General features: G+C 59.9%; 54 protein-coding genes (2 of these 54 cut by a window edge). 30 read left to right on the forward strand and 24 right to left on the reverse strand.

Going from position 1 to position 56,585, the window contains the following annotated elements; all coding sequences use genetic code 11:
* Nucleotides 1-205: the end of a hypothetical protein gene (locus NR164_RS01610; RefSeq protein ID WP_177033097.1), read on the forward strand. The gene continues 3,536 nt to the left of window position 1, outside the view; 205 of the gene's 3,741 nt are visible here — the last part of the coding sequence; its start codon lies beyond the left edge, outside the window; the stop codon is at nt 203-205.
* 6 nt (nt 206-211) lie between these two features.
* On the opposite strand, the gene NR164_RS01615 is transcribed toward NR164_RS01610, so the two are convergent.
* The 5 genes from NR164_RS01615 to NR164_RS01635 form a co-directional block, all read right to left on the reverse strand.
* Nucleotides 212-1,273, reverse strand: a complete 1,062-nt coding sequence (locus tag NR164_RS01615) for a nitronate monooxygenase family protein (RefSeq protein WP_177030604.1) — start codon at nt 1,271-1,273, stop codon at nt 212-214.
* Nucleotides 1,274-1,391: 118 nt separating this feature from the next.
* A complete protein-coding gene (ada, locus tag NR164_RS01620; RefSeq protein ID WP_017846315.1) occupies nt 1,392-2,438 on the reverse strand; it encodes a bifunctional DNA-binding transcriptional regulator/O6-methylguanine-DNA methyltransferase Ada in 1,047 nt (348 codons plus the stop codon).
* A gap of 75 nt (nt 2,439-2,513) precedes the next feature.
* The gene (gene alkB, locus NR164_RS01625; protein ID WP_046489457.1) at nt 2,514-3,179 is read right to left on the reverse strand and encodes a DNA oxidative demethylase AlkB; all 666 of its coding nucleotides are present in this window, start codon (nt 3,177-3,179) and stop codon (nt 2,514-2,516) included.
* Between the two features lie 4 nt (nt 3,180-3,183).
* The gene (locus NR164_RS01630; protein WP_017846313.1) at nt 3,184-3,348 is read right to left on the reverse strand and encodes a hypothetical protein; all 165 of its coding nucleotides are present in this window, start codon (nt 3,346-3,348) and stop codon (nt 3,184-3,186) included.
* A gap of 26 nt (nt 3,349-3,374) precedes the next feature.
* Nucleotides 3,375-3,677, reverse strand: coding sequence for a DUF1883 domain-containing protein (locus NR164_RS01635; RefSeq protein WP_017846312.1), 303 nt, complete (start codon nt 3,675-3,677; stop codon nt 3,375-3,377).
* A gap of 214 nt (nt 3,678-3,891) precedes the next feature.
* On the opposite strand from NR164_RS01635, the gene NR164_RS01640 reads away from it, so the two are divergent.
* The 4 genes from NR164_RS01640 to NR164_RS01655 all read left to right on the forward strand — a co-directional run bounded on the left by NR164_RS01640 (nt 3,892) and on the right by NR164_RS01655 (nt 6,287).
* A complete protein-coding gene (locus NR164_RS01640) occupies nt 3,892-4,242 on the forward strand; it encodes a hypothetical protein (protein ID WP_046383541.1) in 351 nt (116 codons plus the stop codon).
* 175 nt (nt 4,243-4,417) lie between these two features.
* Nucleotides 4,418-5,065, forward strand: coding sequence for a c-type cytochrome (locus NR164_RS01645; RefSeq protein ID WP_079443892.1), 648 nt, complete (start codon nt 4,418-4,420; stop codon nt 5,063-5,065).
* The gene (locus NR164_RS01650) at nt 5,062-5,979 is read left to right on the forward strand and encodes a c-type cytochrome (protein ID WP_026139942.1); all 918 of its coding nucleotides are present in this window, start codon (nt 5,062-5,064) and stop codon (nt 5,977-5,979) included. Before NR164_RS01645 ends, NR164_RS01650 begins: the two co-directional genes overlap by 4 nt.
* Nucleotides 5,980-6,056: 77 nt before the next feature.
* On the forward strand, nt 6,057-6,287 hold the full coding sequence (locus NR164_RS01655; RefSeq protein ID WP_046383538.1) for a hypothetical protein: 231 nt from the start codon (nt 6,057-6,059) through the stop codon (nt 6,285-6,287).
* Between the two features lie 9 nt (nt 6,288-6,296).
* Here NR164_RS01655 and NR164_RS01660 read toward each other — a convergent pair whose 3' ends face one another.
* Together NR164_RS01660 and NR164_RS01665 are read right to left on the reverse strand one after the other, a co-directional pair.
* The gene (locus NR164_RS01660; protein WP_017846307.1) at nt 6,297-6,578 is read right to left on the reverse strand and encodes a hypothetical protein; all 282 of its coding nucleotides are present in this window, start codon (nt 6,576-6,578) and stop codon (nt 6,297-6,299) included.
* Nucleotides 6,579-6,770: 192 nt separating this feature from the next.
* A complete protein-coding gene (locus tag NR164_RS01665; RefSeq protein WP_017846306.1) occupies nt 6,771-6,956 on the reverse strand; it encodes a hypothetical protein in 186 nt (61 codons plus the stop codon).
* Nucleotides 6,957-7,266: 310 nt separating this feature from the next.
* On the opposite strand from NR164_RS01665, the gene galU reads away from it, so the two are divergent.
* Together galU and gorA are read left to right on the forward strand one after the other, a co-directional pair.
* Nucleotides 7,267-8,106, forward strand: a complete 840-nt coding sequence (gene galU / locus NR164_RS01670) for a UTP--glucose-1-phosphate uridylyltransferase GalU (protein WP_003212579.1) — start codon at nt 7,267-7,269, stop codon at nt 8,104-8,106.
* A 105-nt stretch (nt 8,107-8,211) separates the two neighbouring features.
* Nucleotides 8,212-9,570, forward strand: a complete 1,359-nt coding sequence (gene gorA, locus NR164_RS01675) for a glutathione-disulfide reductase (protein ID WP_256822171.1) — start codon at nt 8,212-8,214, stop codon at nt 9,568-9,570.
* Here gorA and NR164_RS01680 read toward each other — a convergent pair whose 3' ends face one another.
* Complete coding sequence (locus tag NR164_RS01680; protein ID WP_256822172.1) at nt 9,571-10,578, reverse strand: DNA-binding protein; 1,008 nt, start codon at nt 10,576-10,578, stop codon at nt 9,571-9,573.
* Between the two features lie 170 nt (nt 10,579-10,748).
* Between NR164_RS01680 and NR164_RS01685 the strand changes: the two genes are divergently transcribed.
* The 3 genes from NR164_RS01685 to ahpF all read left to right on the forward strand — a co-directional run bounded on the left by NR164_RS01685 (nt 10,749) and on the right by ahpF (nt 14,062).
* The gene (locus tag NR164_RS01685) at nt 10,749-11,681 is read left to right on the forward strand and encodes a site-specific integrase (RefSeq protein WP_046383535.1); all 933 of its coding nucleotides are present in this window, start codon (nt 10,749-10,751) and stop codon (nt 11,679-11,681) included.
* 133 nt (nt 11,682-11,814) lie between these two features.
* On the forward strand, nt 11,815-12,378 hold the full coding sequence (ahpC, locus tag NR164_RS01690) for an alkyl hydroperoxide reductase subunit C (protein WP_010210361.1): 564 nt from the start codon (nt 11,815-11,817) through the stop codon (nt 12,376-12,378).
* A 118-nt stretch (nt 12,379-12,496) separates the two neighbouring features.
* Nucleotides 12,497-14,062 (forward strand): alkyl hydroperoxide reductase subunit F, encoded by a 1,566-nt coding sequence (gene ahpF / locus NR164_RS01695; RefSeq protein ID WP_079443890.1) that lies wholly within the window; start codon nt 12,497-12,499, stop codon nt 14,060-14,062.
* Nucleotides 14,063-14,191: 129 nt separating this feature from the next.
* On the opposite strand, the gene NR164_RS01700 is transcribed toward ahpF, so the two are convergent.
* Nucleotides 14,192-15,187, reverse strand: a complete 996-nt coding sequence (locus tag NR164_RS01700; protein WP_104903242.1) for an aldo/keto reductase — start codon at nt 15,185-15,187, stop codon at nt 14,192-14,194.
* Between the two features lie 105 nt (nt 15,188-15,292).
* Between NR164_RS01700 and NR164_RS01705 the strand changes: the two genes are divergently transcribed.
* On the forward strand, nt 15,293-16,189 hold the full coding sequence (locus NR164_RS01705) for a LysR family transcriptional regulator (protein ID WP_046383531.1): 897 nt from the start codon (nt 15,293-15,295) through the stop codon (nt 16,187-16,189).
* 243 nt (nt 16,190-16,432) lie between these two features.
* On the opposite strand, the gene gloA is transcribed toward NR164_RS01705, so the two are convergent.
* Entirely contained in the window at nt 16,433-16,954 is a 522-nt protein-coding gene (gloA, locus tag NR164_RS01710) for a lactoylglutathione lyase (RefSeq protein WP_017846299.1), read from the reverse strand.
* A 198-nt stretch (nt 16,955-17,152) separates the two neighbouring features.
* Between gloA and NR164_RS01715 the strand changes: the two genes are divergently transcribed.
* Nucleotides 17,153-17,689 carry a DUF4946 domain-containing protein gene (locus NR164_RS01715; RefSeq protein ID WP_026139941.1) on the forward strand — a complete coding sequence of 179 codons (537 nt, stop codon included), beginning with the start codon at nt 17,153-17,155 and terminating at the stop codon, nt 17,687-17,689.
* Nucleotides 17,690-17,804: 115 nt separating this feature from the next.
* On the opposite strand, the gene NR164_RS01720 is transcribed toward NR164_RS01715, so the two are convergent.
* The 3 genes from NR164_RS01720 to NR164_RS01730 form a co-directional block, all read right to left on the reverse strand.
* Nucleotides 17,805-18,167 carry a histone-like nucleoid-structuring protein, MvaT/MvaU family gene (locus tag NR164_RS01720; protein ID WP_017846297.1) on the reverse strand — a complete coding sequence of 121 codons (363 nt, stop codon included), beginning with the start codon at nt 18,165-18,167 and terminating at the stop codon, nt 17,805-17,807.
* Between the two features lie 196 nt (nt 18,168-18,363).
* Entirely contained in the window at nt 18,364-19,905 is a 1,542-nt protein-coding gene (locus NR164_RS01725) for an EAL domain-containing protein (protein ID WP_256822173.1), read from the reverse strand.
* Nucleotides 19,906-19,952: 47 nt separating this feature from the next.
* Entirely contained in the window at nt 19,953-20,867 is a 915-nt protein-coding gene (locus NR164_RS01730) for a LysR family transcriptional regulator (RefSeq protein WP_177034132.1), read from the reverse strand.
* 78 nt (nt 20,868-20,945) lie between these two features.
* Here NR164_RS01730 and NR164_RS01735 point away from each other — a divergent pair, with 78 nt between their 5' ends.
* The 3 genes from NR164_RS01735 to NR164_RS01745 all read left to right on the forward strand — a co-directional run bounded on the left by NR164_RS01735 (nt 20,946) and on the right by NR164_RS01745 (nt 24,581).
* Entirely contained in the window at nt 20,946-21,869 is a 924-nt protein-coding gene (locus NR164_RS01735) for a DMT family transporter (protein ID WP_177034134.1), read from the forward strand.
* 245 nt (nt 21,870-22,114) lie between these two features.
* Nucleotides 22,115-23,191 (forward strand): 4-hydroxyphenylpyruvate dioxygenase, encoded by a 1,077-nt coding sequence (hppD, locus tag NR164_RS01740; protein ID WP_017846293.1) that lies wholly within the window; start codon nt 22,115-22,117, stop codon nt 23,189-23,191.
* 175 nt (nt 23,192-23,366) lie between these two features.
* The gene (locus NR164_RS01745) at nt 23,367-24,581 is read left to right on the forward strand and encodes a dermonecrotic toxin domain-containing protein (protein ID WP_231589930.1); all 1,215 of its coding nucleotides are present in this window, start codon (nt 23,367-23,369) and stop codon (nt 24,579-24,581) included.
* Nucleotides 24,582-24,634: 53 nt separating this feature from the next.
* Here NR164_RS01745 and rarD read toward each other — a convergent pair whose 3' ends face one another.
* The 3 genes from rarD to NR164_RS01760 all read right to left on the reverse strand — a co-directional run bounded on the left by rarD (nt 24,635) and on the right by NR164_RS01760 (nt 27,670).
* Nucleotides 24,635-25,516: an EamA family transporter RarD gene (gene rarD, locus NR164_RS01750; RefSeq protein WP_256822174.1), complete on the reverse strand. Its 882-nt coding sequence runs from the start codon at nt 25,514-25,516 to the stop codon at nt 24,635-24,637.
* Nucleotides 25,517-25,675: 159 nt separating this feature from the next.
* The gene (locus tag NR164_RS01755) at nt 25,676-26,686 is read right to left on the reverse strand and encodes an aldo/keto reductase (RefSeq protein ID WP_256822175.1); all 1,011 of its coding nucleotides are present in this window, start codon (nt 26,684-26,686) and stop codon (nt 25,676-25,678) included.
* 81 nt (nt 26,687-26,767) lie between these two features.
* Nucleotides 26,768-27,670 (reverse strand): LysR family transcriptional regulator, encoded by a 903-nt coding sequence (locus NR164_RS01760; RefSeq protein WP_046383522.1) that lies wholly within the window; start codon nt 27,668-27,670, stop codon nt 26,768-26,770.
* A 101-nt stretch (nt 27,671-27,771) separates the two neighbouring features.
* Between NR164_RS01760 and NR164_RS01765 the strand changes: the two genes are divergently transcribed.
* Entirely contained in the window at nt 27,772-28,476 is a 705-nt protein-coding gene (locus tag NR164_RS01765) for an SDR family oxidoreductase (RefSeq protein WP_017846288.1), read from the forward strand.
* A 38-nt stretch (nt 28,477-28,514) separates the two neighbouring features.
* Here NR164_RS01765 and NR164_RS01770 read toward each other — a convergent pair whose 3' ends face one another.
* Nucleotides 28,515-29,825 (reverse strand): MFS transporter, encoded by a 1,311-nt coding sequence (locus NR164_RS01770; protein ID WP_017846287.1) that lies wholly within the window; start codon nt 29,823-29,825, stop codon nt 28,515-28,517.
* 161 nt (nt 29,826-29,986) lie between these two features.
* Between NR164_RS01770 and NR164_RS01775 the strand changes: the two genes are divergently transcribed.
* The 5 genes from NR164_RS01775 to NR164_RS01795 all read left to right on the forward strand — a co-directional run bounded on the left by NR164_RS01775 (nt 29,987) and on the right by NR164_RS01795 (nt 34,990).
* Complete coding sequence (locus NR164_RS01775) at nt 29,987-31,093, forward strand: sugar diacid recognition domain-containing protein (protein WP_046489470.1); 1,107 nt, start codon at nt 29,987-29,989, stop codon at nt 31,091-31,093.
* A 91-nt stretch (nt 31,094-31,184) separates the two neighbouring features.
* Complete coding sequence (locus NR164_RS01780) at nt 31,185-32,327, forward strand: glycerate kinase (protein WP_256822176.1); 1,143 nt, start codon at nt 31,185-31,187, stop codon at nt 32,325-32,327.
* A 99-nt stretch (nt 32,328-32,426) separates the two neighbouring features.
* Complete coding sequence (locus NR164_RS01785; RefSeq protein WP_104903232.1) at nt 32,427-33,701, forward strand: AAA family ATPase; 1,275 nt, start codon at nt 32,427-32,429, stop codon at nt 33,699-33,701.
* Nucleotides 33,698-34,417, forward strand: a complete 720-nt coding sequence (locus NR164_RS01790) for a hypothetical protein (RefSeq protein WP_158683852.1) — start codon at nt 33,698-33,700, stop codon at nt 34,415-34,417. The genes NR164_RS01785 and NR164_RS01790 overlap by 4 nt, the downstream gene beginning before the upstream one ends.
* Nucleotides 34,418-34,477: 60 nt before the next feature.
* Nucleotides 34,478-34,990 (forward strand): GNAT family N-acetyltransferase, encoded by a 513-nt coding sequence (locus NR164_RS01795; RefSeq protein WP_104903231.1) that lies wholly within the window; start codon nt 34,478-34,480, stop codon nt 34,988-34,990.
* Here NR164_RS01795 and NR164_RS01800 read toward each other — a convergent pair.
* The 3 genes from NR164_RS01800 to ccoN form a co-directional block, all read right to left on the reverse strand.
* Nucleotides 34,987-35,679, reverse strand: coding sequence for an aspartate/glutamate racemase family protein (locus NR164_RS01800; protein WP_046383518.1), 693 nt, complete (start codon nt 35,677-35,679; stop codon nt 34,987-34,989). The two genes, NR164_RS01795 and NR164_RS01800, sit on opposite strands and share 4 nt — an antisense overlap.
* Nucleotides 35,680-35,769: 90 nt before the next feature.
* The gene (locus tag NR164_RS01805) at nt 35,770-35,979 is read right to left on the reverse strand and encodes a cbb3-type cytochrome c oxidase subunit 3 (protein WP_046383517.1); all 210 of its coding nucleotides are present in this window, start codon (nt 35,977-35,979) and stop codon (nt 35,770-35,772) included.
* Nucleotides 35,979-37,406: a cytochrome-c oxidase, cbb3-type subunit I gene (gene ccoN, locus NR164_RS01810; protein ID WP_017846282.1), complete on the reverse strand. Its 1,428-nt coding sequence runs from the start codon at nt 37,404-37,406 to the stop codon at nt 35,979-35,981. The genes NR164_RS01805 and ccoN overlap by 1 nt, the downstream gene beginning before the upstream one ends.
* A gap of 240 nt (nt 37,407-37,646) precedes the next feature.
* Here ccoN and NR164_RS01815 point away from each other — a divergent pair, with 240 nt between their 5' ends.
* From NR164_RS01815 to NR164_RS01830, 4 genes are all read left to right on the forward strand, one after another.
* Entirely contained in the window at nt 37,647-39,311 is a 1,665-nt protein-coding gene (locus tag NR164_RS01815) for a nitrite/sulfite reductase (protein WP_256822177.1), read from the forward strand.
* Entirely contained in the window at nt 39,308-39,772 is a 465-nt protein-coding gene (locus NR164_RS01820) for a DUF934 domain-containing protein (RefSeq protein WP_057004157.1), read from the forward strand. The genes NR164_RS01815 and NR164_RS01820 overlap by 4 nt, the downstream gene beginning before the upstream one ends.
* Before the next feature lie 68 nt (nt 39,773-39,840).
* On the forward strand, nt 39,841-40,335 hold the full coding sequence (locus NR164_RS01825) for a hypothetical protein (RefSeq protein WP_046383514.1): 495 nt from the start codon (nt 39,841-39,843) through the stop codon (nt 40,333-40,335).
* 77 nt (nt 40,336-40,412) lie between these two features.
* The gene (locus tag NR164_RS01830) at nt 40,413-41,084 is read left to right on the forward strand and encodes a DUF3313 domain-containing protein (protein ID WP_026139938.1); all 672 of its coding nucleotides are present in this window, start codon (nt 40,413-40,415) and stop codon (nt 41,082-41,084) included.
* 13 nt (nt 41,085-41,097) lie between these two features.
* Here the strand turns inward: NR164_RS01830 and NR164_RS01835 are convergent, their stop codons facing one another.
* The 3 genes from NR164_RS01835 to NR164_RS01845 form a co-directional block, all read right to left on the reverse strand.
* On the reverse strand, nt 41,098-42,498 hold the full coding sequence (locus NR164_RS01835) for a DUF1254 domain-containing protein (RefSeq protein WP_256822178.1): 1,401 nt from the start codon (nt 42,496-42,498) through the stop codon (nt 41,098-41,100).
* 164 nt (nt 42,499-42,662) lie between these two features.
* Nucleotides 42,663-43,028, reverse strand: a complete 366-nt coding sequence (locus tag NR164_RS01840) for a response regulator (protein WP_079443878.1) — start codon at nt 43,026-43,028, stop codon at nt 42,663-42,665.
* A 147-nt stretch (nt 43,029-43,175) separates the two neighbouring features.
* Nucleotides 43,176-46,910 (reverse strand): hypothetical protein, encoded by a 3,735-nt coding sequence (locus NR164_RS01845; protein WP_256822179.1) that lies wholly within the window; start codon nt 46,908-46,910, stop codon nt 43,176-43,178.
* A gap of 167 nt (nt 46,911-47,077) precedes the next feature.
* On the opposite strand from NR164_RS01845, the gene NR164_RS01850 reads away from it, so the two are divergent.
* The 5 genes from NR164_RS01850 (at nt 47,078) to NR164_RS01870 (ending at nt 53,645) form a co-directional block, all read left to right on the forward strand.
* Nucleotides 47,078-50,575, forward strand: coding sequence for a response regulator (locus NR164_RS01850; RefSeq protein ID WP_256822180.1), 3,498 nt, complete (start codon nt 47,078-47,080; stop codon nt 50,573-50,575).
* Nucleotides 50,576-51,406, forward strand: coding sequence for a protein-glutamate O-methyltransferase CheR (locus NR164_RS01855; RefSeq protein ID WP_169884331.1), 831 nt, complete (start codon nt 50,576-50,578; stop codon nt 51,404-51,406).
* A complete protein-coding gene (locus tag NR164_RS01860) occupies nt 51,403-52,002 on the forward strand; it encodes a chemotaxis protein CheB (protein WP_017846272.1) in 600 nt (199 codons plus the stop codon). Before NR164_RS01855 ends, NR164_RS01860 begins: the two co-directional genes overlap by 4 nt.
* Nucleotides 51,996-53,189 (forward strand): hybrid sensor histidine kinase/response regulator, encoded by a 1,194-nt coding sequence (locus NR164_RS01865; RefSeq protein ID WP_046383509.1) that lies wholly within the window; start codon nt 51,996-51,998, stop codon nt 53,187-53,189. Before NR164_RS01860 ends, NR164_RS01865 begins: the two co-directional genes overlap by 7 nt.
* A 78-nt stretch (nt 53,190-53,267) precedes the next feature.
* Nucleotides 53,268-53,645, forward strand: coding sequence for a response regulator (locus tag NR164_RS01870; RefSeq protein WP_017846270.1), 378 nt, complete (start codon nt 53,268-53,270; stop codon nt 53,643-53,645).
* 50 nt (nt 53,646-53,695) lie between these two features.
* Here the strand turns inward: NR164_RS01870 and NR164_RS01875 are convergent, their stop codons facing one another.
* On the reverse strand, nt 53,696-56,585 hold the 3' portion of the coding sequence (locus NR164_RS01875; RefSeq protein ID WP_256822181.1) for a hypothetical protein. It continues 1,874 nt past the right edge of the window; only the last 2,890 of its 4,764 coding nucleotides appear in the window; the start codon falls outside the window, past its right edge; its stop codon occupies nt 53,696-53,698.

Genomic DNA, 56,585 nt, shown 5'->3' on the forward strand with positions numbered 1-56,585 from the left:
GATCCGCAAGATGGCCCAGGAGCGCCAGGCCGAATGCTGTTTCGCGCTGATCATGGCGAGCCAGCCCTACGACGACAGCAACGAACACTTTGCCCGAGTCGTATATGGCATCTGTGCGTTGCGTCAACAGCGGTTTACTGTGTTGACGCCGCTGCACGAACGTCGGCTCAGCGGCCTTCCACCCGCAGAGCCGATACTGATCTGACGTGCGTTACCGAGACAGCCGGCTCAAGGCTTGTTCTGCCAGCCAGGTGGTCAGCTCGCGGGTTGCGAACGGATGCCGCAGGCCCACCGCCTGGCCCGCCCACAGGTTGCTGAAGCCGGCTTCATCCTTGGCCTTGAGTGGCAGCAACGCACCGCCGGCCCTGGGGAAGGCCGGGGCCAGCGGGTTGATCGCGCCGAGTTCTCGCATCACCCGGTTGACGATGCCGCGTGCCGGTCGGCCGGTGAACAGGTTGGTCAGCGCGGTTTCGCTGGCCTGGGCGTGGCGCAATGCATGGTGGTGCGAGGGGCTGACCGTGGCTTCGGGGGTCAACAGGTAGGCGGTACCGATCTGCACCGCCGAAGCACCCAAGGCAAAGGCGGCCGCGATGCCGCGCGCGTCAGCGATACCGCCGGCGGCGATCACTGGCACGCTCACGGCGTCGACGATCTGCGGCACCAGCGCCATCAAGCCGATCTGGCTGTTGAGGTCGTCGCTGAGAAACATACCGCGGTGGCCGCCGGCTTCAAGGCCCATGGCGATGATCGCATCGCAGCCATGCTGTTCCAGCCAAATCGCTTCTTCGACGGTTGTGGCCGATGAAAGTACCTTGGCGCCGGTCGCTTTGACACGGTCGAGCAAGGACTTTTCCGGCAAGCCGAAATGGAAACTGACCACCTCGGGACGGAACGCTTCCACCACTTCACAAGCCGCTTCGTTGAACGGCGCACGGTTGGTCACCGGCGTCGGAGCATCAAAGTCGGCGCCCAGTTCGCGGTAGTAGGGTTGCAGCAGGTCTTTCCAGCGCCGATCACGGGCGTCGTCCGCCTCGGGCGGTTGATGGCAAAAGAAGTTCACGTTGATCGGCCGCGTACTGGCCTGACGGATAGTGCTCAACGCATCGCGCAATTGCTCGATACTCAGCGCCGCCGCCGGCATCGAACCGAGCGCGCCGGCCTCGCTGGCGGCGATGACCATTTGCGCGGTGGTCGCACCGGCCATGGGCGCCTGGATAATTGGTACCTCAATGCCCAGCAGATCGAGAATGCGCGTGTCTGGCCAGGTGCTCATGGGATGCGTCTCCAGCGTTGGTAAGAGTTTTCGCTGTTTTAGCAGGGCCCTTGGCATCCGGCCAGTCTGTTTTATTCACTGGACGCAGCCTGGGTTTCGTGTAGTGGCGCGGGCTGTTTTAGCGGTCGCGCTCGCGTTCCAGCAACTGGCGCTTGCGCTCCACACCCCATCGGTAGCCCGACAACTCGCCATTACTGCGCACCACGCGGTGGCAGGGAATCGCCACTGCGAGGCGATTGGCGCCACAGGCCTGGGCCACAGCGCGAAAGGCGGTGGGTGCGCCAATCCGTTCGGCGATCTGCGCGTAGCTGGCGGTGCTGCCCACCGGGATGTCGCGCAAGGCCTGCCATACCCGTTCCTGAAAGGCCGTGCCGCGCAGGTCCAAGGGTAAGTCCAGGCCCAGGGCCGGGGCTTCTATAAACCCCACCACCTGGGCGACCAACTGTTCGAAGGCCGGGTCGGCGCCCAGCAGTTCGGCGTTGGGGAATTGGTCCTGCAGGTCGCGCACCAGCGTGTCCGGCTCGTCGCCCAGCAGAATCGCGCACACGCCGCGATGACTTTGCGCCACCAGAATCGCGCCGAGGGAACATTGGCCGACGGCAAAATGGATGTGAGTATTCGTGCCGCCGGCTTTGTAATCGCTTGGCTTCATGCCAAGCAGTTGGTCCGCCGATTCATAGAAGCGGCTGTTGGAATTGAAGCCGGCGTCATACAGCGCGTCGGTGACGGTGTTGCGACCTTTGAGCCCCTTGCGCACTTTGCGTGAGCGCTGGGCGCTGGCATAGCCCTTGGGGGTGAGGCCGGTGACAGACTTGAACACGCGGTGGAAATGGAACGCACTCAGGCCGGCTTGCTGTGCCAGTTGGTCGAGGCTGGGCGGGGTTTCGGCGTGTTCGATCTGCCGACAAGCGTTGGCCACCAGTTCGGCGTGGCGTGCCGCGCGTTGCGTCTGGTCACCGGTCGCGCGTTTGCTTGGGCGATAGCCTGCGGCTTCGGCCTGTTGAGGTGTCTCAAAGAATTCGACGTTTTCCGGGCGCGGCAAGCGCGAGGCACTGCTGGGACGGCAATACACACCGGTGGTTTTTACCCCATAGACAAACAGCGCGTCGGCCTGAGGATCACGGGCGAGGATCGCTGCCCAGCGCGGGTCATGTTCGTTATTCATTGCCTGCTCTCATGACGGATCACGGCCAGATTAGTCGTGTCGCGGCGGCCTGGCACTCTGAAGCTTGCGGTCAAATCAGCCGGCGGTGCGAAAGGTCAGGTTGATGCGTTGCGGGCCCATGACCGGATGCGTGCCGTCCTTGACCGGCATGACTCCGTGGAAGCGCAGACGATCGACCCCGCCCCACACCACCACATCGCCATGGAACAACGAAATTTTTTGCGGCTTGTCGCTGCGTGCATGGCCGCCGAACAGGAAGATCGCCGGCAGCCCCAGCGACACGGAAACCACCGGCGCGGTATAGCAGCGTTCGTTCTTGTCCTGGTGCAACGACATCTTCGCCCCCGGCACATAACGGTTGATCAGGCAGGCATCGGGCACAAAATCGCTGAACCCGGCGTCGGCCGCCGCGTGTGCCGCCAGTTGGCGCAACGTTTCGGGCATGGCTGGCCAGGGGTGGCCACTGCGCGGGTCAAGCGCGGTGTAGCGGTAGCCGCTGGGATCGGTGGTCCAACCCAGTTCTCCGCAACTGCTCAGCGCGGCAGACATGGTGAAACCACCAGGCGTGACCATTTGCCGAAACGGCGACTGAGCCAGCACGCAGCGCAACGCTGGCAGAAGATGCTCAATCCAGGGCAGGGCATAGCCCCTCAGAACGTGGGACTGTTCGCCAATCTGCTCACGCCCTGCGGGTTGTTGCAGGGCGTCGTCGGCGAACAGGTCGACGGTCGGGCCGGGCATGGGCTTACAGCGCCTTGCTCACGTTGATGTCAGTGATTTCATCGCTGGCGTCGTGAATCTTCGCCAGTACTAGCTTGGCTTCTTCGACGCTGTTGCTGTGCAGTTGGGCAAACTCAAAGCGGCGTTCGCCGTTGAGTTTGTACTTGATGACGTATTTGGTCGTGGTCACAGCTTTTTTCCTGTCGAGTGTTCGGGTCAGCTCAATTTGCTGTTGGTGCGACGAACGATGCGGATCTTGTGGGACAGCGCAGGTTTGCGGGTAACGCTGATGGCGCGGCGCGTCACAACGTCCAGGGTGATGTTCCAGAAACCGGTGCTCGGCGCGGTGATTTTCGCCGGGAACTTGTCGAACGCGCCGCCGTGGTAGGTGTGACGACCGCCATTCTTGAAGCTGCGAAAATTCGCATCGCTCATCAGACGGATATTACAAGTCTGTGAGCATTCGATGACGACAATATCTCCCTCGTTGAGGTGCTCACGCTGGTGGATGAATTTCATGGGCGGGTGTCTCCAGAAGGGCTTTTTCTGAAAAATCAGAACGATACGTAGGTTAAGATAGAGTTTATCAGCCCCAGCGCGTTTATTATCGGGCCGTCGTCGACGACTTCGACAATTTAAAACAGTTATTTACCGAGTTATCAGGGATAAATCCTACGTGGGCGGGAGAAAATTACCATCCCCGCTGTCCTAGGGTCTTTATCGGAGGTTTTATATGAAGTGGAGTGTGTTGGTTCTGGCCTTGGCGATTGGTGGGTGTGCTTCGGTTGCAGATATCAAGCAGACCCCCCCGACCTTGGCGGTCATTTCAGGGAAAAAACCGCAGGAATATGCCGCCTGTGTGGTACGCAAATTGTCGACTACCCGCCGGCCGCCGCAGATCGAGCCGCATAAAGACGGCGTGCAGGTGATTGTGCCGCAGAAATTCTCCGCTGACCCGTCAGCTATTTTCGAGATTGACGAGCGCTCCAGTGGCAGCAGCATCAAGCTCTACGAGAGCATGTCCAATGTGCCGATCCGCCCGGGCGATGTGAAGAAGGCCGGGGAGGACTGCATTTCCGGCTGAGGCCGCGCGTTTACACGGTCCGTTTGAATCCGATAAAAAAGCCTGACCTGCCATTGCGGTGTCAGGCTTTTTTTTGCGCGCGTTTTCGCAGTTGTCGTGACGGGAAGGTTCTCCTACCATTTGTAGGCTTATGACATAAACGCCTAAATATATAACTATAAAAAATGGAGCCGTGATGATGTCTCTGGAACGAGTGCTGATAGGCAGTGCGCTGATGTTGCTGCTGGGCAATGCCCACGCGCTGGATGGGAAGAAGATATTCACCGAGGGCGGCTCGCAGCCGGGCGCCATGCCCTGCGTAGCCTGCCATGGCGCCGATGGCGCGGGGCTCGCCGCCGCGGGCTTCCCCAGGTTGGCGGGGTTGCCGGCCCTGTATGTGCGTAAACAGTTGGAAGACTTCAAGCGCGGCACGCGTGCCAACCCGGTGATGCAACCCTTGGCGAATGCCCTCACTGACGCTGAGATCGACGCTGTCAGCCAGGCGCTGGCGGCGATGCCAGCCGCCGTCCCTCAACCGATCCATCGCAGCGAGATGCCTATCGGTGCTGCGCAAAAGCTCGCCCAGCAGGGCGCGTGGGAACGGCAGATTCCGGCATGTGCAAGTTGCCATGGTCCTGCCGGTACGGGTGTCGGCGACACGTTCCCGCCTCTTGCCGGTCAGCCTGCCACCTACCTGGCAGCACAGTTGACGGCCTGGCAAAACGGCACCCGTCACAACGACCCGAATGATCTGATGGGCCACATCGCAAAATCCCTGACGCCGGATGAAGTACAGGGCGTGGCCCAGTATTTCGCCTCACTGAAACTGGAGGCCAAGCCATGAGCCCGTTTGTTTTAGTTCTAGGACTGTTGGGTCTGCCGTCCGCCCACGCCGCTACGATCGCCATGGAAGACCAGTCGCAGTTGCAGCCTTCTGCCGGCCATGCGGCTGTCAGTCAATTCCAGCCGCCCCAAGAGAGCGAGCTGCCTGACAATGCCTACGGCAAGCTGGTCAAGGAGGGCTACGCGTTGTTCGTGGATACCAAACGCCTGGCGCCGACATTCGTCGGTAACGGGCTCAACTGCAGCAATTGCCACCTGGATCAGGGCCGCCTGGCCAACTCGGCGCCGCTGTGGGGCGCCTACCCGATGTATCCGGCCTATCGAAAGAAGAACGACAAGGTCAACACCTTTGCCGAGCGGTTGCAGGGGTGTTTCCAATTCAGCATGAACGGCGGTACGCCGCCGACCGCTGATAGTCGCGAAATTACCGCGCTCTCGGTGTACGCCTACTGGCTGGCCAGCAAAGCACCGTTGGGCGTGGAGTTACCAGGCCGTGGGTATCCCGACGTGGCCCAACCGGCCAAGGGTTATGACCTGTCCGGGGGCGCGCAGGTTTACAAAGGGCAATGCGCCGTCTGCCATGGCCCCGAAGGGCAGGGCCAGAAGGTCGGTGACAGTTACGTGATGCCACCGTTGTGGGGGAAGGACTCCTACAATTGGGGCGCCGGCATGCACCGCATCAATACTGCGGCGTCCTTCATCAAGCACAACATGCCGCTGGGCAAGGGTGGCAGCCTGAGCGACCAGCAAGCCTGGGACGTAGCGGCCTACGTCAACAGCCACGAGCGACCGCAGGACCCGCGCCTGGTTGACGGTTCCGTGGAGAAAACCCGGGTCAAATTCCACGCCAATGACGGGGTCAATCTCTACGGCCAAACCGTAGAAGGCGTGTTGATTGGGCAGGGCATCCGTTAGACTCTCGCCCAATCAACGCAAAAATGCCGCGCAAACCCTCGGTTTGTGCGGCATGTGTCTTTTTTGGGAAGTCTTTCATGAAGCGTGAACACGTCAGGGCTCGCCAGGCCGAAGGTCAGATATCGGCCACTCACATCATCCAGAACCCGGCAGACCTCGGGGAATGGATCGTATTCTTCAAGAAAAGCGGCGGTCGCAGTTTTTTCCTGGTGGACGATCAGGATGAAGTCGAATCTTTCTCGCGCCTGGATGAGCTGGTGGAGACCGTCCGTGGCCTGGGTATCAAGTTTGCCGATATCCAGCTGTAGACGTAACGCTTACTTGCAGACCACCACCACACTGCGGCTTTTGAAGTTGCCCACGTCCTGGCCCAGGGTCTTTTCACTTTCCTTGAGCGAAGGCGTGCCTTCGGTACCGACGATACGGTAGCCGGTGCCCGCACAAGAGGCGTCGGCCTTTTCGTAGCAACTGGCCCAGGAATTGGCTTCGCCCGAGCAGTCGATGGTCAGGCCTTGTTCGCCGTTTTTCAGGTAGACATCAGACGTGGTCGTGCAGCCGGCGAGCGCCAATACTGCAGTGAGTGCCAGAATCTTGTTCATGTGTGTTCATCATCGAGGGTGTTGGAGGGCGCGCTGACACTGTCGTGGGGCGTTTCGACGAGACTATAGCGAACTGCCATCTACGTATAGACATGTCTCGTTCTGAAAGTCAGGTGTAAGCCTATTTCAGGGTTATACAAAAGATACAAAAAAGCCCCGCTCACCGGGGCTTTTTTACGCAGCTTCCAAGGCTTACTTGCCCTTCGGTCGCTTGCTCGATGCGTGGCCCGCTTCATCCACAAACACTTCTGCAACCGCAGTTGCCTGGCTCTCGGTCGCGAATGCGCCAGCGACGCTGTCGCCGTGGAAGTTGATCAGGTGCCAACCGTCCGCTCGCTTAGTGATCAGGTAGCCGTTCACGCCTTTGGGTTCTGACATCTATTAACAATCTCGTGGTCTGGTTCAAGGGCGTAATGATAGCGCCAATTGTCGCGCCACCGCCCAAGTTATTCCAGGTCAATGTTTGCGGCGCCAAAGCGTGCTAAAAGGGTTGCAGCCCTTTTCAAGCCACAGGGCTACGCTGTTTTTGTCGGGGTATTGGTGAAGCTCTTTGTAGGATTAGCGGAACTTACGCCGACATTTTTTCTCTATGATGACATCGCAACGCCAGCAGGACCCATTGTAAGGTGACTGCGGCCTGATTAGACTGCGCCGAATTCCGTACGCACAGCCCTTTGTAAGGACCCATATGATCAAGAAATGCTTGTTCCCAGCAGCCGGTTACGGCACTCGCTTCTTGCCAGCGACCAAGGCCATGCCCAAAGAGATGCTGCCGGTGGTGAACAAGCCACTGATCCAGTACGGCGTCGAAGAGGCACTGGATGCCGGTTTGAATGAAATCTCTATCGTTACCGGCCGTGGTAAGCGCGCGCTGGAAGACCACTTCGACATCAGCTACGAGCTGGAAAACCAGATCAAAGGCACCGACAAGGAAAAATACCTGGTTGGTATCCGCAAGCTGCTCGACGAGTGCTCGTTCTCCTACACCCGTCAGACCCAGATGAAAGGCCTCGGCCACGCCATCCTGACCGGCCGTCCGCTGATCGGTGACGAACCGTTCGCCGTGGTACTGGCCGACGACCTGTGTGTGAACCTGGAAGGCGACGGCGTACTGACCCAGATGGTCAAGCTGTACCAGAAGTACCGTTGCACCATCGTCGCGGTTCAAGAGGTCGATCCTCAAGAAACCAACAAGTACGGCGTGATCGCCGGCGACGACATCGGCGATGGCCTGATCCGCGTGCGCGACATGGTCGAGAAGCCAGCGCCTGAAGATGCTCCGTCGAACCTGGCGATCATCGGTCGTTACATCCTGACCCCGGATATCTTCAAGCTGATCGAAGAAACCGAGCCGGGCAAGGGTGGCGAGATCCAGATTACCGACGCCCTGTTGAAGCAGGCCAAAGACGGTTGCGTGATCGCGTACAAGTTCAAGGGTCGTCGTTTTGACTGCGGTGGCGCCGAAGGCTACATCGAAGCGACCAACTTCTGCTACGAGCACTTCTACAAGACTGGCAAGGCTTACTGATTCACGGTTGCCCGCCTGTTGTAAGAGAAAGCCACCTTCGGGTGGCTTTTTCGTTTTTCACCCCCAACTAAGTCGGTATGCTGATTGCCTGCCGAGGAGAGTGAAATGGCCTACGATTTTGACCTGTATGTGATTGGCGCCGGTTCCGGCGGTGTTCGTGCTGCGCGCTTTGCCGCCGGTTTTGGCGCCAAGGTGGCCGTGGCGGAAAGCCGCTACCTGGGCGGCACGTGTGTGAACGTCGGCTGCGTGCCGAAGAAACTGCTGGTCTACGGCGCGCATTTTGCCGAAGACTTCGAGCAGGCCAGCGGTTTCGGCTGGTCCCTGGGGGAGGCGAACTTTGACTGGGCGACCCTGATCGCCAACAAGGACCGCGAGATCAACCGCCTCAACGGCATCTATCGCAACCTGCTGGTCAACAGCGGTGTGACCCTGCATGAAGGGCATGCGCGACTGGTCGACCCGCATCAGGTGGAAATCAATGGCGAGCGCTTCACGGCCAGGCACATCCTGATCGCGACCGGCGGCTGGCCGCAGATCCCGCAGATACCGGGGCATGAGCACGCGATCGGTTCCAATGAAGCGTTCTTCCTCAAAACGCTGCCCAAGCGCGTGCTGGTGGTTGGCGGTGGCTATATCGCCGTTGAGTTCGCCGGAATTTTCCATGGTTTGGGTGCGCAGACGTCTTTGCTGTATCGCGGCGACCTGTTCCTGCGCGGTTTTGACGGTGCGGTGCGCAAGCATCTGCAGGAAGAGTTGACCAAGCGTGGCCTGGATCTGCAGTTCAATGCCGATATCGAACGGATCGACAAGCAAACTGACGGCAGCCTCAAGGCCACCCTCAAAGACGGGCGCGTGCTGGAAACAGACTGCGTGTTCTACGCCACCGGCCGTCGGCCGATGCTGGATAACCTGGGCCTGGAAAACACCGGGGTCAAACTGGATAAGCGCGGTTTTGTCGAAGTGGATGACCTGTACCAGACCGCCGAATCGTCGATCCTGGCGATTGGCGATGTGATCGGTCGCGTGCAGTTGACCCCAGTGGCCCTGGCCGAAGGCATGGCCGTGGCGCGTCGCTTGTTCAAGCCGGAGCAGTATCGCCCGGTGGACTACGCGATGATCCCGACAGCCGTGTTCAGCCTGCCGAACATCGGTACGGTCGGTCTGAGCGAGGAAGATGCGAAGGGCAAAGGCTATAAGGTGAAGGTTTTCGAAAGCCGTTTCCGGCCGATGAAGCTGACATTGACCGGCTGCCAGGAAAAAACCCTGATGAAACTGGTGGTCGACGCCGACACCGACAGGGTCCTGGGTTGCCATATGGTCGGCCCGGACGCCGGGGAAATCGTGCAGGGCTTGGCGATCGCGCTCAAGGCGGGCGCGACCAAGCAGCATTTTGATGAAACCATTGGCGTACACCCGACGGCGGCCGAAGAGTTCGTCACCATGCGAACGCCCGTGGCCGACTGATCAGGTGCTGGGCGTTGCCTCGGCGGTCGCTGCAACGGCGGCTGTCAGACGCAACGCCTCGATGCTGGCCTGAGCCTTGATCAGGTCCAGCTCCAGCGCCTTGTTGGCCTGCTGGAATTCGCTCAGCGCGGCTTGGCGTGACTGACTGTCTTGCACCGCGACCCGCAGGCGTTCCTGGAGCAGGGTGCGTTCGCTGTCGATCTGCTTCAACTGTTCGCTCAGGTTGAGTTGCTGCGCCTGGTCCTTGCGCACTTGCTCCTGCAGTGCCGCCAACTCCTTCACCGTCACCCGATGTTCGATCAGCAGGCGCTCGTTGTCGCGGTGCAACTGGGTGATCTCGTCCTGGCGCACCATGGCGCTCTGCTGGGCCTGGCGCAGTTCCGCTTGGACCTGTTGCACCTGGCCTTCGTGGCGTCGCTGCTCCTGTTCGCGCTGCTCTTTGATGGCGTTGCGGTAATGCTCCAGGGCATCCCGAGCGTGCAAGTGTTTGTCTTCCAGCGAGCGAATCTGTTCGTCCTTGTCGCTGATGCGCAGCTCGTAGTCACTGCACGCCTGGCTCAACCCGGCGTTACGGGTTTGTTCGGTCTGCAGGCTGGTGCTGGCGGTTTGCAGGGCTGCGCTTTCTTCGGCAAGGGCCGCGGCCTGGATATCGAATTGCTGTTGCAGTTGGTTGTGGGCTGCTTGCAGCGTTTCGAGCTGGGCGAGCAGGGCGGTTTTCTGTTGTTCGAATTGCGCCAGGGCCAGGTCGATGGGCTCTTGGGCTTTCTCTTTCAGGCGCAGGGCAAGCCGTGCCACCAGTTCGCCGAGTTCATCGTCGATGGGCGCTTCGGTGATGGTCTGCCGCGTTTCGCTCTCGTCCAGTTCCTTCAAGTAGCGATGAATCGTGGTTTTCGAGCCGGTATTGCCCATTTCGATGCGTACCGCATCGATGCTGGGGTTTTCGCCGCGGGCGAGGATCGCCAGGCGTGCCGTTTGAACGACTGCTTTGTTTATGCCGCCACGAGCCATGGGGTCTCCGTCGATTTAGTACTGTGGTACATGGTATGTATTTACATATCATATCATGAATAAAAACGAGTTAAAAATCATGATCTAACAGATGGGATATTGGCGTATTATCCCGTGTCAGCGCGGTTTTCACCGTGAGTGCGCCCTATCAGCAGTACGAAAAGGCTTTCATGAGCGATCTGGATCGTTACCTCAACGCCGCTACCCGCGATAACACGCGCCGCAGCTATCGCGCAGCCATCGAGCACTTCGAGGTGAGTTGGGGCGGATTCCTGCCCGCCACCAGTGACAGCGTGGCGCGTTACCTCGTGGCCCATGCCGGGGTGTTGGCGGTGAATACCTTGAAGTTGCGCCTTTCGGCATTGGCGCAATGGCATACGAGCCAGGGTTTTCCCGACCCGACCAAGGCGCCGGTCGTGCGCCAGGTGCTCAAGGGAATTCGCGCCGTACACCCGGCGCGGGAGAAGCAGGCGCAGCCGTTGCAGCTCAAGCATCTGGAACAGGTGGTTGCGTGCCTGGAAGGGGAGGCGCGCGCAGCGAGCGAAGCCCAGGACCCCGCCCGGCTGTTGCGCGCCAAACGCGACAGTGCATTGATCCTGCTCGGCTTCTGGCGCGGCTTTCGCAGTGATGAGTTGTGCCGATTGAGCATCGAGCACGTCCAGGCCGTGCCCGGGGCCGGCATCAGCCTGTACCTGCCACGCAGCAAAAGCGACCGCGATAACCTCGGCAAGACCTACCAAACCCCGGCATTGCTGCGGCTGTGCCCGGTGCAGGCTTACAGTGAATGGCTCAGCGCTTCGGCGCTGGTCCGCGGCCCGGTGTTTCGCGGGATTGACCGCTGGGGCAACCTGGGCGAGGCGGGGTTGCACCCCAACAGCGTGATCCCGCTGTTGCGCCAGGCTCTGGAGCGTGCGGGCATTCCGGCCGAGCACTACACCAGCCACTCCCTGCGTCGGGGCTTTGCCACGTGGGCCCATCGCAGTGGTTGGGATTTGAAGTCGTTGATGAGTTACGTCGGCTGGAACGACATGAAATCCGCCATGCGCTATGTTGAAGCGACACCCTTTCTAGGCATGACCCTGGCAACTGCGCCGCTGATTTGAGGTTTCTTCTATTAATACTGTCGGCTGATAGAGAAAGCCAATCGTGAGCATCAGGTTTGCCAATGAGCCATCGGCCAAGAGAGTGGGTAGGATTCACTTCATCAACTTACCAACCCCTGACGGAGAGTCAACGATGCCTATCATCAACAGCCAAGTAAAACCGTTCAAAGCGACCGCCTACAAAAACGGCAACTTCGTAGACGTGTCTGACGCTGACCTGAAAGGCAAATGGTCCGTAGTGTTCTTCTACCCGGCCGACTTCACCTTCGTTTGCCCGACCGAGCTGGAAGACCTGGCTGACAACTACGCCGAATTCCAGAAGCTGGGCGTCGAAATCTACAGCGTTTCCACCGACACCCACTTTGCCCACGCTGCCTGGCACAACACCTCGCCAGCCATCGGCAAGATCCAGTACACCATGATCGGCGACCCAACCCTGACCATCTCCCGCAACTTCGACGTGCTGATCGAAGAAGCCGGCCTGGCAGACCGCGGTACTTTCGTGATCAACCCAGAAGGTCAGATCAAGATCGTTGAACTGAACGACGGCGGTGTTGGTCGTGACGCTTCCGAGCTGCTGCGCAAAATCAAAGCCGCTCAGTACGTCGCTGCCCACCCAGGCGAAGTGTGCCCAGCCAAGTGGAAAGAAGGCGAAGCCACCTTGGCTCCGTCCCTGGACCTGGTCGGCAAGATCTAAGTCTGTGACACATCAAGGGCGGGATTCCGCACCTAAGTAAGCTGCAACCGCCCTCAAAAACGCCCGGGCGAGATTCGCTCGGGCGTTTTTTTTTACCAAATTCAAAGGAATCGCCCGTATGTTGGACGCCAATCTTAAAGCTCAGTTGAAGTCATACCTGGAACGGGTCACCCAGCCGATTGAGATCGTCGCCTCCCTCGATGACGGCGCGAAATCCCAGGAAATGCTTGCACTTTTGCAGGACGTAACCAGCCTCACCACGCTGATTACCCTGAAAACCGAGGGTGACGATGCACGCAAGCCCTCGTTCTCCATCAACCGCCCGGGTGCCGAGATCAGCCTGCGTTTTGCCGGCATCCCCATGGGGCATGAATTCACTTCGCTGGTGTTGGCCCTGCTGCAAGTCGGTGGCCACCCGTCGAAGGCCAGTGTCGAAGTGATTGAACAGATTCGCGCGCTCAAAGGCGAGTTCAGCTTCGAGACTTACTTCTCGCTGTCGTGCCAGAACTGCCCGGACGTGGTCCAGGCGCTGAACCTGATGGCCGTGCTGAACCCGAACATCAAGCATGTGGCCATCGACGGCGCGCTGTTCCAGGCCGAAGTCGATGAGCGCCAGGTCATGGCCGTGCCAAGTGTCTACCTCAACGGTGTGAACTTCGGCCAGGGCCGCATGGGCCTGGAAGAAATCCTCGCCAAGCTCGACACCAGCGGTATCGAAAAAGCCGCCGAGAAGATCAGTGCCAAAGCGGCATTCGATGTGCTGGTGGTCGGCGGTGGCCCGGCCGGTTCGGCGGCGGCTATCTACGCTGCGCGCAAAGGTATCCGTACCGGTGTGGCGGCCGAGCGTTTTGGCGGCCAGGTGCTGGACACCATGTCCATCGAGAACTTTATCTCGGTACAGGAAACCGAAGGGCCGAAACTGGCCAGCGCGCTTGAAGCTCATGTGCGTCAGTACGACGTGGACATCATGAACCTGCAGCGTGCCAGCAGCCTGGTGCCGGCGAAAAATGCCGGTGACTTGCACGAAATCCGTTTTGAAAGCGGTGCGACGCTCAAGTCGAAGACGGTGATCCTGGCTACCGGCGCCCGCTGGCGTGAAATGGGCGTTCCGGGCGAGCAGGAATACAAGGCCAAGGGCGTGTGCTTCTGCCCGCACTGTGATGGTCCGCTGTTCAAGGGCAAGCGCGTAGCGGTGATTGGTGGCGGTAACTCCGGCGTCGAAGCGGCCATCGACCTGGCCGGCATCGTCAGCCACGTTACCTTGCTCGAGTTCGACAGCAAGCTGCGGGCTGATGCTGTGTTGCAACGCAAGCTGTTCAGCCTGCCGAATGTCGACGTGATCACCAGCGCACTGACCAGTGAAGTTAAAGGCGATGGCCAGAAAGTCACCGGCCTGGTGTACAAGAATCGCGACAATGGCGAGTTCACAACCATTGGCCTGGAAGGCATCTTTGTGCAGATCGGTTTGTTGCCCAACACCGATTGGCTCAAAGGCACCGTCGAACTGTCGCCCCGGGGCGAGATCATTGTCGATGCGCGTGGCGAAACGTCACTGCCGGGTGTATTTGCTGCCGGTGACGTGACCACTGTGCCGTACAAGCAGATCGTGATTGCGGTGGGCGAGGGCGCCAAGGCTTCGCTGAGCGCGTTCGATCACCTGATCCGGACCTCGGCGCCGGCCTGAAGTCCGCGCCGTAAATAAAAAACCCCGTGTGTAAACATGGGGTTTTTTATTTCAGGATGGTTTCGGTAGCGTATTTTGCTGGGCTACGCCACTGCCCGATACACAAGGTCTGCACCTTCAGTGCGGGTTTTATTTCTGAGACATCACCTCAAACGCTGCCGGGTATCGGTCGCCCGAGATGTTTTCGGGCGAGAACGTCGCTTCGAGCCAGGTGCATTCCTCTTCGGTCAATTTCAGGCGGGTCGCGGCGACGTTCTGCTCCAGATGTTCGAGGCGTTTCGCACCGGGGATCGGAATGATGTCGTTGCCCTGGGCCAGCACCCAAGCCAGGGCGACTTGCGCAGCGCTCACTCCTTTTGCGGCGGCGATTTCTTCGATCACGCTCACCAACCTGCGGTTTGCCTCGACGTGCCCAGGCTGGAAGCGCGGCAGATTGTGTCGGAAATCTCCCGCTTCCAGCGTGGCGGTAACGGGCGCCTTGCCGGTCAGGAAGCCGCGGCCGAGCGGGCTGAACGGCACGAAGGAAATGCCCAGCTCGCGGCAGGTGTCGAGAACGCCATTGGTTTCGACATCACGCGTCCACAGAGAATATTCGCTCTGTAACGCGGTGATCGGGTGGATGGCGTGGGCTCGGCGCAATGTCTCGGCAGAGACTTCGGAAAGGCCGATCGCGCGAACCTTGCCCTCGGTGACCAGTTCGGCCATTGCTCCGACACTTTCTTCGATGGGCACCGCTGGGTCGACACGGTGCAGATAGTAGAGATCGATGACGTCGGTATCGAGGCGCTTCAGCGAAGCGTGCGCGACGGCCCGGGCATTTTCGGGACGGCCATCCGTTCCGGTGATTTCACCGAAATCGTTCCGATCCCGGTTGTAGATGAAGCCAAACTTCGTCGCGATGACCACGCGTTCCCGATACGGCTTGAGCGCCTTGCCCAGAAGTATCTCGTTGCGATAGGGGCCATAAACCTCGGCAGTATCGAAGAAGGTTACGCCAAGTTCGACTGCACGATGCAGTGTCTGGATTGAACTGGCTTCATCTTGGACGCCATAGGCCTGGCTCAGTCCCATGCAGCCCAAACCGATGGCCGAGACGTCGATTTTGCCTAATTTGCGATGTTCCATAACGTGTTCCTCTGTGAAGTTAGCCGGAATACGAACAGGGTAGAGCGAGCGACTAGCACTGATAACCCGTGCAAGCGAGATTGTGTTGATCTAAAATTTAGAACAATGGACAGAACACAGCTCTCCCAACTCGTCGTTTTCGTCGCCGTCGCCAAGACAGGCAGCTTTCGCGCGGCGGCCGATCAACTCGGCATCGCGCCTTCTGCGGTCAGCCATGCGGTCTCCACGTTAGAGGGCGCCTTGGGGCTGCGCCTATTGGCAAGGACCACACGCTCGACACGCCCGACAGAGGAGGGCGAACGCCTTCTGGCACGGGTCACAGGCCCCCTCGCCGAAATCGAAACCGGGTTCGCGGAAGTTACGGAGGATGCTGTTGCGCCTTCTGGTCCCTTACGGATCACGATGCCGCTCCTCGCTGTCCAGGAAGTCATCATGCGTCGACTGCCGGCATTCGTGGCGCTCTATCCTGCGATTGAGCTCGACATTCGCGTTTCGGATACGTTTGAGAACATAGTCGAGGAAGGGTGTGACGCCGGGATCAGGCTCGGGGAGAGCCTGGAGATCGACATGATCGCGGTACGTGCTGGTGGGGCACGGCGCGGCATGATCGTTGGGGCCCCGGCTTACTTCGCCGGGCATCCCAAACCTCTGCACCCCCGCGACCTGGCCGCACACAACTGCATCCGCCGCAGGTTCCAGAGTGGCCGTATCTACCGCTGGGAATTGGAGCGCGACGGGCATGCCGTCAGTGTCGGGGTGAACGGCAATCTGATCCTGCCACAGCAGGAACTGATGAGGCAGGCCGCCCTCGATGGCATTGGGCTGGCTTTTTTGTTTGAGGAAAGCGTTTTGGCCGATGTCCGCGCAGGCAGGCTGATTTCCGTCATGGAAGAATGGTGTCCACCCTTCGATGGCTTTTATATCTACTATCCTTCCCGGCGACTGATGCGTCCTGCATTGCGGGCCTTCATAGAATTCTTTCGTTATGGAGAGTCTGCGTAACACGCCATTCGTGGCACGCTTGGGGATTGCGCGATGACGTCCGCCGGCCTGGGTCGTGTCATTGCGATTGCCGGGGCCTGGTTCTGACATGCCCACGCGTGCAACCGCTGCACACCCATATGGCCCCCAGCCCACCAAAGCGCCAGTGCTTCAGTGAGCGGAGGGCTGCGCCGTGTAGGTTTTCTTGGCGTCTCATGTCCTCACGCTAGGCGTGGCATCGGACATTTTGATGGCGTCGGATTTTTACAGCGGCGTGGGCTGAATGATCTCAACCCAGTAAGCGTCCGGGTCCTTGATGAACGCCAGGCTTTTCATGCGGCCATCGCTCAGGCGCTTCTGGAAGTCGCAGCCCAGGGCTTCGAAGCGCTCGCATGCGGCCACGATATCTGGCACCGAAATGCAGATATGGCCAAAGCCGCGTGGGTCGGTGTTGCCGTTATGGTAGGCGAAGTCGGCGTCGTTTTCGGTGCCGTGGTTGTGGGTCAGTTCCAGGATGCCTGGGATCGAGTTCATCCACTGGGTCCGCTCGGCGGCGTCTGCGGGGATCCGGGCCTTGTCCACCAGTGCGAGGAAGTACAGGCTGAATTCGGCTTCCGGGAAGTCGCGCTTTTCGAGCAGCGAGAACCCGAGGACGCGGGTGTAGAAATCCAGGGATTTGGTGATGTCCTTGACCCGCAGCATGGTGTGGTTGAACACGAAGTTCGACGTGGCGGTGTCAGGCTGGGCGGTGACGCCCGGGAAAGTGTTCAGATCATGCAGGCTCATGGGCCCTCCAGAAAAAAATGGGGCAAACGCGGCGTGAGATGAGCGGTGCGTTCCCTTGGCTTGCGGCAAGCATTCGTGCGGCTGGGCCATGATACGCAAGGCCCGCCCGCCGCGCCAAATGAAAAAGCCCACGCAGGCCTTGCGAGCCGCAGGGGCTGGGCCGCAAACTTCGGCGCTTGAACCTGGGATGTTTTTGTAATGAGCGAATGTCGTACAGCGTTGTTGAGCACGTTGTGTTTGTTCTTGGGTAGCCCTATGGCGCTGGCGGCCGAACCGGAAATTCACTGGCCCAGCGGCTGGCAGATCGAGGAAGTGGAGCCTGCCGGGGAGACGCCCGCCAACACTCAACCGGTGTCTCGGCAACGGGCAATCAAGAATGATGAAAATGGCGCGACAGTGATGGTCATGGAGTTGACGGGCACGCCGATCGAGGCCGGGCATGCCGTCAATCTTGAGGGCGTGTTACTGGAAATGCGCAAGTCCATCCAGAAAGACTTTGCCCAGGGCGGCTATCAAAGTGTGTGCAGCAAGATGCATCCTACAACATTGAGTCGTCTTGAGGCGCTGGAAACTACTTGTGTGATTACCGAGAACGGCCGCCACGTACTCTCGCAAACATTGGTGGGCGCTGTTGATACCGATAAAGCCTTTGTTTTTTCATACGCAGGCCAGGCGCAAGCATACGAAGCGAGCAAGGATGAAGTCCGTTCGGTGCGTGACAGCCTGAAACTTTGAAAAGGCCCCACGGTAAGCGTTTTTGAACAAAGTGAAATGTTATTTAAGTTCGCATTCGAACGTTTAAACCAAAAAAGCCCCGCTGTTGCGGGGCTCTTTGCAAGTGCGTTGTCGATCAGCCGCGAAGCCAGGAATCTACAGTGGCAGCGCCGTACTGTTCTTTCCAGGCTTTCAGGCCGCGGTGGTTGCCGCCTTTGGTCTCGATCAGTTCGCCGGTGTGCGGGTTCTGGTAAACCTTGACCACGCGTGCGCGACGCTGTTTTGGTGCGGTGGCGACCGCTGCGGCCTTGCCTGGGTTAGGGTCAAGGATGGAAATGATATCGCGCAGGCCCTTGCCATAGCTCTTCATCAACGCTTGCAGCTTTTCTTCGAATTCGATTTCTTTCTTCAGGCCAGCGTCGTTCTTCAGGGATTCCAGCTGGGCAAGCTGCTCTTGAAGGGCTTTTTCTGCTGCGCGAAATTCGGCGAGTCTGGACAAAATCTTTACTCCAATAGTGTATTTGGCTGATATCAACTGCAGATAACGCTATAAGCCAAGAGCTGTAAGGCGACTCAAGAAAGAAGCCTTCCTGCGAGTTCTGCACAGGTATGAAAAATTGTAGTAGTTAATCCGTCACGAGTAAATCATGTCTTTAGCTAATTAACACTCTTTCATCGGCGCGGTAGATGGCTATTCAATGGCTGATCAGGGATTTAATGAACTCGTCGCAGGGCAGCGGGCGCCCGAACAGGTAACCCTGCAGGAAATCCACGCCTTGTGCCGCCAGGTATTCACATTGCTCGATTGTTTCCACGCCTTCGGCAACGATGCCCAAGTCGAGCTTGCCGGACAGCTCTATGATGCTGTCCAGAATATGCCGCGAGAGTGCATCTACACCGATCATGGCGACAAAGCTTTGATCGATCTTCAAGTAGTCGACATTGAAGTTGCGCAAGTAGGCCAGGCTGGAGTGACCGGTACCGAAGTCATCGATTGCAATCATCACGCCCAGTTCATGCAGCGCATCGAACAGGCGGCGGGTGATGTCCGTAGGGTTGATCAGCTCGCGCTCGGTCAGTTCCAGCACCAAGGTTACCTGGCCAGGCGGGAAGGCCGCGAGAAACTCGCGACAGTCCTGCACCAGGGCCAAGTCCTGGCAATGACGCGCGGTGATATTCACGCCGATATGGAAACCACGGGGAAAACGCTCGGCATGCGGCGCCAGTTGCGCTGCCGTCTGGCGCAGCAGCGCGCGCGTCATGGGTACGATCAGGCCGCAATCCTCGGCCAGCGGAATGAACAGGTCCGGCCGCACCAGGCCTTCCTTGGGGTGGTTCCAGCGCATCAATACTTCGCAGCCGGCCCACTCGCGCGTATCGCCGCGTACCACCGGCTGGAAATAGGCGACGAACTCATTGGCGCCCAGGGCCCGTTGCAGCTCGTGGGTCGGGGCCGACGAGCGTTTCTGCAGCCAGTGAGCCAGCACGCCCGCCAGTACACCGAAGAACACCACCAGGCTGAACAGCGCCGGGTAACGCTCCTGCATATAGCGCCAGGTTTCCCCGGCCGGCATGCCGGCGTCGACACTGTAGTGATAACGCGGCGACACCAGATGGTGATGGGCCACGGCAAATACCGGCACCGCCGTGTCCTGCACCTTGCCGTCAGCGCCCATCCAGTGCGGCCCTACCTGCAGGACCAGCTCTGCGTGGCGGCTGATCAGGCGCAGGGCGTTGGTCAGGTGGTAGCCGTCAATCGACGCAAAGGCGCCTTGATCGCCGTCGACCAGGCGGTATACCAGCAGCGCGGTATCCGGTGTGACCGGGTTGCCATCCATCAACCACAAGCGCCCATCGACATAATCGCCCGGGTTGACCTGCGATTCATAACCGCCGCCGAACAAGGAGCTGCAATAGATGTTTTTCTGCCAGGACAAGGTGGTTGCCCGTACAAACGGCCGGCGCGTGACTTGCTCGCGCAGTGCCAGCTGCACGCCGCTGTCACAGGGCTGGCCGGCCAGTGGCAGCAAGGCCTGGGCGGCGAGGGCGGTGTTGTCGAGCATCAGGTCGAACTGGCGCACCGCTTCCTGGGCCATCTGCGCGGTACTTTGTTGCAGCGTGCGTTCAGCCTGCCAGTGCAGGATGAGTATGCCCAGGCCGATTGGCAGCAGCGCGCTGAGTGCGCTGATCAGGTAGCGAGTGGCGCGTTTTTGCGGGCCGTTGACGGTCAGGGGCATGGGGCGAACGGTCTGTGGTGGGAGGCGGAACGCCGCAAGGCGCAGGATTAACTCGATGATAGATGGCCGGGCTCAATTAAGCTCGCCGCGGCAGAGAAATCCACGCTTTGTGCAACTTGAATAAAGGCCAGGGTCGCCGGCGTCGACTGGCGTTGATCCAGCACCGCCAGGCCAACTTCGCGGCTGACCGGCGGCGACAGCGGGCGCACGGTGTAGCGCGCATCCGGCGTTTCGGGCAGCGACGCCTGCGCCACCACGCTGACGCCGTCGCCGCGACTCACCGCCTCCAGGGTGCTGAGCAATTGCGAACAGCGATAATGCACATTCGGGGTCAACCGGGCGCTGTCGAACAGTCGCGAAACCAGTTCCAGCGAGCCGGCTTCGGTGAGGATGAACGGGTCGGTGCACAGCGCCTTCAGTGCCACGCAAGGGCGTTCGGCCAAGGGGTGGGCGGCGGGCAAAAGGGCGACCATCTGGTCTTTGAACAGCGCAAACGTATCGAATCGCTCGTGCTCCAGTACCACAAACCCGACGTCGATACGCCGCTCATCCAGCCATTGGATCACTTGGCGATCCGGGCCTTCGTCGACATGCACTTCAATGCCCGGATGCTGCAGCCGATAGCGCTTTAGAATGCGCGGCAGCAGGCGATTGGATGAGGTGGGGCCGAAAGAGCCGATGCGCAGCGTACCGCGTTTCATCCCGCGCGCGTCGCAGGCTTCCTGCTGCAAGGTGTCGGCCACGCCGAGCAACGTGCGGGCGCGCATCAGCAGTTGCCGGCCGATGTCGCTGAGCTCGATTGGGGACTGATGGCGTCGAAACAACTCCACCCCCAGCTCTTGCTCCAGGGCTTTGATCGCATGGGACACGGCAGACTGACTGATCCCCAGGCGAAGGGCCGCACTGGTGAAACCTTGCAGTTCGGCGACCCGCGAGAATATTTCCAATTGCGTGAGAGTCATGAGTATTTACTCATTTTACGATGATTGATCATTAGCTGGAGGATACGCCAATCCTACAGGCCACAGAGCAACCCGCCGATGACATCTTCCTCCGACCGCTCGACTTATCTGAAGCTCACCGCTGTGACCATGATCTGGGGCGGGACCTTTGTGGCCGGCCGCTACCTGGCGACCGACCTTGACCCGCTGCTGGCCGCGACCCTGCGTTTTCTATCGGCGAGCGTTGCACTGTTGCTGTTCATGGCCTGCGCACGCGTGCGCCTGACTCGCCCTGACGCCAGGCAATGGACGCGCCTGGCCGTGTTGGGTTTTTTCGGCATCTTTTTCTACAACCTGTGCTTCTTTTACGGCCTGCATTACATCAATGCATCGCGAGCCTCCTTGATCGTGGCCCTAAACCCCGCAGTGATCGGCGTGGCTTCATGGTGGCTGTTCAAGGAGCGCCTGGGCGCGGCCAAGTGGCTGGGGATTGCCTTGTGCCTGGTCGGCGCGGGCACGGTGATTGTCAGCCGTAACCCCCAACTGCTGCAGGCCGCAGCCAACGCGTGGGTCGGCGATTTACTGATCTTCGGCTGCGTGGTGGGGTGGGGCGTGTACTCATTGTGTTCCCGTGAACTCAACCAGAGCCTGGGCGCGTTGCAAACAGTCACGTGGTCGATTCTGCTGGGGACAGTAATGCTGACGGCCACCACCCTCATCAGTGGCAGGATCAGCCTGAATGCGCTGGCCGCCGTGCATTGGCCGCAACTGTTCAGCCTGTTGTACCTCGGGGTGCTGGGCTCGGCGCTGGCGTATATCGGCTGGTACGACGGCATCCGCCGAATCGGCGCGACCCGCGCCGGTGTGTTTATCGCGCTGAATCCGCTGACCGCCGTCATTTGCGGCGCGGTGTTGCTGGATGAGCGACTGACTCTGCCGATGCTATTGGGCGGCGCGGTGATCCTGCTCGGTATCTACCTGTGCAACAAACCCCTTGCTCCGAGCAGGCCAATGGGGATTTGATAAGAGTGCGGACAAACACTGTTACGCTGTGTAGAATCGATTTACGCATACAAGAATATGGACTTGCGCTCACGCAAGCCTCAGCCGTCAGAGACTGATGTACCCATGAAGCTACTCGGCTCCCCCCTCATCTTCGGTGACTTCCTCGCCCGCAGCGTGCGAGGTCTCTCGTGTGCGCCTCCCTCCCACTTCATCCTTGCTGGCAATTGACATCCGTTCATCCCAAGAATGAAGAGGCGCCGAAAATGGCTGACCAATACGAAAACCCAATGGGCCTGATGGGCTTTGAGTTCATCGAATTCGCATCACCCACCCCAGGCACCCTGGAGCCGATCTTCCAGATCATGGGCTTCAGCAAAGTCGCGACCCACCGTTCCAAGAACGTTGACCTGTATCGCCAGGGTGAGATCAACCTGATTCTCAACAACGAACCCAACAGCATCGCCTCCTACTTCGCGGCCGAGCACGGCCCATCGGTGTGTGGCATGGCGTTCCGTGTGAAGGACTCGCAAAAGGCCTACAACCGCGCCTTGGAACTGGGCGCCCAGCCGATCCATATCGACACCGGGCCGATGGAGCTGAACCTGCCGGCGATCAAGGGCATCGGCGGCGCGCCGTTGTACCTGATCGACCGTTTCGGTGAAGGCAGTTCGATCTACGACATCGATTTCGTCTACCTCGAAGGCGTAGAGCGCAACCCGGTCGGTGCCGGCCTCAAGGTCATCGATCACCTGACCCACAACGTGTATCGCGGGCGCATGGCCTACTGGGCCAACTTCTACGAGAAACTGTTCAACTTCCGTGAAGCGCGCTATTTCGATATCAAGGGCGAGTACACCGGCCTGACCTCCAAGGCCATGAGCGCCCCGGACGGCATGATCCGCATCCCGCTCAACGAAGAGTCGTCCAAGGGCGCCGGGCAGATCGAAGAGTTCCTGATGCAGTTCAACGGTGAAGGCATCCAGCACGTGGCGTTCCTCACCGACGACCTGGTCAAGACCTGGGACGCATTGAAGAAGATCGGCATGCGCTTCATGACCGCGCCGCCGGATACCTACTATGAAATGCTCGAAGGTCGCCTGCCGAACCATGGCGAGCCGGTGGACCAACTGCAAGCGCGCGGCATCCTGCTCGACGGTTCGTCCATTGAAGGCGACAAACGCCTGCTGTTGCAGATTTTCTCGGAAACCCTGATGGGCCCGGTGTTCTTCGAATTCATCCAGCGCAAGGGCGATGATGGCTTCGGCGAGGGCAATTTCAAGGCGCTGTTCGAGTCCATCGAGCGTGACCAGGTGCGCCGCGGTGTACTGAACACCGACTGATCACCTTCTCGTCACAACAAACCCGGTCGAGGTCGCCTCTGCCGGGTTTTTTTGTACGCCAGGTGTGAGGAACCGTATTTCGAGCCGCGTCCACAAAGATGGCAGGGCCGCAGGAAACCTCCTGTGCCTTGATGCAGGGATGCCGAACTTCAGTAGTCACGTCGGGATACATTTTATGATCAATACATCCTATGCAAGCCAACATCCGCTTACCCCTTACGCGCAAAACGAGCCCGCAGTGTCCACTCGCCGCATCCGCTCGACCAGCGACTCGGACCCAGTCGACCAGGCGTTTCAAAACTACATGGACCGCATACAGTCAGAGTTCCGCGACGGTTCGCTGAGTGCCGGCGGGCGAGCGCTGGCGACTGCCGTCGTAAGGCCTGGCAAACCGGGAGCTCCCGGTGTGCAGGTGTCGACCTTTGGCGTCGATGGCGTACAAGCCAAAGACATCGTCATGGCCAAGCGCACGCCGGCGACCGCCGAAGGGCCGAACTTTCTGATGTATTTGCCGGAGCAAGAAGGTCAGTCGTTTCACGCATTCAACACCCGTGAAGAAATGACGGCCTCGCTCAAGGCGGCGCTCAGCGATCCAAAGAAGGTGGACCAGCTTGCCGCACACTTCTCCAGTGACGCGGCGCCAAAGCAAGTGGAGCGGGTCAAGCAGGTGCTGGGGAAATTTGCCGCTGGCGATCCCAATGCGGTGGTCGGCAGTTATGGGTATGAGAAGGGGGACATCTTTACGCGTCTGGACAAAGACGCCAGCACCCCGCCGGTGCCGGTCAACGGCCTGACCGACACGCGCCTCCACAACCTATCGCCGGACGGCACAGCCACCTACGTCGGGACGCGCGCGGATGGCAATAAGGTGCTTTATTATTATGACGGTTACGGCAACCTGCATGGCGGTAGCAAGGATGGTCCCTACTTAGTGCGTAACGGGCTGAACAATAACGACCCGCTCGTATTGATGACGCCCAAGGAATACAAAGCGGATCTCGGTAATCTTCTCCTGAGCAATGCGGGCGCCAATGATCTGAATGGGCTCTACGACGAATTCCTCAAGCAGCTCAGAAACCCAGGCCATGGCCTGGGGACGGCGCTGGAGGCGTTGGGCGTTCCTGAAGACGTGGCTTATTCTATCGAAAAAATCGCCAAGAACCCGGTCACAGGCACGTTGCTCGAGCTGAACCAGGGCAATCGACTGGGCAATCTGTTTGGCGTCAAGAAAGAAGTGATGGATGCCTCCCTGGAAGAGGTAGGCAATCAAGTGCAGAGCGACATCCCGATTTACGGCTCAAGGCGCGAGCAACTGAACGCCGTGGCCGACCTGTTGGAAAAGCAATTTGGCACGCCTGTTCAGCCAACAGTCCAGGTGCAAACCCGCTGAATGGCGGCGCAGCCCTGAGCAGGAGGGCATGGATGCCCCCCACGCTCTCGCGCTTATGCCCTGCGTTGGCGCACCAGGTGCTTGAAGCCTTCGTACACCAGCACCATCACCGCCAGCCAGATCGGGATGTAGGTCAGCCATTCGCCCGTCTTGATACCTTCACCCAGCAGCAACGCCACCCCCAGCAGCAGGACCGGCTCCACATAACTGAGCAACCCGAACAGGCTGAATGCGAGCAAGCGGCTGGCAATGATATAGCTCACCAGCGCCGAGGCACTGATGACGCCCAGCATCGGGATCAATGCGTACAGTTTCGGATGGGCCGCCATCACCGCAAAGCCCTGTTCGCCGCTTTGCACAAACCACCAGGCCACCGGCAGCATCAGCGCCATGTCCAGCCACAGCCCGCCCAAATGGTCGGTGGTCAGGTATTTACGCACCACGAAATAGACCGGGTAGCCGATGATCACCACCAGCGTGGCCCAGGAAAAACCACCGGCCTGATACAGTTCGTTAAGCACCCCAAGGGCTGCAAAAAACACCGCGATCTGTTGCAGCCGCGACAAGCGTTCGCCGTACACCAGGCGTCCGGTCAGCACCATGGTCAGCGGCAGCAGGAAATAGCCCACCGACACATCCAGGCTGCGCCCATTCAGCGGCGCCCACATGAACAGCCACAATTGCACGCCGAGCAGCGCCGAGGACACCACGATGCCGCCGATCAGTCGCGGCCTGGCCGCCAGCATCCGCAGCACGTCCCATACCCGTCGCCATTCGCCGCTGATGAGCATGAACACCGTCATGCACGGCATGGTGAGTAACATGCGCCAGCCGAAAATCTCCAGGCCACTCAAGGGCGTCAGCAGCGACGTGAAGTAATACATCACGGCAAACAACACCGAAGCCAAGACCGATAACACAACACCTTTAGACACGCTGTCCTCGCGAAAACCGTTGGATACAAAAGAGGGGGGATTTCAGCAGGGGAATATAGTGCTTTTGGCGTCAGAGGGTGGCTCTGTTTTGGGGCGTTTCATCCAGGTTTTGCTCACTGCCCTCGGCAGAAGGGCAGTGAACTGCGATTTTCCGGGGGGTTACGTGCGTGCCATGCGCCCCGACACAAAGTGACCGACATCATTGAAGCCCGGGGTGGACGAGTGCCCCGGCGTTACCAGCGAGTCGATAAAGGCCTCGTCCTCAACCGTGAGCTTCACATCCAGTGCGCCGGTGTACGCATCCCACTGCGCTTCGGTGCGCGGGCCGACAATCGCAGAGCTGACGGCCGCGTTATTCAGTACCCAGGCGATTGCGAATTCGACAATCCCCACGCCACGTTCTTGGGCGTATTGCTGGATTTGCTTAGCAATGCGCAGCGACTCGACCCGCCATTCGGTTTCCAGAATGCGCTTGTCCTGCCGCGCGGCGCGGCTGCCGGCCTCGGGCGTGGCATCGGGTGCGTATTTTCCGCTGAGTACGCCACGGGCCAGTGGGCTGTAAGGCACCACGCCCAAGCCATAGGCGGCTGCGGCGGTGATCTGTTCGATCTCGGCCTGGCGATTGACGATGTTGTACAGCGGCTGGCTGATCACCGGCTTGTCCACGCCCAGGCGCTCGGCCACGCGAATCACTTCGGCAATGCGCCAGCCGCGGTAGTTGGACAGGCCCCAGTAACGGATCTTGCCCTGGCGAATCAGGTCGCCGATCGCCGATACGCTGACCTCCAGCGGGGTGTTGTGGTCTTCGCGGTGCAGGTAGTAGATATCCAGGTAGTCGGTGTCGAGGCGGGTCAGGCTGGCTTCCAGTGCATTGAAAATACGCTTGCGGCTCAAACCGCTGCGGTTGGGCAAACCGTCCGGTGGGCCAAAGCCGACCTTGGACGCCACCACCCAATCCTGACGCTGGCGGGCGATGGCTTCACCGACCAGCTCTTCCGAACGTCCGCCTGTATAAACGTCGGCGGTGTCGATGAAGTTGATGCCCTGGTCCCAGGCCTTGTCGATGATGCGCAACGAGTCTTCGGTGTTGGTCTGTTCGCCAAACATCATGGTGCCCAGGGTCAAGGCGCTGACCTTCAACCCGGATTGGCCCAACGTGCGATAAATCATGCAAAGCTCCTCAAATCAGGAAAACGTGTGCCATGCAATACCAGACTCGCAGGCTCTGGGACAAGCCCTGGGCGTGTTTCTTCATACGCTCAGCAGCGTCCGGCAACGTGTCTGGAGGAAGCGATGCAACACTTTCACCCGTTCCGACACTTGCAGGCGATGGGGGCACATCAGATTGAAGGGCGTGGGTTCGCCCTGCCAGTCGGTCAACAGCGGCACCAGGCGTCCGGCCTGGATGTCGCTGGCGATATCCAGGTTGGCTTTATAGGCGATGCCGTGCCCGGCCAATGCCCAGCGCCGCACGATTTCGCCGTCATCGCTCAAATAGTCGCCCGTCACCTCGACTTCCTGCAGCTCGGCGCCTTGGCGGAAGTACCAGGTGTTGTTGGCCCGCCCCTGGCGCATGTAGCGCAGCGTGTTGTGTTGCGCCAGTTCTGCCGGCGTGCTCGGTGCGCCATGGCGCGCGAGGTAGGCGGGGCTGGCGCAGGCGATGCGGCGGTGGTCCGGCACCACTGGCAACGCCACCAGGCTGGAGTCACGGGGTACACCGAAGCGCAGGGCGATGTCGACGGTTTCGCGGAACAGGTCGGCGTTACTGTCATTCAGCAACAGTTGAACGCGGATGTTCGGGTGCTCCAGCTTGAACTCATCCAGCCAGCCCAGCAGCACGTTGCGCCCGAAATCCGAAGGCGCGGCCAATTGCAGCCAACCGCTGAGGCTTTGGCCTTGTTGCTTGATCGCCTGTTCACCCTCGGACAGGGCTTCCAGGGCCACGCGCACGCTGTCCAGATAGCGCCGGCCTTCCTCGGTCAGGCGCATGCTGCGGGTGGAGCGCGCCAGCAGCCGTATGCCCAGGCGGGTTTCCAGGCGCTTGAGCGCAATACTCGCGGCGGCCGGCGTGAGGCTGAGGCTGCGCGCGGCCGCCGACAGGCTGCCGGTATCGGCGCTGCGCACGAAGACTTCCAGGTCGAGAATCGAGCTCATTTGTAAAAAACCTTTAAATATCTTGTCGTTTTACCGGGATTTTTCGCTGATTGCCAAGCTGGGAAGATGAACGCTCATTTTTTGACCCAGGATCTTTCCCCATGACCCATTCCCTCAGCGGTAAAACTGTCATCGTTATCGGCGGCAGCAGCGGCATTGGCGCGGCAGTGGCCAAGGCGGCAGCCGCGCGTGGCGCACAGGTGGTGCTGGCCGGACGGCGTGTGTCCTCAGGCGTCGATAACGGCGTGCGCAGCGAACCGGTGGACGTCACCGACAGCGCCTCCCTGCAACGCCTGTTCGAAGCCGTGGGGCACTTTGATCATCTGGTCTATACCGCCGGCCCGTCGGTGCGCGCCAAGAACCTGATCGACACCGACCTGGACGAAGCCCAGGATAATTTCAACGTTAAACTCTGGGGTTCGTTGCGTGCGATTCAACGGGCGCTGCCGTTCCTCGACGAGCACGGCAGCATCAGCCTGACCTCCGGTCAACTGGGGCGCAAATTGGCGCCCGGTCAGTTCATCAAGACCGGTATCAATGCCGCCACCGAAGCGCTGGGCAAGCAATTGGCCAAGGAGCTGGCACCGCGTCGGGTGAATGTGATCAGCCCTGGCGTGATCGACACGCCGGCGTATGCCGGGTTGGACGACACGCAGCGCCTGGCGATGTTTGCCAAGGTGGAGGGCGCATTGCCAGTAGGTCGTGTCGGGCAGGCCGACGAAGTGGCGGCGGGGTTTGTGCTGGCCATGGAAAATGGCTTTATGACCGGCGCCGTGATCGATATCGACGGCGGCGGCCAGTTGTAAATCCCCAACCCAGAGTAGGAGCAAGCCTGCTCCAACTGTCAGACTTTGAGGGTGCGGGTCATACGCAGTGCCAACACACTGCCGCCGACGATCACCGCCGCCAGCAGGTACAGCGCGATATCCGTGGACCCGGTGGCATCCTTCACAAAGCCGACGATGTACGGGCTGAGGAAACCGGCCATCTGGCCCATCGAGTTGATCAACGCCAGGCCACCTGCCGCCGCGCCCGCACTGAGCATGGCGGTGGGCACCGGCCAGAACATCGGCAGGCCGGTGAGGGCGCCCATGGTGGCGATGGTCAGGCCGAGAATGGCGATGGCCGGGGTGGTGGCGAAATTCACCGCGATCACCAGGCCCAGCGCGCCCATCAACATCGGCACCACCAAATGCCAGCGCCGCTCCTTGCGCAAGTCGGCGGAGCGGCCCACCAGCAACATGAACACCGCGGCCAGCAGGTAGGGGATCGCGCTGAGCCAGCCGATCACCAGGTTATCGCTGAACCCCAGGTTCTTGATGATCGACGGCAACCAGAAGTTGATCGCGTAGACGCCGCTCTGAATGCAGAAATAGATCAAGCCGAACGCCCAGATCGCCGGGTTCTTGAACACTTCGGCGAGGGAGTCGGTGGTGGTTTTCGGCTTGTTCGCCAGGTCTGTCGCGTGGTCGGCTTCCAGCATTGCGCGCTCATGCGGTTGGAGCCATTTGGCGTTGGCAAAACTGTCGCTGAGCAGGAAATAGGCGAGGGCGCCCAGGATTACGGTCGGGATACCTTGCAACAGGAACATCCACTGCCAGCCGGCGAGCCCGCCTTGGCCGGCGCCGAAGTGGTTGAGTATCCAGCCGGAAAACGGGCTGCCCAACAGGCCGGACACCGGAATCGCCGACATGAACAACGCCATGATCCGCCCACGGCGGAACGTCGGGAACCACTGCGAGAGATACAGCACCACACCGGGGAAGAAGCCGGCTTCGGCGGCACCGGTCAACAGGCGCAACGTATAGAAATGCGTCGGCGTGGTGACGAACAGCAGGCAGGTAGACAGCGTGCCCCAGACGATCATCATCAAGGCAATCCAGCGCCGCGGACCGAACTTGGTCAGCGCCAGGTTGCTCGGCACGCCACACAGCACGTAGCCGATAAAGAAGATCCCGGCACCCAGGCCGTACACGGTTTCGCTGAACTTCAACGCATCGAGCATCTGCAACTTGGCAAAGCCAACGTTCACCCGGTCAAGGTAGTTGAACAGGTAGCAGATAAAAATGAAGGGGATCAGGCGCAGGGTAATGCGCTTGTAGATGGCGTTTTTATCGTCATCGGTGGCCAGTGGTGCAACGGCGCTCTGTGACATGGGAGTCTCTCTTTATTATGATTTTTTGCGATGCGAGGGTAACGTTGATCGCCCCATGAGTCTCGGCCACCTGGCGGGGTGCTGTCTTTGTGCTCGCGCACAGTGAAGCATCCTTTGCGCTGTGCCGATGAACAACCGCCGCTTTCAAGGAAATTAGCCCCATGTTCGAGCTGGATCATGACCTGGCGCAGGATATCGTCGATCGCACCATGGCGATCCTGCCGCATAACGTCAACGTCATGGACAGCCAGGGCCTGATCCTCGGCAGCGGCGAGCCGGAGCGCATCAACACGCGGCATGAAGGCGCGCAACTGGTGTTGGCCAACGGCCGCGTGGTGGAGATCGATGGGCAGACCGCCAAGCACCTCAAGGGCGTGCAACCGGGCATCAACCTGCCGTTGATGCACGACCAGCGCCTGATCGGCGTGCTCGGCATTACCGGCGAGCCGGAGGGGCTGCGCACGTATGCCGAACTGGTACGCATGACCGCAGAAATGCTGGTCAGCCACCGGCATCAGCAAGCCGAGCAACAATGGCGACGCCAGCGCTGCGACGATCTGTTGGCGTTGCTGCTGGCCGACACCGGCGACTCGCCACGCCTGGTGGATGAGGCGCAGCAACTGGGGCTCAAGCCGCAGATGGCGCGCACGCCGTATCTGTTCGAGTTGGGGGCGGGGCAGACGGCGGAAGCGTTGAGTGCCTGGTTGACGTCGCGCTATCCGGACAGTTGGTGCGTCAGCTCCGCGCAGTATTCGCTGCTGTGGTGCCGGCCGGCGGCGGTGCCGGTGGACAATCCGCGCCTGCTGGAAAAGCTCGAAGGCCTGGGCTGGACGATTCTGCGGGTGGCGGTGGGCGGGCAAGCCGATGGCTTGGCGGGGTTGCGTCGTTGTTATCGACGCGTGGGCGACCTGCTGGCCTACGGCCGCGATGTCCTGCCGCATTCACGGCTGCTGACCCTCAACCGCTATCGCCTGCCGGTGATGCTCTGGCGGCATCGCAACGACGATGCCCTGGACGAATTGCTCAACCCGCTGCGAAAAGTGCTGGCCAAGGACAACAACGGCCAACTGCAGGCGACCTTGCGCAGTTGGTGCGAACACGACGGGCAAAGCCAGGCATGCGCCGATGCGTTGGGCATTCACCGCAACAGCCTGCGCTACCGCATGGAGCGCATTGCCGAACTCAGCGGAGTCGACCCGTTGACGCTGGATGGCATGCTCGCGCTGTACCTTGGCGTCCAGCTGCTGCCCCAGGTTTTGTCGGAATGACCAACAAGCCGGGTTCGCACTTGTGCATCGGACCAGCGTCATTGCCGCTGCCAACTGGCAGCATGGGCGGCATAAAAACCGGAGAACGCCCATGAAAATCATCATCGCCCCCGATTCGTTCAAGGACAGCCTGAGTGCCGAAGGCGTCGCCCAGGCCATTGCCGACGGCTTGGCGCAGGTCTGGCCGGATGCACACGTGGTCCAGTGCCCGATGGCGGACGGTGGTGAAGGCACGGTGGAGTCGGTACTCGCCGCCTGCCAGGGCGAACTGCGGCACCAATCGGTGAAAGGCCCCTTGGGCGCTACGGTTGACGCGCATTGGGGCTGGCTGGCCGACAGCCACACCGCACTCATCGAAATGGCCGAAGCCAGCGGCCTGCAATTGGTGGCGCCGGGGCAGCGCGACGCGTGCTCCACGACCACCTTCGGCACCGGCGAACTGATCCGTGCGGCCCTGGACGCCGGTGCCCGGCGCATCATCCTGGCGATTGGCGGCAGTGCCACCAACGATGGCGGTGCAGGCGCGATGCAGGCACTCGGCGTGCAGTTGTTCGATGTCGAGGGTCACCCTCTGGCACCGGGCGGCCTGGCTTTGGCCCGCCTGGCGCGGATCAGCCTGGAACAACTCGACCCGCGCCTGGCCCAGGTGCGCTTTGAAATCGCCGCCGACGTGAATAACCCGTTGTGCGGCCCCCACGGCGCCTCGGCGATTTTCGGCCCGCAAAAAGGCGCCGATCCGCAGCAGGTCGAACAACTCGACGCGGCCCTCGGCCATTTCGCCGACCACTGCGCCAAGGTCCTGCCCAATGACGTGCGCGACGAACCCGGCAGTGGCGCCGCCGGCGGCCTGGGGTTCGCCGCCAAGGCCTTCCTCGGGGCGCAGTTCCGTGCGGGGGTGGAGGTGGTCGCCGAACTGGTCGGCCTCGACGAAGCGGTACGCGGCGCCGACCTGGTGATCACCGGTGAAGGTCGTTTCGACGCCCAGACGTTGCGCGGTAAAACACCCTTCGGCGTGGCGCGCATCGCCCAGCGGCACCAGGTCCCGGTGATCGTGATCGCCGGCACGCTGGGTGAAGGCTACGAGCAGATGTACGCCCACGGCGTGGATGCAGCCTTCGCCTTGCCGTCCGGGCCGATGAGCCTGGAGCACGCCTGCAGCGAGGCACCGCGCTTGTTGCGCGAGCGAGCGGCGGATGTTGCGCGGCTGTGGCGCGTGGCCCGGCGCAGGGAATAGCGGTAACCGTCGGCGCCGTGACATAGCTGTCGATAATTACTATGATCCGTGCACTCTTTAAAGACTGGCCGATCTGGCCAGACACGTTGGAAGCCGATCATGCAGATCAAGCGTTTTACCCTCGTCAATTTCCGTGGCATCGAGAAGATGGAGCTCGATTTTGAGGGCAAGAAGACTGTCGCTTTGGTGGGCGTCAATGGCGTGGGCAAGTCTTCGATTCTGGATGCGTTGGCGATAACGTTGTCTAGTCTGACGGCTCGGATGGTTGGTCAGCCGTCCAAGTCACGGTCGATCTCTAAAGATGACATCAAGATCGGAGCCGACTACACGCGGTTACATGTCGAAACCAAGCTATTTGAAAACTACGACGTCGATTGGGCAATTGCTCTGAATCGCAAAGGCGGCAAGCATCCCAGTGACCGTAGTAGTGATTTGTCTCGATTAAACGATGCCGCAGACGGCGTTGAGTATGGAATAGGTCAGTACGAGTTCATCGGCGGAGAGTCAATCGAGTTGCCATTGGCGGTTTACTACGATGTACACCGTGCAGTACTGGACGTACCGTTACGCGTTCGCGAGCACTTGGCAAATGCCATTGCTGAGGGGTATGACGACGCACTTGGCCATGGTGGCGCCGACTTCAAGCGATTTTTCATTTGGTTTCGCAACCAGGAAGATCTCGAAAATGAAAATAGTCGAGATATTCCAGGCTATCGGGACCCAGAGCTTTCCGCGGTTCGCAGAGCGATCGAAACGTTTACCGGGTTCAAGGACGTTCGGGTTCGCCGCAAGCCTGCGTTGAGAATGACTGTTCTCAAAGGTGAATTCGAATTCAACGTCCTGCAACTTTCAGACGGTGAGAAATGCCTGCTGGCAATGGTCGGCGATTTGGCTCGCAGACTCACATTGCTCAATCGCGAAGTGCCTGACCCATTGAAAGGAAAGGGTGTTGTCCTTATTGATGAGTTGGATCTGCACCTCCATCCAGGCTGGCAACGCACCGTCGTCGCCAATTTGGAAAAAACCTTTCCCAACTGCCAATTCATCATTACCACTCACTCCCCACAAATACTGGGAGAATTACCTGCTGAATCGGTGATGCTGCTCAAAGACGGTCAGTATCTAGGCCATCCAGAGCGCTCACTGGGGCTTCGCAGTGGTGAGGTGATCGAAGAACTGATGGACGGCTTGTCACAAAACCTAAACGTCAGTCAGCAACTCAGAAAAATCTACCGCAATCTTGACGACGATGATCTTGAGTCGGCCCAGTCTCACCTTGCGCAATTGCGCGAAAAGGTCGGAAAAATTCCTGATGTCCTTGAGGCTCAAGCGAGCATTGATTCATTGAGGTCGTTAGAAGAGGGCGAGGCGTGAGGTCTATCAAAAAGGGCGCAGAACCGCGCGCGTTGATTGAATGGCGAAGGGAAAACCGTGATACACCGCAAAATCTCTTTTATGGCAAAGGCAGCAGCTTTCCTAGCGAGGCGGTTCGCCAAGCGCTATTGAAGGAGCAATTTCATTTATGCGCCTACACGTTGCGTCGTTTGCCGACAGCGGCAGAATGCCAGGTTAAGAATCAGGGCACACAATTCAGTTGCCATATTGAGCATATTCTTCCCCAGCACCCTTACAGGGCTGACAGCATCGTCTACACAAATATCGTGGCGTGTTATCCATCCAGCCAAACCAAAACGGTTTGCGGTTATGGCGCGGTGGCGAAGGAAGATTATGACCCGGCAAAAAAGCCCTTTATTTCTCCGTTGACTGCAAATGTAGAGCGGCATTTCCGGTTCACCCGTGATGGGTATGTCGAAGGGCTTACACCTGAAGCGATCGCAACAGTCGAGGTCTTGAACCTCAACCATCCGACGTTGGTCAATGATCGATCCGCGGTTATCAAAGGTCGATTGCAGCCACGTGGCAGCTATATTTCAGCGGCGATGGCCAGGCGTTTGGTTGAAGAGATCGATACGCCAGATAACCAACAGTGCCTCCCCGAGTACTGTCAAGCGATCAAACAACAGGCTCAGCTTCACGCACAACACCTTGAAAAACGAGCGGTTCGTGTACGTGGTCAAGTGAGGCCTTGAACTCAACCCGCATAAGCCGCGAAACTGGCCGGCCACTTGTCTTTCAACGGATGAAACACAATGCACGCACCTGAACCCCATATCGTGATCCAGCGCTTTACCGAGGCCCATCTTGAAGGTGTCGCCGCGCTCTACAACGAGCCGGCTGTGTGTCGTCAGGTGCTACAGATGCCGTTCCAGTCCGTCGAGGCGTGGCGCAACAAGCTGGTGACAGATAATGAGCGGCGTCTGCAACTGGTGGCGCTGCATGGCGGGGAAGTGGTCGGCCAGCTCGGCCTGGAACAGTACCTGCGCGTGCGTCAGAGCCATGTCGGTTCGTTCGGCATGGGCGTGACGCCAGCCTGGCAAGGCAAAGGTGTGGGCTCTCGCCTGTTGACGGCCGCGTTGGACGTAGCCGACAACTGGATGAACCTGCACCGCGTGGAACTCACGGTGTATGCCGACAACGAAGCGGCCCACAACCTGTACCGCAAATTCGGCTTCGAAGTGGAAGGGCTGCTGCGCGATTACGCCCTGCGCGACGGTGTCTTCGTCGACACCCTGAGCATGGCGCGCCTGCGCCGCTCGGCTTAGTCCCGTAACGCGAACGCCACCGCTGCCTGCGCATGCAGCACCGTGGTGTCGAGCAGCGGCAGGTTGCTGTGTTCGGGTTTGATCAGCAGGCCGATTTCCGTGCAGCCCAGGATGATTGCCTGGGCGCCGCGTGCGGCCAGGGAGGCGATCACGCGCTGATAGACCTGGCGTGACGCCTCGCTGATCACGCCGACGCACAATTCCTCATAGATGATCCGGTGGACGGCCTGGCGCTCGTTCGCATCGGGCACCAGCACGTTCAGGCCGTGGGCGGCCAGGCGCGAGGTGAGAAAGTCCTGTTCCATGGTGAACGCGGTGCCGAGTAAACCCACGGTCAGGGTGCCGGCGGCGACGGCCGCGGCACCTGCGGCATCGGCAATATGCAGAAAGGGAATCGACACCGCCGCTTCGATCCGCGGCGCCACCAAATGCATGGTGTTGGTACACAGCACCACGCATTCGGCCCCCCCGGCTTGCAGGCGGCGCGCGGCATCCTCGAGGATCAGCGCGGCGTCGTCCCAGCGTCCGGCATGCTGGGCCTGTTCCACCGGACCGAAGTCCACGCTGTACATCAGCAGTTGCGCCGAACGCAGCGGACCGAGCTGGTCGCGCACGCGCTGGTTGATGATGCGGTAGTACTCGGCGCTGGACTCCCAGCTCATGCCGCCGATCAGGCCGATGGTGTGCATGCGATGCTCCTGACAAGAAATATCGCATCACCTTACCCATCGGCCGCCGAATAGTCATACGCAGTTGCGCGCCAAATCAGCGGAGCAGTTTCACATATCCAGATTGCCCCAGCCCGGCCTGGCTTGCTCCGCTGCCACCGCGTGGATCTGTTTGCCGGTGGCCAGCTCCACCCGGCGCGCCACCTCCGGGTCGTCGGCGAACGGAATCAAACTGGCCTCATCCAGCGTCTCCTCGGATTGACCGCGCAAACAGTACTCCACCGCGCCATACAGGCACACCACCATCAGAAAGCTCCACATCAGACGATCCTCGCGTCAAGCTGCGCAACCCGCAAGTCGGCGACCCGCACCGTGCGCCAGGTGTTGTAGGCCATCAGCAGCATGCCGCTGAGAAACAACACGCCACCGGCAAAGCGCACCACAAACCCCGGATGGCTGGCCTGCAAGGCCTCGACAAACGAGTAGGTGAGGGTGCCGTCATCGTTGATCGCACGCCACATCAGGCCCTGGGTAATGCCGTTGACCCACATCGAGGCGATGTACAGCACGGTGCCGATGGTCGCCAGCCAGAAGTGCAGGTTGATCAGCGTCACGCTGTGCATCTGCTGGCGGCCGAAGACTTTCGGGATCATGTGGTACAGCGAGCCGAAGGTGATCATCGCCACCCAGCCCAACGCGCCGGCATGGACGTGGCCGATGGTCCAGTCAGTGTAGTGGGAGAGGGCGTTGACGGTCTTGATCGCCATCATCGGCCCTTCGAACGTCGACATGCCGTAGAACGCCAGCGACAACACCAAAAAGCGCAGGATCGGGTCGCTGCGCAACTTATGCCAGGCGCCCGACAAGGTCATCATGCCGTTGATCATGCCACCCCAGCTCGGCGCGAGCAGGATCAGCGACATCGCCATGCCCAGCGACTGCGCCCAGTCCGGCAGCGCCGTGTAATGCAAGTGGTGCGGACCGGCCCAGATGTACAAGGTGATCAGCGCCCAGAAATGCACGATGGACAGGCGATAGGAATACACCGGCCGTCCGACTTGTTTCGGCACGAAGTAGTACATCATCCCCAGGAAGCCGGTGGTCAGGAAAAAGCCCACGGCGTTATGCCCGTACCACCATTGCACCATCGCATCGGTGGCGCCGGAATACACCGGGTAGGACTTGAACCAGTCCACCGGAATCGCCAGGTGGTTGACCACATGCAGCATGGCGATCACCAGGATGAACGCGCCGAAAAACCAGTTGCCCACGTAGATGTGCCGGGTCTGGCGGCGTACCACGGTGGTGAAAAACACGATGGCGTAGGCCACCCATACCACCGTCATCCATACCGCGCCGGAGAATTCGATCTCGGCGTATTCCTTGGTGGTGGTGTAGCCCAACGGCAGGCTGATCAACATGATCACGATGACCGATTGCCAACCCCAGAAGGTAAATGCGGCGAGCTTGTCGGAAAACAGCCGCACCTGGCAGGTGCGCTGTACCGCGTAATAACTGGCGGCGAACTGCGCGCTGCCGGCGAACCCGAAGATCACCAGGCTGGTGTGCAACGGTCGCAGTCGGCCAAAAGTCGTCCAGGGCAAATCGAGGTTCATTTCCGGCCAGACCAGCTGCGAAGCGATCCACACGCCCATGGCCATGCCCACCACGCCCCAGACGATGGTGGCAATCACGAATTGGCGGACGACCTTGTAGTTATAGGCCTGTCCGATTGTTGCTGTGCTCATGCTCAGTCCTCCCACGGTTCCAAGTGGCAGGCACTGTAGGAAGTGTGGGTAAAACAAAACAGACTCAGAAAAAGCTGATTACTACGGATCAGTTTATTCGGCGTGAAAGCAAGGCTTATAGCCCATCTGATCCGCTTTTTAAGCCTGCACCTGAATCTTTAATGCCCTGCGCCGCAGGCGCATAGTCGCCCCCCTAGAAGCCGCGCCCTGGGACGCGGCCAACCCTGATGAGGCGGTGATATGTACCAGTACGATGCATACGACCGGGCGCTGGTGTTCGAGCGCGTGGCGCAATTTCGTGATCAGGTCGAGCGTTTTATCGCCGGCGAATTGAGCGAAGAAGAGTTTCTGCCCTTGCGCCTGCAGAACGGCCTGTACCTGCAAAAGCATGCCTACATGCTGCGGGTGGCGATTCCCTACGGCACCTTGAGCGCCGAACAGATGCGTACCCTGGCCAGCATCGCCCGCGACTACGACCGTGGCTACGGCCACTTCACCACCCGGCAGAACCTGCAGTTCAACTGGATCGAGCTGCACCAGGTGCCCGACATCCTCGAACGCCTGGCCCAGGTGGACATGCATGCGATCCAGACCTCCGGTAACTGCGTGCGCAATATCACCACCGAAGCCTTTGCCGGGGTCGCGGCCGACGAGCTGCTGGACCCGCGCCCGTTGGCGGAGATTCTGCGCCAGTGGTCGACCATCAACCCGGAATTCCTGTTCCTGCCGCGCAAGTTCAAGATCGCCATCTGCTCGGCCCGCGAAGACCGCGCGGCGATCATGATGCATGACATCGGCCTGTACCTTTACCGTGATGACCAAGGCGAGATGCTGCTGCGCGTGATGGTGGGCGGCGGCCTGGGCCGCACGCCGATCCTCGGCTTGCAGATTCGCGAGGGCTTGCCGTGGCGGCACCTGCTGTCCTACGTCGAGGCGGTGTTGCGCGTGTACAACCGGCATGGCCGGCGGGACAACAAGTACAAGGCGCGCATCAAGATCCTGGTCAAGGCGCTGGGGATCGACGCGTTTTCCCAGGAGGTGGAGGAAGAATGGCAGTACCTGCGCGATGGCCCGGCGCAGTTGACCGATGCCGAATACGCGCGCGTGGCGTCGGCCTTCGTACCGCCGGCGTATGCGTCGCTCAGCGATACCAGCCTGGCCTACGGCACCGAACTGGCCGACAACCCGGGCTTTGCGCGCTGGGTCAGCCGTAACGTCATGCCGCATAAAGTCGCGGGCTACGCCAGCGTGGTGTTGTCCACCAAGCCCGGCATCAGCGCGCCGCCCGGCGACGTCAGCGCCCCGCAAATGGAGGCCGTGGCCGAGTGGGCGGAGCGGTTCGGTTTTGGCGAAATCCGTATCGCCCATGAACAGAACATAGTGTTGCCGGATGTGCCCAAGGAGCATCTGCATGCCGTGTGGCGCCTGGCCTGCGAACACGGCCTGGGCGCGGCGAATATCGGCCTGTTGACCGACATCATCGCCTGCCCCGGCGGTGACTTCTGCGCCCTGGCCAATGCCAAGTCGATCCCCATCGCCCAGGCGATCCAGCAGCGCTTCGACAACCTTGACTACCTGCACGACCTGGGTGACATCAGCCTGAACATCTCCGGCTGCATCAATGCCTGCGGCCATCACCACATCGGCAATATCGGCATCCTGGGCGTCGATAAGAATGGCAGTGAGTGGTATCAGATCACCCTCGGCGGGGCCCAGGGCAAACACAGTTCACTGGGCAAAGTGATCGGCCCGTCGTTCAGCGCCGCCGAGATTCCGGATGTGATCGAGCGCGTGATCAGCACCTTCGTGCGCTACCGCGAAAGCGAAGAACGCTTTGTCGATACCGTGCAGCGCATTGGCCTGGAGCCGTTCAAGGAGCAGGTGTACGCGGAGCAGCCGGCATGAACAATCTGTTGAAGCTTGAGCAGGGGCAGGCGCGTCTGGTGGCGGATGATCCGTGGGTGTTGGTGCGTGACGAGGTGCCGGAGGGCGCTGCACTGATCCTGCCGCTGGCGTCCTATGCGCCGGGGCATGGCGTGTGGCTGGGCCCGGATGATGAGGTCGAACTGCTGCAGCCCTGGCTCGCCACGCTGCCGCTGATTGCCCTGGATTTCCCCAGCTTTCGTGACGGCCGCGCCTATAGCCAGGCCTATCTGTTGCGCACGCGTATGGGCTGGCGAGGCGAGTTACGGGCGATTGGCGATGTGCTACGCGATCAGCTCAGCCACATGCGCCAGTGCGGGTTCGATGCGTTTGCGGTGCGCGCGGACAAATCGGCTGAAGACGCCCTGAAAGGGCTGGCGGGGATGAGCGTGCAGTACGGGCGTAGTGTGATCGAGCCGCGCCCGCTGTTTCGCAGGCGTTAATCATACGGTGAGTTGCCGCATCTGCCATGATCGCGGTTCGCACTACGGCTCACCCGAGGAAAACCGCAATGGATGATGTACAGCAACTGGGCGAGATGCTTCGTCATTACGCCGATAGCGAAGCGCACAAAAAACAGCAGTTCGAGGTGCAATCGGCGCGCTGGGCGCTAAAGCTCGGCGAGCTGTTCCAGCAGATCGAGCAATGGCTGGAACCGGTCAATACCGCTGGTTTGCTTGAAGTCCACCGTGAAGCGTATGTCGCCAGCGGCCCGAGCGTTCCGGTGGAGACATCGCCGTTCAAGAGCGAAAAACTCACCGTGCAGATCACCGGCAAGAATGTGGAGTTCGTGCCGGACGTGATGGGCGTCGGCGGCTTGATTTCGGTGTCGGTCATGGGCCTGACGGCGGCACGGCACGGCAGTGTTTCACTGGTGCTGCCGGCGGACAAAAACGACTGGTTGTGGAAGAAAACCAACGGTTTGAAAGACCCGGACACCTTCGCCTTCAACGCGAACTTCCTGGCCGCACAGTTGCAGAGCCTGATTCCGCGCGAGCGCGGCTGAGCTTTTCAGCGCTTTTTCCCAGGATTGGCTATACCTACAGCTCAACGTTCTGATGATGACTGCCAAGGAGTTCGATGATGAAACTAAGGCTAATGATCAGCACGCTCTGCATCGCCACGATCGGGATGGTGGGCTGTGCCAGCCAAGTCACGCAACCGGATGAGTATTCAGGATTCCTGTCCGATTACAGCCGCCTCAAGCCGGCCAAGTCGCCTTCGGGCGTCGAGGTGCTGCGTTGGGTCGATCCGAAACTGGATATGAGCCGCTACAACGCGGTGTATATCGAACCGACGCAGTTTTACCCCAGGCCCCAAGCCACCGCGAAAATTCCTGAGAGCACGTTGCGTGGCATCAATGACTACTTCAACCAGGCCCTCAAGCGCGAAGTCGGCAAGTCATTGCCCCTTGCCCAAGGGCCCGGCGCCGGAGTGTTAGTGGTGCGTGCGGCGATTACGGCAGTCAGCAGCAAAACCCAGGGTCTGAAACCTTATGAGTTCGTGCCGGTCGCCCTGGTGGCCGCTGCGGTGAGTAGCGGCACCGGCATCCGCGACCAGGACACGGTGCTGGGCACCGAGGCGCAGTTTCTCGACGGCGCCAACGGCAAGGTGGTTGCCGAGGTAGTACGCAAGGGCACCGGCAAGCCGCTGGAAAACGACTCGCAGGTGATGACGCCCAATGACGTGAAAAGCGTGATCGACGGTTGGGCGTCGGATTTGCATCAGTCGTATCTGAAACTGAAAAAGCGGTAAGTCGCCGACCGTATCACTTCAGTGGCGTCAGCGGCGGCAGCTTCCACTGGCCGTTGTTCGCCTCGGGTTTGGGCAGGTACAGGCGCAACACCGCGTAGAACGGGCCGGGCGGTGCAGGTAACCAGTTGCTCTGTTCGGCTTTTGGCGGTTCGTGGTGTTGCAGCGCCAGGGTCAGGCCACCATCGGCGTCCAGTTTGAGGTTGGGCAACATCCGCGAATTGATCACATAGCGCTTTTTGTGGTTGGGCACCAGCAACTTGGTCTTGGCGTTGTACAGGGTCAGTGACCAGAAGGCGTCGACCGGCGGCAGTTGGTCCTTGGCGAAGTGGACGGTGTAGCTATGGCGCGCGCCGTTGGCGGGCTTGCCTTCACTGTCGACGACGTAATTGAAGTAGGTGGCTTCATCGGCAGAGTTGCCGAAAAGCCCCACCTCGGCACCGGCATAGCGGTACAGGTCGTTGTTTTTCAGGTGATCGCGGTTGCCGAACAGGTCGCCTATGGCGACCTGCTGGGTGTCGAGTTTGTCTTTTTTGAACGCCGCGAACTCAGCCTTGGCGTCGGCGATCCCGTCTTCCAGCGCTTTACGCTGTTCGGCGCTCAACTGGTTGACCTTGAACGGCGCACCCGGTGCGATGCCGATGGTGGCAAAGCGTGCGAGCTGGTCTTTCTCGCTGTCCTGGGGGGCAGCGAAGGCGAGCATGAAGTTCAAGTAGCGAAACAGTTGCGGGCCTTCGGTCATGTTGGCCAGCGGTTTGGGCCAATCGATCTTCGGCGCTTTGGCCGGGGCGGCCTGTTTCACATAGCTGCTGAGCGACTGCACTTTGTAGCCATTCTGGATCTGCTTGACCTTGTTCAGGTCCTTTTCATCAAACAACTGCGTGCGGTACAGCGCATAAGCGAGGTTACTTTCGCTATACACCACGCGATCCACATCGACCGGCTGCTGACCTTTCCAGTCGGGCCCGGCGATCATGTAGTGGCCGCCATTGTTGCCGGTGTTGCGCGTGCCCAGGTACGCGAAGTTATGTGTATAGAGGTCGACCAGTTGCACCGAGTAATAGCGGTTGTCTTCGATCTTGGGCAGCGTCAGCACCAGCGGCTCGCTACGCAGGTCCATCCAGACGAAGGAGTAGGGCGTGTCGGGGTTTGGCGTGGCCAGTGTGGTGTCTTTGGGGGTGAAGACCTGGGCGGTGTTGCCGATATGGTTGAACGGCGCCTTGAAGTTGACGCCGCCCTTGTCGACCGCCTGGGTGTAGAGCGTTTTGTACATTTCCACGACCGGGTAACCATACAAATAGGCTTCCTTGGCGATTGCCCGAGCCTCAGAGGGGGTGGCCGTGAAGTCGGCCCAGGCGCCAGAGCTCATGAGTATCGAGAGGCTCGCCAACAGCAGGCGCGTCGGTTTTCCAATCATGTTGTTGCGTCCTTCCAGAGGGCTTGTGAGGAGTACTATTGAATGGTGTGGCAAAGCGGCGAGTTTCCAACTTTATTGGCCGAACGTCACGTTAATCCCGGTATGACGTACAGCTTGACGTAAAAATGCCGCCCCTGTGGGCGGCATTGGACAAAAACGCAACGTCAGGCTGCGTCAAGCATTTGCTTAACCTTATTGCGCAATTGATCGATGGAGAACGGCTTGGCGATCGATTGCATGCCCGGCTGAACCTCGATGCTCTCGGGATAACCACTGGCAAACAGGACCGGCAGTTGCGGGCGCAGGTTACGCGCCTGGGTGGCCAAGTCCCGGCCATTCATATCCGGCAGGCCGACATCGGTCATCATCAGATCAATGACTTTATTTGTGTCCTCTACGAATTCAAGCGCCGATTTGGCGTCTTCAGCCTCCAGCACACCGAACCCCAGCTCTTCGAGTACATCGACGATCAGCATACGCACAATGGAGTCGTCTTCGACTACGAGAATGGTTGAGGTGGGTGCCGACATAGTGAACATTCCTGAAAAAGTGAAGGTGCTGGGCGCGACAGGTCTAAAGGCAATCCACTAGTGAGTAGCGACAAGGCCAGCAAGTTCCGAAAAATTGCTGGCATTGTGAGCTTCGCGCCGGAGAATGTCGCGTCAGGGGCGGAAAAACTACAACGGGACCGACGCGATACGGTGGACCTGTGCGGAATCGCGGTAGAACTGCATGTCACCGGACTCAAAATAACTCACCTGATACTCAGGCGTGCCCGGATTCGTACCGTATGCCCGATGCTGAAACGGGCTGGTGCCGCGGTTCAGGGTACGTTCCAGGCCATTTTTCATGGCCTCGGCCGAGTCAAATTGGGCCATCCCGAAATTCGGATCGAAGTAGAACCAGACGGGTTTGTCGTCACGCACCATGACGCCGGCCAGCAGGGCGTGATCCTTCGTTGCAATCCTCAGGCTCCTTGGCGGGCTCGCATCGGTCAGCTCGGTGGCGATCTGATGATAGGGAATCTGCCTGGGCTGCTTGCCCATATGAAAGGTATCCACGTGTTTGACTGCTTCATGAAACGACCTGAGGGTGCGGATGAACTGCGTCGCCGCAGGGTCCTGTGGATCGGCGGCCGCCTTGAACATATTGCCCAGGTAGGTCGTCTCTTGGCCCGATTGCATGGACAGTGCCAGGGTATTGGCGATACCCGCACATTCGCCTGGTGAAGCCAGATTGACTTGGCTGAGGTAAAACTCCTGGGGCATCGGGGTCAAGGTGCCGCCGACGGCGTGGATATCCCGCTGGAACAGGGTAAAGCCTTCCTGGATCAGTCTGACTTTCTTGCGTTCGATCTGTTTGACCAGCGTGCCGACGTCTTCGGCGCCCAGCCACCCACGGGAGATCAGCATCTGAAGCTCGAGAATCGTCGAGTCTGATGAGAAACCCGGCACCTTGTGCGGGTCACCGTTCGCATAGCCGGCGTTGAAGTCGGAAACCTTCTCGGGGCGTTGCGCGCGTTTTAACTCGTTTTCGAACTCTTTGGGTGCATATTGACCGAGTACGGTCGGCGGGCCCTCCGGCGACTGTATTTCGCCCGCCAGCTTCTTGTAGAGCCAGTCGGTGAAGCTCTGGTTGATCTGCCCCTTCGCCGACACCGTGGTGGGTGCGAAGCCCTGGAGTGGCCCGCCGTAGGCGCGCATTTTTTCCGCGTCGAAGGCATACCATTGGCCATTTTTCAGCACCGCGGCACCGTCGATACTGTGTTCGCCGATCTTCACGGTGCCTGTGGCGACGACGCCATGCTCGTTGCTGGCGGCTTTGAGCAGGTCGTAACGGCCCGACGCGCCACGCAATGCGTTCACACCTTGCGCGCCTTTGGCACCGAGGAACTTGAGCCCGCCACCGGCCAGGCGAGCCCCGCCAACCGCCAGGTCGCCTGCGCCGCTCAGCGGGTTGAATGCGCCGAACGTGGCCATGCCGATGACTTTGGCCGACCGTGCCACCTTGGTCGCCGCCGAAACGGTGGTCCCTGCGATCTTGACCACTTTTCCGGCCGCACCCACACCCGCCGTCACGATGCCGAACGCGTCCAGGCTCAGATCGATCAAGCCTTCAGCAATGTTGCCGTTGCGGAAGTGGTTGATCGCGGAGCGCAAAGGGACCAGGTCCAACAGGAAGTTTTCAATCATGTCGGACCGGTTCCGAATATTGTCGTCGGTGGTGAGGCCACGCGCCTGTTGCTTGATCGCCGGATCATCGAGGTTGATATGTTCAACGAAGGCATCGGCGATCAGTTGGATGCGGGGCGAGGCGAAGGTATCGCTGGGTGAATCGCCAGGCGGTGTCTGCTCTGTGTCAAGCGTGGCTTGACCGGCGCTGGGGGTGAACACCTTTGTTTCGGAGACGATATTCGCCTTCCTTGAAGAGCCAGGCTGTGCCTGCCACTGCGGAATACTGCGGATAGCGCCGGCGTTGAAGTCGATCTCATAGGCCGTGGTCACCCCACCGCGCTCGATCCTTACCAGTAGTTCTTCGCCTTTGGGCAGCTCGGTTTTGTCACTGAACAAACCCAGCCCAAGTTTATGGGCGTGATTTTGATAAAAAGTGACGTTGCCATATTCAAAGTTTTTTCGGTCGTCTGCCGGCAACTGGCTGATCAAGTGCTTGATATACGTGCCGACGGCGTTCTTCTTTTCCTCGATCACCTGCTTGAATTGCGACTCGAACGCCGTGGCCACCCCAAACTCGGGATTGGCGTTCAACGCCCCCACGGGGATACGGCTGTCACGGGAGCCGTAGACCGCGTCGGGTCCAACGTCCATCATCGCGACATCCAGCAGCGAGTGCACGCCCGGCACCTGATTTCTACGCCGGATATCCCCGCCCGGCATATGGGTGACGCGAATCAAGGGTTCTTCGAACAGCGCCTCCTTGTCGGGAAAGCGTTGTTTCAGCTCGGCCAATGCCATCGCTTTACGGGACGGGATGTCTTTGTCGAAGGCCTCTGAGGCGGCCAGCATCACGGACTGGCGTTCGCTGAAGCGAGTCACCAGGTTGTTCAGTTCATCGGACGCGTACAGATGCTCGGCTTTTTTCTCCAGCAGGCCATTGGCCGTGCCCCAATCGATCAAGGCGTTGCGTTGAGCGGTGTTCGTCATGTTCACGTCTGCGCCGCTGGCGTGTTCGGCTTCCAGCATGACTGCGGCGAAGTTCATATTGGCGACCCGGCCGGGTATGTGCGCGTCGACCATCGTCGCGGCGATTGCGAGGTTGACCCAGGCCGGGCTGCCAAAGGTCACGCTGTCGGGAATGTCCTTGACCAGAAATACCGGCGCACGACCCGCCAGCAGCAGCTGAGCGGCTGCGCCAGCCAGTTCTGGGCTGGTTTTACCCTGAGCCACCAGGTGTTGGCGCAGGGCATCGACGATCTGGGCGGCCGACTTGCCCCTGAGTGAGTCGTCGGCCAGGTCGAAGCCGGCCACGTTGTTGCGTTGGGGGGCGGTGATGGACTCTGGGTCCAGCTGCAGTATCACGGCCGCGAGCAGGTAATCGAGGCTGCTGCTATCGGTGGCAATGCCCTGCATCTGTTCCTGAAGCGCGTGGCCCAATGATTGTGCTTCTGGCGAACTGACAAGGGCGTTCAACGTCGCGCCCGGGCTCGTCAGCGCTTCGGCCGCGAGAGGGGTTCGATGCCGCAGGAACTCCAGTACTCCGCCAGTGGTGTGCTTGAGCGGCTGTTTTTGCCCAAGAGGGTCGGTGTAATCCTGGGTGCGGGTGCGCAAGCGTTGTTGCTCATCGGCGCTCAAGGGCACCGGCCAGCTGAGGGCGCCGCCCAGGTTACCCAACGGGTGCGCCTGGGATCGGGCGGCCATGGCGTCCGACAGCCCGGTCAGGGATAAATGGCTATAGGGTGAAAGCAATCCTCCCTGGCGATTGATAAAGCTATCCACGCTGGTGCTGCCGCCGACTTCGCTGTGATAAGCCGAGTCGGGGTGAACGTCCATCGGCGTGGTCTTGAGGGCTGCCTGCACGGTCGGGGTGGAGGCGTCAGGCCCAAGCCGCAGGGCGATTTCGTTGAGTTTGTCGGCGAGTGTTTTAAGGTTGTGATAATGCCCCAGCTTCGCCTTGAGGCTGGCGCTTTGCGCGACGGTGACGCTGGCTGGCGGCTGCACCGTTGGCGCGGGCGAATCGTGGCTGGGGACGGGTGTCAACGTCGGCGGTGTAGCGGCGGGTATTGCGGGTGGCGTGGAGAGCAGCATCAATGAAACGCTGGGGAGGGTTTGCAAGGAAATAGTCATACGAGCACCGTTTTGTTGAACAGAAGGTGAGCGCCTTTCTCGCGGAGTTTCCTTATTCCCAAGACGCTTTAGTCTGTGGAAAGGCTGATCAACCAGGTTCCGGTTCAGCACGGGCGGAGTGTGAGCAACTGAAACTGTGACGGGATATGGGCGGCGTTCAGGGTGCCGTTGCCCGATTGCGCCGTTTCGGGTTGCAGCGGTTCATGGCAGAAAAATAGCGTTCAACCGCAACTTTGGGGCAAACTCCCGGTTTTTCCGCATTTGGCAAAGGCATGCCCATGACTCCCGCGTCGACCGTCGATGAAAAGAGCTTTCGTAAGCTGTTGAGCCGCAACGTCGCACTGCCCCTCGGTGTGGGTGTGCTCAGTGCGGTGTTTTTTGTGTGCCTGATCACTTATTTGTTGTCGGTGATCCAGTGGGTAGAGCACACCGATCGGGTCATCAATAACCTCAACGAAACGTCCAAGCTGACGGTTGACCTGGAAACCGGCATGCGCGGCTTCCTGATCACCGGCGACGAGCATTTCCTCGACCCGTATGAAGTGGCCAAGCCGCGGATCATTGCCGACTTACACAATTTGCAGGAACTGGCGGCGGACAACCCGCAGCAGGTAGATCGCCTCAAGCGCCTGGAAAGCCTGCAACTGGAGTGGAACAACTACGCCCAGTCGATGATTGATATGCAGCGCGAGAACGGCGACTACCGCAGCGCGGTGAAAGCCGGCCGGGGTAAACGCCTGACCGATGAGATTCGCAATGAATACGACGACGCGGTGGCGATGGAGCAACAGTTCCGGATTACCCGCAACGCGGAAGTCACCCGTACCACCCTCATCAGCGTCACCCTGTACTTGGTGTTCGTGCTGGGGCTGAGCGGCTTTCTGGCTTACATTGGTCGTAAAAATTTACTATCACTTTCAGATAGTTACAGTGCTAACTTCGCGTCGCAACAGAAGATCGCACTGCGTCTGGAACAACAAGCTTGGCTGCGCAATGGCCAGACCGAACTGGCCGAACAGGTGCTCGGTCAACTGACCCTGAACATGTTGGGACGCAATATCCTGCAGTTCTTTGCCCAGTACATGGGCTCGGTGGTGGCGGCGCTGTATGTGCGTGAAGAGCACGGCGGCCTCAAGCGCGTGGCCACCTATGGTTTCTCCCGCGAGCAGGAGCAGCAGGAGCAGGCGATCTACAGCGACGAAGGCATCGTAGGGCAGGCCGCCCAGCTCGGTCGCCTGATTCGCCTGGACGACGTGCCGGTGGATTACTTCAAAGTGAGTTCCGGCCTGGGCGAGGGTACGACCCGCAGCGTGCTGGTGGTGCCGACCAGCGATGACGACCGGATCAACGGCGTGATCGAACTGGGTTTCCTGCGCCCGCTGCAGGAGCGCGACATCGAACTGCTGGAACTCATCGCCGGCAATATCGGTACCTCCATCGAAGCCGCCCGCTATCGCCAGCGCTTGCAGGAAGTGCTGGCCGAGACCCAGCAGCTCAACGAAGAGCTGCAAGTGCAGCAGGAAGAGCTCAAGACCGCCAACGAAGAGCTGGAAGAGCAATCGCGCATCCTCAAGGAGTCCCAGGCCCACCTGGAAACGCAACAGGCGGAACTCGAGCAGACCAACGAGCAATTGGCCGAGCAGACCCTTACCCTGGCCGAGCAGCGCGATGCCATGGACCGCAAGAACGTCGAGCTCAACCAGGCTCAGCTTGAGCTGGAAGACCGCGCTGACGAGTTGCAACGCTCGAGCAAGTACAAATCAGAATTCCTCGCCAACATGTCCCACGAACTGCGCACGCCGCTGAACAGCTCGCTGATCCTGGCCAAGTTGCTGGCGGAGAACCCTCAGGAAAACCTCAGCGCCGAGCAAGTCAAGTTTGCCGAGTCGATCTATTCCGCCGGCAATGACCTGCTCAACCTGATCAACGACATCCTCGATATCTCCAAGGTCGAAGCCGGCAAGCTGGAAATGCGCCCGGAAAACTCCAGCGTGGCGCGCCTGGTCGATGGCCTGCGCGGGATGTTCGAGCCGCTGGCGGCTGATCGCAAGCTGGGGTTCCAGGTGCAGGTGCAGGAAGGTACGCCGACCATGCTCTTTACCGATCGCCAGCGCCTGGAGCAGATTCTCAAGAACCTGCTGTCCAACGCGGTCAAGTTCACCGAGCAGGGCCAGGTCAGCCTGTCGGTGTCCCGCGCGCCGGGGGAGGGTGTCGCCTTTACCGTGCGCGATTCCGGGATAGGCATCGCCCCGGACCAGCAGGAGAGCATCTTCGAAGCCTTCCGTCAGGCCGACGGCACCACCAATCGCCGGTATGGCGGCACCGGCCTGGGCTTGTCGATTTCCCGCGACCTGGCCGCGTTGCTCGGCGGCTATATCAGCGTCACCAGCGAACCCGGCCAGGGCAGCACGTTCACCCTGGTCATCCCGGAGCAGTACGTCGAACGCGAGGAAGACGCTGCGCCTGTCGAGCAACCGCGCCAGGTGATTGCCGCCCCGGCGCCCAAGCCCATCGCGGTCTCGCCGCTGCCGGTGGCCGATGCCACACAGATCCCGCGCTTTGCCGACGACCGCGAGAAAGCGCCGTTCGCCACGCGCTGCATCCTGGTGGTGGAAGACGAACCGAACTTCGCGCGCATCCTGTTCGACCTCGCCCATGAGTTGGGCTACCACTGCCTGGTGGCCCATGGCGCGGATGAGGGGTACAGCCTGGCCGAGGAGTACATCCCCGACGCGATCCTGCTCGACATGCGCCTGCCGGACCATTCCGGGCTGACGGTGCTGCAACGCCTCAAGGAACACGCCAATACCCGCCACATCCCGGTGCATGTGATCTCCGTGGAAGACCGCGTCGAAGCCGCCATGCACATGGGCGCCATCGGTTACGCGGTGAAACCCACCACCCGCGAAGAGCTCAAGGATATATTCACGCGCCTGGAAGCCAAGCTGACCCAGAAGGTCAAGCGCGTGCTATTGGTGGAAGACGATGACCTGCAGCGCGAGAGCATTGCCCGCCTGATCGGCGACGATGACATCGAGATCACCGCCGTCGGCTTTGCCCAGGAAGCCCTCGACCTGCTGCGCACGAACATCTACGACTGCATGATCATCGACCTCAAGTTGCCCGACATGCTCGGCAACGAGCTGCTCAAGCGCATGGCCACCGAGGATATCTGCTCGTTCCCGCCAGTGATCGTCTACACCGGGCGCAACCTGACCCGCGACGAAGAGGCCGAGCTGCGCAAGTATTCGCGCTCGATCATCATCAAGGGCGCCCGTTCGCCGGAGCGCCTGCTCGACGAAGTCACACTCTTTTTGCACAAAGTCGAATCGCAGCTGTCCCATGAACGCCAGAAGATGCTCAAGACCGCGCGCAGCCGCGACAAGGTCTTCGAAGGGCGCAAGATCCTGTTGGTGGACGACGATGTGCGCAACATCTTCGCCCTGACCAGCGCCCTGGAGCACAAAGGCGCCGTGGTGGTGATCGGGCGTAACGGCCATGAAGCCATCGCCAGGCTCAATGAAGTCGATGATATCGACCTGGTGCTGATGGACGTGATGATGCCGGAAATGGACGGTTACGAGGCCACCGCCCTGATCCGCCAGGACCCGCGCTGGAAGAAGCTGCCGATCATCGCCGTGACGGCCAAGGCCATGAAGGACGATCAGGAGCGTTGCCTGGCGGCCGGCTCCAACGATTACCTGGCCAAGCCGATTGACCTGGATCGCCTGTTCTCGCTGATTCGCGTCTGGTTACCGAAGATGGAACGTATTTAAGTGGAACGCAGTTTTTTGGAAAAAAGCAGTGATATTGAGCTGCGCCTGCTGATTGAGGCGATCTACCTCAAGTACAGCTATGACTTTCGCGACTACTCCGGTGCGTCGGTCAAACGCCGTGTGGCCCACGCCCTGCGCCAGTTTGAATGCGCGACGATTTCGGCGTTGCAGGAGCGCGTCCTGCACGATCCGGCAGCGTTCATGCAATTGCTGCAGTTTTTGACGATTCCGGTCAGCGAGATGTTTCGCGACCCGTCGCACTTCCTCGCGATCCGCCAGGAAGTGGTGCCGCTGCTCAAGACGTATCCGTCGATCAAGATCTGGATCGCCGGTTGCAGCACCGGGGAGGAGGTGTACTCCATGGCGATCCTGCTGCGCGAAGAAGGGCTGTTGGAACGCACCATCATCTACGCCACCGACATCAACCCGGCATCGCTGGATAAGGCCAAGCAGGGAATTTTTTCCCTGGAGAATGTGCGTGCCTATACCGCCAACTATCAGCAGGCCGGTGGGCAGCGTTCCTTTGCCGATTACTACACGGCGGCTTACGATCATGCGATCTTCGACAAGACGTTGCGCGAGAATGTCACGTTCGCCGATCACAGCTTGGCAACCGACAGTGTGTTCTCAGAAACTCAATTAATTTCATGTCGCAATGTATTGATTTACTTCAATAAAAAATTGCAGGATCGGGCGTTTGGATTGTTTCATGAGTCGCTGTGTCATCGTGGCTTCCTGGTGCTGGGCAGCAAGGAAACCCTGGATTTTTCCGCCTACAACAAGCAATTCGAGCCCTTGGTCAAACAGGAACGGATCTACCGGAAATCATGAACGACGCTGCCGCCAACCCCATGTGTGGGATAGAAGCCATCGTCGTCGGCGCGTCCGCCGGCGGCGTTGAGGCGTTGCTGAGTATTTTTGGCGATCTGCCGCAGGCCTTCGGGCTGCCGATCATTGCCGTGCTGCACCTGCCGGACGAGCGCCGTAGCCAGTTGGCGGAAGTGTTTGCGCGACGTTTGCAGATTCCGGTACGCGAAGGGCAGGACAAGGAAGTGATCCAACCGGGCACCTTGTACTTCGCCAGCCCCGGCTATCATTTGTCGGTGGAGCATGACCGCAGCCTGTCTTTGAGCCAGGAAGACCGGGTACACCATTCCCGGCCCGCCATCGATTACCTGTTCGCCTCGGCCGGCGATGTCTACGGCAAGCGCCTGCTGGCCATACTGCTGACCGGTGCGAACCAGGACGGCGCCCAAGGGCTGGCCCACGTCAAGCAATCGGGCGGTATCACTGTCGTACAGGACCCCGACGAAGCACGGATTGCCGTGATGCCGCGGGCGGCCCTGGCCCTGCACACGCCTGACCATATTCTGACCTTGAGCCGCATTGCCTCATTGCTGGCTTCCCTGGAATCTTCCCCATGTTAAGTACTATCCAGGCCAAACTGCTGATCGTCGATGATCTGCCGGAAAACCTGCTGGCCCTCGAAGCGCTGATCAAGCGCGAGGACCGCCAGGTCTTCAAGGCCTTGAGCGCCGACGAGGCCTTGTCCCTGTTGCTGGAGCACGAGTTCGCCATGGCGATCCTCGATGTGCAGATGCCTGGCATGAACGGTTTCGAGTTGGCCGAGCTGATGCGCGGCACCGAAAAGACCAAGAACATCCCGATCGTATTCGTCAGCGCCGCCGGCCGCGAACTCAACTATGCCTTCAAGGGTTATGAAAGCGGGGCCGTGGACTTCCTGCACAAGCCGCTGGATATCCATGCGGTGAAGAGCAAGGTCAATGTGTTCGTCGACCTGTACCGCCAGAGCAAGGCGATGAAGCAGCAGGTGGAAGCGCTGGAGCGCAGCCGCCGCGAACAGGAGTTGCTGCTGACGCGCCTGCAGGCCACTCAGGCAGAGTTGGAGCAGGCGGTACGCATGCGCGATGACTTCATGTCGATCGTCGCCCACGAAGTCCGCACGCCACTCAACGGGCTGATTCTCGAAACCCAACTGCGCAAGATGCACCTGGCCCGGGACAACGCCGCCGCGTTCACCCTGGAGAAGATGCGCGCCATGGTCGACCGCGATGAGCGGCAGATCCAGAGCCTGATCCGGCTGATCGAAGACATGCTCGACGTGTCGCGCATCCGCACCGGCAAACTGTCGATTCGTCCGGCGCGCTTCGACCTCACGCAACTGGTGCGCAACCTGCTGGAAAACTTCGCGCCGCAAGTGGCCGCCGCCGAGTCGTCCATGCAACTGGAGGCGGAAGGTCCGGTGGAGGGCAGCTGGGATGAATTCCGCATCGAGCAAGTGGTGTCCAACCTGCTGACCAACGCCTTGCGCTATGGGGCCAAGAGCCCGGTGGGCGTGCGGGTGTACAGCGAACACGGCGAAGCACGGCTGGAGGTGCGGGACCACGGGATCGGCATCAGCGCCGACAATCAGAAGCGCATTTTCCAGCAGTTCGAGCGCGTGTCCGCCAGCCATGTGGCCGCCGGTCTGGGCCTCGGGCTGTTTATTTCCGAACAGATCGTCGCGGCCCATGGCGGTACCATCGAGGTGGAGAGCCAGATAGGCGAGGGCGCCCTGTTCCGGGTGTGCCTGCCCCTGGACGCGTCGGCGTGAAAACAATCGTCACTTCGACGCAACCTCTGCGTGACTGCATGGTCGTAAGTGCAGCAATTGACCGGACAAAGGCTTCCCATGAGTGAAGATGCACAAGATGTCGTTCTGATCGTCGAGGACGACGAATCGATTATGTTTGTCCTGGATGAATACCTCAAAGGCCTGGGCTATCGGGTATTGAAGGCGATCAATGGGGAGCAGGCTTTTGAAATCCTCGCCAGTAAACCGCACCTGGACCTCATGGTGACGGACTATCGCCTGCCTGGCGGCGTCACCGGCGTGCAGATCGCCGAGCCGGCGGTGAAGTTGCGCCCGGAGCTGAAGGTGATTTTTATCAGTGGCTACCCGCAGGAAATTCGTGACTGCGACAGCCCGATCACACGCAAGGCGCCGATCCTGGCCAAGCCGTTTGACCTGGATACGCTGCAAGAACATATCCTGCGGTTGTTGGCGTGACACCTGCATGTGTCAGTCCAACAACCGCTGATGCCCCTGGCCGGTCAGGATTACCAGGCAAGCACCTCGTCCTTTGCATGTGAATCAAGTACCCGTGCTGGGTTGGTTCCCTCGAAGAGTTCAAACGATCCATCGGGTTTTATGTCAATACGGTTGGCCGTTGCGATCGTAGTGGACGCCGGGTATTTGTTTGCGATGTTGAACAGCACTTGTTCACCGGCGTCACCTTGTTTCAGAGCGATGCCTAATCCCGGAATGGTCCGGACATAATCGCCGCCCACATAAATCACTTTGCTTGTCTGGTCTAACGATCCCTCCAGTTGTTTCAGCACGCGCTGTTGTTCTGTCGTCGGCACGCCGCCTTGGAAGTGCATTAATGTTCGTTTCTGGTAGACACCCTCTTTCAAGTCGGTAAGCACCGCCAGGGCCGTACAATCACTGATGCCACGGGTGCTGATGATTGCGGTCGGGTCAGTGACGGTGACGTCCTTGTAATCCGACATAGCGATGTGGTGGGTCGGGGCGGGGGGCTTCAGGTGAGTAACCGTCGTCGGGATGGATTCTTCATAAAGCCGTTTGACCGGTCTGTCATGAAGACTCGCGGTGCTTATCCACGACTCGTGATGGTCGCTGATCTTGAATTCAAGTTTTTTGGGGTCATTGCTATAAGTTTTGTATTGGACCGGCAGCTTCTTGTCATTGAATATTTTTTCGAGACCACGCCTCATCATGGCCTCGCTTGAAAACTCGGCCACCCCAACATTCGGGTCGTAAAAAAAGAACTTCTTACCGTCGCCATCCGGCACGGACCCGGCCACCATCGCATGGCCGGGAGAGTCGATCATCACGGTCTTGCCCCCAGGCGCATTGGCCAGTTCCGTAATCATGTCCTGATACGTTACCTGGCGCTGTGGGTTACCGGCGTGAAACATGGTCGGTATACTGATGCTTTTTTGCACATCGTCTAATGTGCGAGCAAATACTCGCGACCCCTCAGCCCGCGGATTGGCGGCGGCAACGTACAGGTTGTCAATAAATACGCGTTCTTTTCCTTGCGCCTTGGCCGATGCGAACGTACGCGAGAGAGCGGCGCACTGCCCATCGGAAAGGCGGTTGACCTGGCTAAGGTAGAAGGTCTGAGGTACGGGGGTGAACGTTCCTCCGACGGCATTTACGTGGGCGTTGAAATGCTGTGTGCCGTTGAGCCCGTGCTGGACAGCCAGCCTTTCCTGCTGGCGGACCAAGGTGCCCACCTCTTTTGCTGTTTTGTCCGGGCGTAGCGCCAGTTTCATCACGTCTTCTGATTTCATGCCCTTGGCATAGCCTTTAATCAGTTCCGGCGCGCCGTCCTCATAGCCACTCTTAAACGCTGCGCTGGGCGTCACCCCATCGCCCTGGTAACGATCCAATAGCTTTCCCCAGTCTTTTCGAATTTGAATCGACTCCGGCGAGAGCGCGTGCTGCGTGTTTTGCCACGCATGAAGCTCCTGAGTACCGCCTCGTATTGACGGCTGGAAATCGTCCAGTGCTTTGCCAAACGGGCGTCGGGTCGTCGTATCAAAGGCATACCATTTACCGTCCTGAAGAACCGCGGCACCTTGCAAGGTCTCGCCGGACGTCTTGAAGGTACCCATCGCTGCTGCGTCGTATTGTTTGCTCGCGGCGACCAAGTCGTAGCCAGTGTGGGTGCCGCGTAGGTGCCGGATGTCTTGAATCGTGTCGGTGATGACGCGTTTACCGACGCTTGCCACGCCGCGACCGGTAGCGCGCAGTAAATCCGCCGCGCCGTCCAACGGATTAACCAGGCTGATCGCGCTCAACCCCAGGGTCTTTCCTATATGCAAGGCCTTGCTACCGGCAGACAGGGTCTTGGTTGCAACGTTAGCCAGTTTCCCTACGGTGGAGGCTCCAACGGTCATGATGCCAAACAGGTCGAGTGATAAGTCGATGATCCCTTCGCCGAGGTTGCCCTCCGTAAAATGCTTGATGGCTGACCGTAATGGGATCAGGTTAAGAAGCAACTCATTTAACTTTTTGTAAAAGGGTACCTCGGACTCAACCGTCGTCACCCCTCGAGCCTCGGCCTCCAGCGCGCCCCATACGCTGCTGACCTTGGCCACCGTGGCACCGATGGCCGCGCTCCGGGGGCTGGCGAAACTGTTCAACGGCCCGGCGGTGTCGGTGTTTTCTTGTAGCAGCTGTTGCCGTACCAGCGGGGAACCTTCATCGGGAATGGACAGTGTGACGGGGACCATGTCGGTATACGGCGTGTTGTTATCGCGCGGTTTTCCGTCTTCTATATGAGCCCCAGGCTGATAACCGGGCTGGAAATCGCCGAGGTCCCCGCGTTTGGTGAGCGTGTTCTTCTGGACATTCAGTTCATAGGTATGGGCAATCCCGTCGCGCATCACTTTCAATAGCACAGGGTTGCCGTCGGCAGCGGGGACCCGGACGATACCGCTGAGCTGATGTTCGCCCTTGAACTCCTTGAAGATCGAAAGGCTTCCGTATTCGATATTCTGCCGGTCCTCCAGCGGCAACTGGGCGATCAGGTGCTTGACCTGCGTGGCGACGCTGCTGTCGAGGGCGCGACCAAACTGTTGGAACTCACTGACGAATTCCCTGCTGATATTTTTCAGGTTTTGCGTCTTGCTCAAGACCTCCTCGAGGGTGAAGTTGGGCGTGTTGGCAGCAGAGCGTCCGGGGCCCCTGCGCGGTGGTGTGTAAGGCTCGATCACCCATTGATTGGGGTGTGACGCATTGTTGTGCCTGGCCGGGTGGTAGGGCACATTGGGCGGGTTGTGCAGCATGTTCTCCATGTACAAGTCCAATATCGAATAGGGCCCGGGTCGATCTTTATCGTAAGTGTCCAGTACGATGCACTTCAGTTCCAGGCGCGCGTCATCGCCCAAAACTTCGCGCAGTTCGGCCAGGGCCATC

Source organism: Pseudomonas sp. Pse79 (assembly GCF_024519615.1).
In the GTDB taxonomy this organism is placed as follows: Bacteria; Pseudomonadota; Gammaproteobacteria; order Pseudomonadales; family Pseudomonadaceae; genus Aquipseudomonas; species Aquipseudomonas veronii.

Excerpts from the sequence above, each read along its gene's own strand:
- NR164_RS01615 (WP_177030604.1), bottom strand. The coding sequence starts at position 1,273 with ATGAGCACCTGGCCAGACACGCGCATTCTCGATCTGCTGGGCATTGAG.
- ada (WP_017846315.1), bottom strand. The coding sequence starts at position 2,438 with ATGAATAACGAACATGACCCGCGCTGGGCAGCGATCCTCGCCCGTGAT.
- alkB (WP_046489457.1), bottom strand. The coding sequence starts at position 3,179 with ATGCCCGGCCCGACCGTCGACCTGTTCGCCGACGACGCCCTGCAACAA.
- NR164_RS01635 (WP_017846312.1), bottom strand. The coding sequence starts at position 3,677 with ATGAAATTCATCCACCAGCGTGAGCACCTCAACGAGGGAGATATTGTC.
- NR164_RS01640 (WP_046383541.1), top strand. The coding sequence starts at position 3,892 with ATGAAGTGGAGTGTGTTGGTTCTGGCCTTGGCGATTGGTGGGTGTGCT.
- NR164_RS01645 (WP_079443892.1), top strand. The coding sequence starts at position 4,418 with ATGATGTCTCTGGAACGAGTGCTGATAGGCAGTGCGCTGATGTTGCTG.
- NR164_RS01650 (WP_026139942.1), top strand. The coding sequence starts at position 5,062 with ATGAGCCCGTTTGTTTTAGTTCTAGGACTGTTGGGTCTGCCGTCCGCC.
- NR164_RS01655 (WP_046383538.1), top strand. The coding sequence starts at position 6,057 with ATGAAGCGTGAACACGTCAGGGCTCGCCAGGCCGAAGGTCAGATATCG.
- NR164_RS01660 (WP_017846307.1), bottom strand. The coding sequence starts at position 6,578 with ATGAACAAGATTCTGGCACTCACTGCAGTATTGGCGCTCGCCGGCTGC.
- NR164_RS01665 (WP_017846306.1), bottom strand. The coding sequence starts at position 6,956 with ATGTCAGAACCCAAAGGCGTGAACGGCTACCTGATCACTAAGCGAGCG.
- galU (WP_003212579.1), top strand. The coding sequence starts at position 7,267 with ATGATCAAGAAATGCTTGTTCCCAGCAGCCGGTTACGGCACTCGCTTC.
- gorA (WP_256822171.1), top strand. The coding sequence starts at position 8,212 with ATGGCCTACGATTTTGACCTGTATGTGATTGGCGCCGGTTCCGGCGGT.
- NR164_RS01680 (WP_256822172.1), bottom strand. The coding sequence starts at position 10,578 with ATGGCTCGTGGCGGCATAAACAAAGCAGTCGTTCAAACGGCACGCCTG.
- NR164_RS01685 (WP_046383535.1), top strand. The coding sequence starts at position 10,749 with ATGAGCGATCTGGATCGTTACCTCAACGCCGCTACCCGCGATAACACG.
- ahpC (WP_010210361.1), top strand. The coding sequence starts at position 11,815 with ATGCCTATCATCAACAGCCAAGTAAAACCGTTCAAAGCGACCGCCTAC.
- ahpF (WP_079443890.1), top strand. The coding sequence starts at position 12,497 with ATGTTGGACGCCAATCTTAAAGCTCAGTTGAAGTCATACCTGGAACGG.
- NR164_RS01700 (WP_104903242.1), bottom strand. The coding sequence starts at position 15,187 with ATGGAACATCGCAAATTAGGCAAAATCGACGTCTCGGCCATCGGTTTG.
- NR164_RS01705 (WP_046383531.1), top strand. The coding sequence starts at position 15,293 with ATGGACAGAACACAGCTCTCCCAACTCGTCGTTTTCGTCGCCGTCGCC.
- gloA (WP_017846299.1), bottom strand. The coding sequence starts at position 16,954 with ATGAGCCTGCATGATCTGAACACTTTCCCGGGCGTCACCGCCCAGCCT.
- NR164_RS01715 (WP_026139941.1), top strand. The coding sequence starts at position 17,153 with ATGAGCGAATGTCGTACAGCGTTGTTGAGCACGTTGTGTTTGTTCTTG.
- NR164_RS01725 (WP_256822173.1), bottom strand. The coding sequence starts at position 19,905 with ATGCCCCTGACCGTCAACGGCCCGCAAAAACGCGCCACTCGCTACCTG.
- NR164_RS01730 (WP_177034132.1), bottom strand. The coding sequence starts at position 20,867 with ATGACTCTCACGCAATTGGAAATATTCTCGCGGGTCGCCGAACTGCAA.
- NR164_RS01735 (WP_177034134.1), top strand. The coding sequence starts at position 20,946 with ATGACATCTTCCTCCGACCGCTCGACTTATCTGAAGCTCACCGCTGTG.
- hppD (WP_017846293.1), top strand. The coding sequence starts at position 22,115 with ATGGCTGACCAATACGAAAACCCAATGGGCCTGATGGGCTTTGAGTTC.
- NR164_RS01745 (WP_231589930.1), top strand. The coding sequence starts at position 23,367 with ATGATCAATACATCCTATGCAAGCCAACATCCGCTTACCCCTTACGCG.
- NR164_RS01755 (WP_256822175.1), bottom strand. The coding sequence starts at position 26,686 with ATGATTTATCGCACGTTGGGCCAATCCGGGTTGAAGGTCAGCGCCTTG.
- NR164_RS01760 (WP_046383522.1), bottom strand. The coding sequence starts at position 27,670 with ATGAGCTCGATTCTCGACCTGGAAGTCTTCGTGCGCAGCGCCGATACC.
- NR164_RS01765 (WP_017846288.1), top strand. The coding sequence starts at position 27,772 with ATGACCCATTCCCTCAGCGGTAAAACTGTCATCGTTATCGGCGGCAGC.
- NR164_RS01770 (WP_017846287.1), bottom strand. The coding sequence starts at position 29,825 with ATGTCACAGAGCGCCGTTGCACCACTGGCCACCGATGACGATAAAAAC.
- NR164_RS01775 (WP_046489470.1), top strand. The coding sequence starts at position 29,987 with ATGTTCGAGCTGGATCATGACCTGGCGCAGGATATCGTCGATCGCACC.
- NR164_RS01780 (WP_256822176.1), top strand. The coding sequence starts at position 31,185 with ATGAAAATCATCATCGCCCCCGATTCGTTCAAGGACAGCCTGAGTGCC.
- NR164_RS01785 (WP_104903232.1), top strand. The coding sequence starts at position 32,427 with ATGCAGATCAAGCGTTTTACCCTCGTCAATTTCCGTGGCATCGAGAAG.
- NR164_RS01795 (WP_104903231.1), top strand. The coding sequence starts at position 34,478 with ATGCACGCACCTGAACCCCATATCGTGATCCAGCGCTTTACCGAGGCC.
- NR164_RS01800 (WP_046383518.1), bottom strand. The coding sequence starts at position 35,679 with ATGCACACCATCGGCCTGATCGGCGGCATGAGCTGGGAGTCCAGCGCC.
- NR164_RS01805 (WP_046383517.1), bottom strand. The coding sequence starts at position 35,979 with ATGTGGAGCTTTCTGATGGTGGTGTGCCTGTATGGCGCGGTGGAGTAC.
- ccoN (WP_017846282.1), bottom strand. The coding sequence starts at position 37,406 with ATGAGCACAGCAACAATCGGACAGGCCTATAACTACAAGGTCGTCCGC.
- NR164_RS01815 (WP_256822177.1), top strand. The coding sequence starts at position 37,647 with ATGTACCAGTACGATGCATACGACCGGGCGCTGGTGTTCGAGCGCGTG.
- NR164_RS01820 (WP_057004157.1), top strand. The coding sequence starts at position 39,308 with ATGAACAATCTGTTGAAGCTTGAGCAGGGGCAGGCGCGTCTGGTGGCG.
- NR164_RS01825 (WP_046383514.1), top strand. The coding sequence starts at position 39,841 with ATGGATGATGTACAGCAACTGGGCGAGATGCTTCGTCATTACGCCGAT.
- NR164_RS01830 (WP_026139938.1), top strand. The coding sequence starts at position 40,413 with ATGAAACTAAGGCTAATGATCAGCACGCTCTGCATCGCCACGATCGGG.
- NR164_RS01835 (WP_256822178.1), bottom strand. The coding sequence starts at position 42,498 with ATGATTGGAAAACCGACGCGCCTGCTGTTGGCGAGCCTCTCGATACTC.
- NR164_RS01840 (WP_079443878.1), bottom strand. The coding sequence starts at position 43,028 with ATGTCGGCACCCACCTCAACCATTCTCGTAGTCGAAGACGACTCCATT.
- NR164_RS01850 (WP_256822180.1), top strand. The coding sequence starts at position 47,078 with ATGACTCCCGCGTCGACCGTCGATGAAAAGAGCTTTCGTAAGCTGTTG.
- NR164_RS01860 (WP_017846272.1), top strand. The coding sequence starts at position 51,403 with ATGAACGACGCTGCCGCCAACCCCATGTGTGGGATAGAAGCCATCGTC.
- NR164_RS01865 (WP_046383509.1), top strand. The coding sequence starts at position 51,996 with ATGTTAAGTACTATCCAGGCCAAACTGCTGATCGTCGATGATCTGCCG.
- NR164_RS01870 (WP_017846270.1), top strand. The coding sequence starts at position 53,268 with ATGAGTGAAGATGCACAAGATGTCGTTCTGATCGTCGAGGACGACGAA.